General features: G+C 62.2%; 56 protein-coding genes, 2 pseudogenes, 1 riboswitch and 1 other annotated feature (2 of these 60 only partly in view). Of the genes and pseudogenes, 28 read left to right on the forward strand and 30 right to left on the reverse strand.

Going from position 1 to position 55303, the window contains the following annotated elements:
• Positions 1-851 carry the 3' portion of a TRAP transporter substrate-binding protein gene (locus LOKVESSMR4R_RS14715; protein WP_420645890.1) on the forward strand. The gene continues 175 nt to the left of window position 1, outside the view, so the window shows 851 of its 1026 coding nt (coding positions 176-1026); the start codon falls outside the window, past its left edge; its stop codon occupies positions 849-851.
• A gap of 74 nt (positions 852-925) precedes the next feature.
• Here LOKVESSMR4R_RS14715 and LOKVESSMR4R_RS14720 read toward each other — a convergent pair whose 3' ends face one another.
• Positions 926-1924, reverse strand: coding sequence for a polyprenyl synthetase family protein (locus tag LOKVESSMR4R_RS14720; protein ID WP_087209915.1), 999 nt, complete (start codon positions 1922-1924; stop codon positions 926-928).
• A 55-nt stretch (positions 1925-1979) separates the two neighbouring features.
• On the opposite strand from LOKVESSMR4R_RS14720, the gene LOKVESSMR4R_RS14725 reads away from it, so the two are divergent.
• The 3 genes and pseudogenes from LOKVESSMR4R_RS14725 to LOKVESSMR4R_RS14735 all read left to right on the forward strand — a co-directional run bounded on the left by LOKVESSMR4R_RS14725 (position 1980) and on the right by LOKVESSMR4R_RS14735 (position 3230).
• Entirely contained in the window at positions 1980-2198 is a 219-nt protein-coding gene (locus tag LOKVESSMR4R_RS14725; protein WP_019953444.1) for a DUF2007 domain-containing protein, read from the forward strand.
• A pseudogene (locus LOKVESSMR4R_RS14730) lies at positions 2170-2945 on the forward strand (tRNA1(Val) (adenine(37)-N6)-methyltransferase). Before LOKVESSMR4R_RS14725 ends, LOKVESSMR4R_RS14730 begins: the two are co-directional and overlap by 29 nt.
• Positions 2946-3062: 117 nt before the next feature.
• Entirely contained in the window at positions 3063-3230 is a 168-nt protein-coding gene (locus LOKVESSMR4R_RS14735) for a DUF465 domain-containing protein (protein WP_087209918.1), read from the forward strand.
• A gap of 93 nt (positions 3231-3323) precedes the next feature.
• On the opposite strand, the gene phbB is transcribed toward LOKVESSMR4R_RS14735, so the two are convergent.
• The 3 genes from phbB to LOKVESSMR4R_RS14750 form a co-directional block, all read right to left on the reverse strand.
• Entirely contained in the window at positions 3324-4049 is a 726-nt protein-coding gene (phbB, locus tag LOKVESSMR4R_RS14740) for an acetoacetyl-CoA reductase (protein WP_087209922.1), read from the reverse strand.
• A gap of 71 nt (positions 4050-4120) precedes the next feature.
• Entirely contained in the window at positions 4121-5296 is a 1176-nt protein-coding gene (locus LOKVESSMR4R_RS14745; RefSeq protein WP_087209926.1) for an acetyl-CoA C-acetyltransferase, read from the reverse strand.
• Positions 5297-5440: 144 nt separating this feature from the next.
• Positions 5441-6247 (reverse strand): EAL domain-containing protein, encoded by an 807-nt coding sequence (locus tag LOKVESSMR4R_RS14750; protein ID WP_087209929.1) that lies wholly within the window; start codon positions 6245-6247, stop codon positions 5441-5443.
• A gap of 68 nt (positions 6248-6315) precedes the next feature.
• Here LOKVESSMR4R_RS14750 and LOKVESSMR4R_RS14755 point away from each other — a divergent pair, with 68 nt between their 5' ends.
• Positions 6316-6897 carry a DNA-3-methyladenine glycosylase I gene (locus LOKVESSMR4R_RS14755; protein WP_087209932.1) on the forward strand — a complete coding sequence of 194 codons (582 nt, stop codon included), beginning with the start codon at positions 6316-6318 and terminating at the stop codon, positions 6895-6897.
• Here LOKVESSMR4R_RS14755 and LOKVESSMR4R_RS14760 read toward each other — a convergent pair.
• From LOKVESSMR4R_RS14760 to LOKVESSMR4R_RS14800, 9 genes and pseudogenes are all read right to left on the reverse strand, one after another.
• A complete protein-coding gene (locus LOKVESSMR4R_RS14760; protein ID WP_087209935.1) occupies positions 6883-7323 on the reverse strand; it encodes a molybdenum cofactor biosynthesis protein MoaE in 441 nt (146 codons plus the stop codon). The two genes, LOKVESSMR4R_RS14755 and LOKVESSMR4R_RS14760, sit on opposite strands and share 15 nt — an antisense overlap.
• A complete protein-coding gene (gene moaD, locus LOKVESSMR4R_RS14765; protein WP_087209938.1) occupies positions 7323-7568 on the reverse strand; it encodes a molybdopterin converting factor subunit 1 in 246 nt (81 codons plus the stop codon). The genes LOKVESSMR4R_RS14760 and moaD overlap by 1 nt, the downstream gene beginning before the upstream one ends.
• Entirely contained in the window at positions 7565-8152 is a 588-nt protein-coding gene (pgsA, locus tag LOKVESSMR4R_RS14770; protein ID WP_087213341.1) for a CDP-diacylglycerol--glycerol-3-phosphate 3-phosphatidyltransferase, read from the reverse strand. Before pgsA ends, moaD begins: the two co-directional genes overlap by 4 nt.
• 88 nt (positions 8153-8240) lie before the next feature.
• On the reverse strand, positions 8241-10109 hold the full coding sequence (gene uvrC / locus LOKVESSMR4R_RS14775; RefSeq protein WP_087209940.1) for an excinuclease ABC subunit UvrC: 1869 nt from the start codon (positions 10107-10109) through the stop codon (positions 8241-8243).
• A gap of 284 nt (positions 10110-10393) precedes the next feature.
• A complete protein-coding gene (locus tag LOKVESSMR4R_RS14780) occupies positions 10394-11170 on the reverse strand; it encodes an SDR family oxidoreductase (RefSeq protein ID WP_087209943.1) in 777 nt (258 codons plus the stop codon).
• Positions 11171-11330: 160 nt separating this feature from the next.
• Positions 11331-12121 (reverse strand): annotated as a pseudogene (locus tag LOKVESSMR4R_RS14785) (S49 family peptidase).
• 37 nt (positions 12122-12158) lie between these two features.
• Complete coding sequence (locus LOKVESSMR4R_RS14790; RefSeq protein ID WP_087209946.1) at positions 12159-12920, reverse strand: ABC transporter permease; 762 nt, start codon at positions 12918-12920, stop codon at positions 12159-12161.
• Entirely contained in the window at positions 12920-13843 is a 924-nt protein-coding gene (locus LOKVESSMR4R_RS14795; protein ID WP_087209949.1) for an ABC transporter ATP-binding protein, read from the reverse strand. Before LOKVESSMR4R_RS14795 ends, LOKVESSMR4R_RS14790 begins: the two co-directional genes overlap by 1 nt.
• Positions 13844-13951: 108 nt before the next feature.
• Positions 13952-14923: a type I glyceraldehyde-3-phosphate dehydrogenase gene (locus LOKVESSMR4R_RS14800; RefSeq protein WP_087209952.1), complete on the reverse strand. Its 972-nt coding sequence runs from the start codon at positions 14921-14923 to the stop codon at positions 13952-13954.
• A 179-nt stretch (positions 14924-15102) separates the two neighbouring features.
• On the opposite strand from LOKVESSMR4R_RS14800, the gene LOKVESSMR4R_RS20255 reads away from it, so the two are divergent.
• The 9 genes from LOKVESSMR4R_RS20255 to LOKVESSMR4R_RS14840 all read left to right on the forward strand — a co-directional run bounded on the left by LOKVESSMR4R_RS20255 (position 15103) and on the right by LOKVESSMR4R_RS14840 (position 24639).
• Positions 15103-15378: a hypothetical protein gene (locus LOKVESSMR4R_RS20255; protein WP_157898233.1), complete on the forward strand. Its 276-nt coding sequence runs from the start codon at positions 15103-15105 to the stop codon at positions 15376-15378.
• A 2-nt stretch (positions 15379-15380) separates the two neighbouring features.
• A complete protein-coding gene (locus LOKVESSMR4R_RS14805) occupies positions 15381-17282 on the forward strand; it encodes a serine/threonine protein kinase (protein WP_087209955.1) in 1902 nt (633 codons plus the stop codon).
• Between the two features lie 55 nt (positions 17283-17337).
• On the forward strand, positions 17338-18168 hold the full coding sequence (locus LOKVESSMR4R_RS14810) for an FHA domain-containing protein (RefSeq protein ID WP_087209958.1): 831 nt from the start codon (positions 17338-17340) through the stop codon (positions 18166-18168).
• Positions 18152-19129, forward strand: coding sequence for a PP2C family protein-serine/threonine phosphatase (locus LOKVESSMR4R_RS14815; RefSeq protein ID WP_237331804.1), 978 nt, complete (start codon positions 18152-18154; stop codon positions 19127-19129). The genes LOKVESSMR4R_RS14810 and LOKVESSMR4R_RS14815 overlap by 17 nt, the downstream gene beginning before the upstream one ends.
• Complete coding sequence (locus LOKVESSMR4R_RS14820) at positions 19129-20331, forward strand: hypothetical protein (protein WP_087209961.1); 1203 nt, start codon at positions 19129-19131, stop codon at positions 20329-20331. The genes LOKVESSMR4R_RS14815 and LOKVESSMR4R_RS14820 overlap by 1 nt, the downstream gene beginning before the upstream one ends.
• 171 nt (positions 20332-20502) lie before the next feature.
• A complete protein-coding gene (locus LOKVESSMR4R_RS14825; protein ID WP_087209962.1) occupies positions 20503-22590 on the forward strand; it encodes a dynamin family protein in 2088 nt (695 codons plus the stop codon).
• A complete protein-coding gene (locus LOKVESSMR4R_RS14830) occupies positions 22587-23426 on the forward strand; it encodes a dynamin family protein (protein ID WP_087209967.1) in 840 nt (279 codons plus the stop codon). Before LOKVESSMR4R_RS14825 ends, LOKVESSMR4R_RS14830 begins: the two co-directional genes overlap by 4 nt.
• A gap of 75 nt (positions 23427-23501) precedes the next feature.
• Positions 23502-23864: a hypothetical protein gene (locus tag LOKVESSMR4R_RS14835; protein ID WP_087209970.1), complete on the forward strand. Its 363-nt coding sequence runs from the start codon at positions 23502-23504 to the stop codon at positions 23862-23864.
• Positions 23854-24639 carry a hypothetical protein gene (locus LOKVESSMR4R_RS14840; protein WP_087209973.1) on the forward strand — a complete coding sequence of 262 codons (786 nt, stop codon included), beginning with the start codon at positions 23854-23856 and terminating at the stop codon, positions 24637-24639. Before LOKVESSMR4R_RS14835 ends, LOKVESSMR4R_RS14840 begins: the two co-directional genes overlap by 11 nt.
• Before the next feature lies 1 nt (position 24640).
• Here LOKVESSMR4R_RS14840 and LOKVESSMR4R_RS14845 read toward each other — a convergent pair whose 3' ends face one another.
• Together LOKVESSMR4R_RS14845 and LOKVESSMR4R_RS14850 are read right to left on the reverse strand one after the other, a co-directional pair.
• Positions 24641-25537 carry an NAD(P)-dependent oxidoreductase gene (locus LOKVESSMR4R_RS14845; RefSeq protein WP_087209976.1) on the reverse strand — a complete coding sequence of 299 codons (897 nt, stop codon included), beginning with the start codon at positions 25535-25537 and terminating at the stop codon, positions 24641-24643.
• Between the two features lie 9 nt (positions 25538-25546).
• Positions 25547-27085, reverse strand: coding sequence for a trimethylamine methyltransferase family protein (locus LOKVESSMR4R_RS14850; RefSeq protein WP_087209979.1), 1539 nt, complete (start codon positions 27083-27085; stop codon positions 25547-25549).
• Between LOKVESSMR4R_RS14850 and LOKVESSMR4R_RS14855 the strand changes: the two genes are divergently transcribed.
• The 12 genes from LOKVESSMR4R_RS14855 (at position 27084) to LOKVESSMR4R_RS14910 (ending at position 39394) form a co-directional block, all read left to right on the forward strand.
• Complete coding sequence (locus LOKVESSMR4R_RS14855; RefSeq protein ID WP_237331805.1) at positions 27084-28100, forward strand: LysR family transcriptional regulator; 1017 nt, start codon at positions 27084-27086, stop codon at positions 28098-28100. The genes LOKVESSMR4R_RS14850 and LOKVESSMR4R_RS14855 overlap by 2 nt on opposite strands.
• A gap of 61 nt (positions 28101-28161) precedes the next feature.
• Positions 28162-29367 (forward strand): GTP-binding protein, encoded by a 1206-nt coding sequence (locus tag LOKVESSMR4R_RS14860; protein ID WP_087209986.1) that lies wholly within the window; start codon positions 28162-28164, stop codon positions 29365-29367.
• Positions 29364-29630, forward strand: a complete 267-nt coding sequence (locus LOKVESSMR4R_RS14865) for a DUF6525 family protein (RefSeq protein ID WP_087213347.1) — start codon at positions 29364-29366, stop codon at positions 29628-29630. The genes LOKVESSMR4R_RS14860 and LOKVESSMR4R_RS14865 overlap by 4 nt, the downstream gene beginning before the upstream one ends.
• 67 nt (positions 29631-29697) lie before the next feature.
• Complete coding sequence (locus tag LOKVESSMR4R_RS14870; protein WP_087209989.1) at positions 29698-30930, forward strand: putative DNA modification/repair radical SAM protein; 1233 nt, start codon at positions 29698-29700, stop codon at positions 30928-30930.
• Positions 30927-32354: a UdgX family uracil-DNA binding protein gene (locus tag LOKVESSMR4R_RS14875; RefSeq protein WP_087209992.1), complete on the forward strand. Its 1428-nt coding sequence runs from the start codon at positions 30927-30929 to the stop codon at positions 32352-32354. The genes LOKVESSMR4R_RS14870 and LOKVESSMR4R_RS14875 overlap by 4 nt, the downstream gene beginning before the upstream one ends.
• 44 nt (positions 32355-32398) lie before the next feature.
• Positions 32399-33727 (forward strand): ABC1 kinase family protein, encoded by a 1329-nt coding sequence (locus LOKVESSMR4R_RS14880; RefSeq protein WP_162290756.1) that lies wholly within the window; start codon positions 32399-32401, stop codon positions 33725-33727.
• The gene (locus LOKVESSMR4R_RS14885) at positions 33717-34649 is read left to right on the forward strand and encodes an NAD(P)/FAD-dependent oxidoreductase (RefSeq protein WP_087209997.1); all 933 of its coding nucleotides are present in this window, start codon (positions 33717-33719) and stop codon (positions 34647-34649) included. The genes LOKVESSMR4R_RS14880 and LOKVESSMR4R_RS14885 overlap by 11 nt, the downstream gene beginning before the upstream one ends.
• The gene (locus LOKVESSMR4R_RS14890; RefSeq protein WP_420645917.1) at positions 34621-35454 is read left to right on the forward strand and encodes a methyltransferase family protein; all 834 of its coding nucleotides are present in this window, start codon (positions 34621-34623) and stop codon (positions 35452-35454) included. Before LOKVESSMR4R_RS14885 ends, LOKVESSMR4R_RS14890 begins: the two co-directional genes overlap by 29 nt.
• On the forward strand, positions 35444-36148 hold the full coding sequence (gene ubiG, locus LOKVESSMR4R_RS14895; RefSeq protein ID WP_087210000.1) for a bifunctional 2-polyprenyl-6-hydroxyphenol methylase/3-demethylubiquinol 3-O-methyltransferase UbiG: 705 nt from the start codon (positions 35444-35446) through the stop codon (positions 36146-36148). The genes LOKVESSMR4R_RS14890 and ubiG overlap by 11 nt, the downstream gene beginning before the upstream one ends.
• A complete protein-coding gene (locus LOKVESSMR4R_RS14900) occupies positions 36145-36537 on the forward strand; it encodes a DUF4149 domain-containing protein (protein ID WP_087210003.1) in 393 nt (130 codons plus the stop codon). The genes ubiG and LOKVESSMR4R_RS14900 overlap by 4 nt, the downstream gene beginning before the upstream one ends.
• Positions 36534-36752 carry a DUF2805 domain-containing protein gene (locus tag LOKVESSMR4R_RS14905; protein ID WP_087210006.1) on the forward strand — a complete coding sequence of 73 codons (219 nt, stop codon included), beginning with the start codon at positions 36534-36536 and terminating at the stop codon, positions 36750-36752. The genes LOKVESSMR4R_RS14900 and LOKVESSMR4R_RS14905 overlap by 4 nt, the downstream gene beginning before the upstream one ends.
• A gap of 92 nt (positions 36753-36844) precedes the next feature.
• Entirely contained in the window at positions 36845-39394 is a 2550-nt protein-coding gene (locus LOKVESSMR4R_RS14910; RefSeq protein WP_087210009.1) for a cation:proton antiporter, read from the forward strand.
• Here the strand turns inward: LOKVESSMR4R_RS14910 and LOKVESSMR4R_RS14915 are convergent.
• The 14 genes from LOKVESSMR4R_RS14915 to LOKVESSMR4R_RS14980 all read right to left on the reverse strand — a co-directional run bounded on the left by LOKVESSMR4R_RS14915 (position 39357) and on the right by LOKVESSMR4R_RS14980 (position 53012).
• Positions 39357-41168, reverse strand: coding sequence for an SLC13 family permease (locus LOKVESSMR4R_RS14915; protein ID WP_087213356.1), 1812 nt, complete (start codon positions 41166-41168; stop codon positions 39357-39359). The genes LOKVESSMR4R_RS14910 and LOKVESSMR4R_RS14915 overlap by 38 nt on opposite strands.
• Before the next feature lie 153 nt (positions 41169-41321).
• The gene (locus tag LOKVESSMR4R_RS14920) at positions 41322-42182 is read right to left on the reverse strand and encodes a universal stress protein (protein WP_087210011.1); all 861 of its coding nucleotides are present in this window, start codon (positions 42180-42182) and stop codon (positions 41322-41324) included.
• 10 nt (positions 42183-42192) lie between these two features.
• A complete protein-coding gene (locus LOKVESSMR4R_RS14925; RefSeq protein ID WP_087210016.1) occupies positions 42193-43683 on the reverse strand; it encodes a SulP family inorganic anion transporter in 1491 nt (496 codons plus the stop codon).
• Between the two features lie 51 nt (positions 43684-43734).
• Positions 43735-43792, reverse strand: a sequence feature (sul1 is cis-regulatory element that is thought to sense ions involved in sulfur or methionine metabolism; They are found in Alphaproteobacteria).
• 67 nt (positions 43793-43859) lie between these two features.
• Positions 43860-44624 (reverse strand): 3-oxoacyl-ACP reductase, encoded by a 765-nt coding sequence (locus LOKVESSMR4R_RS14930; RefSeq protein ID WP_087210020.1) that lies wholly within the window; start codon positions 44622-44624, stop codon positions 43860-43862.
• A gap of 4 nt (positions 44625-44628) precedes the next feature.
• Positions 44629-45426, reverse strand: a complete 798-nt coding sequence (gene thiD / locus LOKVESSMR4R_RS14935) for a bifunctional hydroxymethylpyrimidine kinase/phosphomethylpyrimidine kinase (protein WP_087210023.1) — start codon at positions 45424-45426, stop codon at positions 44629-44631.
• A complete protein-coding gene (gene thiE, locus LOKVESSMR4R_RS14940; protein ID WP_087210026.1) occupies positions 45423-46034 on the reverse strand; it encodes a thiamine phosphate synthase in 612 nt (203 codons plus the stop codon). The genes thiD and thiE overlap by 4 nt, the downstream gene beginning before the upstream one ends.
• On the reverse strand, positions 46031-46819 hold the full coding sequence (gene thiM / locus LOKVESSMR4R_RS14945) for a hydroxyethylthiazole kinase (RefSeq protein ID WP_087210031.1): 789 nt from the start codon (positions 46817-46819) through the stop codon (positions 46031-46033). The genes thiE and thiM overlap by 4 nt, the downstream gene beginning before the upstream one ends.
• Positions 46820-46872: 53 nt before the next feature.
• A riboswitch (TPP riboswitch) is annotated at positions 46873-46967 on the reverse strand.
• 41 nt (positions 46968-47008) lie between these two features.
• On the reverse strand, positions 47009-47794 hold the full coding sequence (locus tag LOKVESSMR4R_RS14950) for an MBL fold metallo-hydrolase (protein WP_087210034.1): 786 nt from the start codon (positions 47792-47794) through the stop codon (positions 47009-47011).
• Between the two features lies 1 nt (position 47795).
• Positions 47796-48473 (reverse strand): hypothetical protein, encoded by a 678-nt coding sequence (locus LOKVESSMR4R_RS14955; protein WP_087210037.1) that lies wholly within the window; start codon positions 48471-48473, stop codon positions 47796-47798.
• The gene (locus tag LOKVESSMR4R_RS14960; protein WP_237331807.1) at positions 48470-49084 is read right to left on the reverse strand and encodes a cysteine hydrolase family protein; all 615 of its coding nucleotides are present in this window, start codon (positions 49082-49084) and stop codon (positions 48470-48472) included. Before LOKVESSMR4R_RS14960 ends, LOKVESSMR4R_RS14955 begins: the two co-directional genes overlap by 4 nt.
• 13 nt (positions 49085-49097) lie before the next feature.
• Complete coding sequence (locus LOKVESSMR4R_RS14965; protein WP_157898234.1) at positions 49098-49898, reverse strand: ABC transporter permease; 801 nt, start codon at positions 49896-49898, stop codon at positions 49098-49100.
• The gene (locus tag LOKVESSMR4R_RS14970; protein WP_087210046.1) at positions 49898-50866 is read right to left on the reverse strand and encodes an ABC transporter permease; all 969 of its coding nucleotides are present in this window, start codon (positions 50864-50866) and stop codon (positions 49898-49900) included. Before LOKVESSMR4R_RS14970 ends, LOKVESSMR4R_RS14965 begins: the two co-directional genes overlap by 1 nt.
• A complete protein-coding gene (locus tag LOKVESSMR4R_RS14975) occupies positions 50863-51918 on the reverse strand; it encodes an ABC transporter ATP-binding protein (RefSeq protein ID WP_087210049.1) in 1056 nt (351 codons plus the stop codon). Before LOKVESSMR4R_RS14975 ends, LOKVESSMR4R_RS14970 begins: the two co-directional genes overlap by 4 nt.
• Before the next feature lie 5 nt (positions 51919-51923).
• A complete protein-coding gene (locus tag LOKVESSMR4R_RS14980; RefSeq protein WP_087210052.1) occupies positions 51924-53012 on the reverse strand; it encodes an ABC transporter substrate-binding protein in 1089 nt (362 codons plus the stop codon).
• A 279-nt stretch (positions 53013-53291) separates the two neighbouring features.
• On the opposite strand from LOKVESSMR4R_RS14980, the gene LOKVESSMR4R_RS14985 reads away from it, so the two are divergent.
• A complete protein-coding gene (locus LOKVESSMR4R_RS14985; protein WP_162290737.1) occupies positions 53292-54362 on the forward strand; it encodes an isopenicillin N synthase family dioxygenase in 1071 nt (356 codons plus the stop codon).
• Positions 54359-54820, forward strand: coding sequence for a hypothetical protein (locus tag LOKVESSMR4R_RS14990; protein ID WP_087210058.1), 462 nt, complete (start codon positions 54359-54361; stop codon positions 54818-54820). The genes LOKVESSMR4R_RS14985 and LOKVESSMR4R_RS14990 overlap by 4 nt, the downstream gene beginning before the upstream one ends.
• A 42-nt stretch (positions 54821-54862) precedes the next feature.
• On the opposite strand, the gene atzF is transcribed toward LOKVESSMR4R_RS14990, so the two are convergent.
• Positions 54863-55303 carry the final stretch of an allophanate hydrolase gene (gene atzF, locus LOKVESSMR4R_RS14995; RefSeq protein ID WP_087210060.1) on the reverse strand. Its footprint extends 1335 nt past the window's final position, so only the last 441 of its 1776 coding nucleotides appear in the window; the start codon falls outside the window, past its right edge — the gene reads right to left on this strand; it ends in the stop codon at positions 54863-54865.

The raw sequence follows: 55303 nt of genomic DNA on the forward strand, positions 1-55303 counted from the left end.
TGGAAATCTATCCGTTCATGCAATTGGGCGGGTCGGCCACCAACCAATATGACCTGATCCGCGACGGTGCGATTGATGGCGGCTGGGTGATCCCCGGCTATCAGCCCAACCGCTTTCCCGAGGCCGAGGCGCTGGAGCTGCCCTTCATGACAACCAAATCGGCAGAAGAGGCCAGTGCGGCGGCTTGGGCATTCACGCAAGATTACCTGCTGGATGATTTCGCCGATATCCATATCATCGCCGCCCATATGCATGGCCCCGGCATCCTGCACAAACGAGGGCAGGCCCCTGCGACAATGGCGGATTTCGCCGGGTTGAAACTGCGCGGCCCGTCGCGCACCGCGACCTTGTTGCTAGAGGAATTGGGCGCATCGCCTGTCGGCATGCCGGTGCCGCAATTCCCCGAGGCGATTGCGCGCGGCGTCGTGGATGGCGGCGTGATCCCCTGGGAACAGGCCCCGTCACTGAAACTGGATGAATTGACCGACAGCCATACCGATGTGGCAGGGGATCATGCGCTTTATAATCTCTATTTCCTCTGGGCGATGAACAAGGCCCGCTATGACGCGCTGCCCGATGATCTGCGCGCCGTGATCGACGCCAATTCCGGTCTGATGGCCAGCCGCTGGGCCGGGCGCGCACATGACACGGGCGATGCGGTGGGCCGCGATGTGATGGCAGCCAGCGGCAACACGATTGCCGAATTGTCAGACGCAGAGACCGCGCAGATCATCGCCGTTGGTGCCGCGGTCACCAGCCGCTGGATCGCAGAGATGGACGCCAAAGGCTATGACGGCGCGGCGCTGGTTGCCGCGGCAGAGCTGGCGGTCGCGCAAAGCAGCGCAGATTAGGGGCTCCGCCCCTCGCCCCGGAATAAATCCGGGGCTCACCCGGGAGTATTTTTGGAAAAAAGAAGTCGCAGGTCTTAGGTCACACGGGCGACGACATAATCGGCCAGATCAACCAGCATGGTTTTCAGCGCATGGTCAGGGATGACGCCCAGCGCCGCCTTGGCCTTGGCCGCCCAAGCCAGCGCATCCTGACGGGTGCTTTCCAGCGTGCCATGCTTTTGCAGCAGGGTGATCGCATGGTCCAGATCGCCATCCTGCTGGCGCCCTTTCTGGATGGTCCGTTCCCAAAAAGCGCGTTCATCGCCATCAGCGGCGGCCACCGCACGGATCACCGGCAGAGTCAGTTTGCGTTCGCGGAAATCGTCGCCCACGTTCTTGCCAATGGCCTTGGTGCCGCCGTAATCCAAAAGGTCATCGACGATCTGGAACGATATGCCCAAAGCATCGCCGTAATCGAATAGCGCCTGTTTGATGGCGGCATCCTGCCCTGCGATCTCTCCGCCGACTTCCATCGCGGCGGAAAAGAGCGCCGCGGTCTTGCCGCGCACGACCTTGATATAGATGTCCTCCGTCGTGGCCAGATCGGCGGCGGCGGTCAATTGCAGCACCTCGCCTTCGGCGATGGTGGCAGAGGCATTGGCAAGGATATCAAGCACCCGCAAAGAGCCGGTTTCCACCATCAGCTGGAACGAGCGCGCAAACAGGTAATCGCCCACCAGCACGCTGGAGGTGTTGTCCCAAAGCAGGTTCGCCGTGGGCCGCCCGCGCCGCTGACTGCTTTCGTCGACGACATCATCATGCAGCAAGGTTGCGGTATGGATGAATTCCACCGTCGCCGCCAGATGGATATGGTAAGGCCCGTCATAGCCGCACATCCGCGCCGCAGCGAGCGTCAGCATCGGGCGCAGGCGTTTGCCGCCCGCCTCGACCAGATGGGCGGTGACTTGGGGGATGCGCGGCGCATGTTCAGAGGCCATGCGCGCGCGGATCATCGCATTGACCGCGCTCAGGTCATCCGCCAAGGCGGCCGCCAATTGTTCATGTGGTTTGGTGGCGGCGTGATCAAGGCTCATGCAAGGTTCCGTCATGTGAATGGACAAGGGCGCGGCAGCGCCGTAATCCTTGGGTATGAAAGAGCTTTTACGCACCAATGACGTGACCGTCATCGCCTTTGCAACCGCCCTGTTGGACGCGGAAGGTATAGACTGGTTCACCTTCGACGACAATATGAGCATCATGGAAGGCAGTATCGGCATCATGCCCCGCCGCCTGATGGTGCATGACCGCGACCTGTTCATGGCCGAAGCCGTGATGCGCGATGGCGAGATCGATCTGGGGCGTGACTGAGGATGTGACCTGTGACGCCTTTCTGGGCGGGCGTTTGCAGATATGGCAGCCGCGCCATGGCTATCGCGCGGGCGTCGATCCGGTATTGCTGGCGGCCAGTATCGCCGCAGCTGCGGGCCAGTCGGTGCTGGAACTGGGCTGCGGCGTGGGGACGGCGGCCTTGTGTCTTGGGCGGCGGGTGCCGGGGCTGGCGCTGACAGGGGTCGAGGTGCAGCCCGATTACGCAGGTCTTGCGCGGCGCAATGCCGCTGCGAATGATCTGCCCTTGCAGGTGATCACCGCCGATCTGCGCGCCCTGCCTGCGGATCTGCGCCAAAGGCGATTCGATCACGTCATCATGAACCCGCCCTATTTTGATCGCGACAGCGGCACCGCCGCGACAGACCCCGGCCGCGATACGGCGCTGGGGGTGACACGCCGCTGGCGGATTGGCTGGAGATCGGCGCGCGGCGGTTGGCGCCCAAGGGGTATCTGACGCTGATCCAGCGGATCGAACGGCTGCCCGAAGTCCTGGCCGCGTTACAAGGGCGGCTGGGGTCGGTGGTGGTCTTGCCGATTGCGGGGCGGCAGGGCCGTGCGCCGGGTCTGTTTATCCTGCGCGCACGCCAAGAAGGGCGCGCCCCATTTTGCCTGCTGCCCGCGCTGGAGATGCATCTGGGCACCGCGCATGCGGGTGACAAGGACAGCTATACCCCGCTGGTCGCGCAAATTTTACGCAACGGCGTGGATCTGCCCATGGGCCGTTAATCTTTTGGCAAGTTCTGGCTGGCAGCCTTGACCCAGGGCCGAATTGCTGCCGTGCAGCGTGACAGTGCGATGCGAATGTGGTGCAATCGGTCATGTGCAATCAGAAGGAGGAACAAAATGAGCTTGAGTTCGCATGTACAGGAACTGAAGAAGAAACACCAAACCCTCTCAGCCCATGTCGAAGCGCTACAGCGCAGTCCGGGTGTTGACGACCTCGAACTGGCACAATTGAAAAAGAAAAAGCTGCAGATCAAGGAAGAAATCAGCCGCCTTGCAACGCATTAAAGACCCGCTGACGCCGGCCCGCAGGGCTGCCAGCGAAAACCAAAAGGCCGCGCTATCATGGCGCGGCCTTTCATCATTCTGCCCTGCAATGGGTCAGCACATATATTGACCGCCATTGGCCGAAATCGTCGATCCGGTGACGAAACCCGCATCGTCAGAGGCCAGAAACAGCACCGCGCGTGCGATTTCCGATGCCTCGCCCAGACGGCCGACGGGGATTTGCGGCAGGATCACCTCGTTCATCACTTTTTCGGGGATCGTGCTCATCATTTCGGTGTTGATATAGCCGGGCGCGATGACATTGACGGTGATACCCGCGCGCGCGCCTTCTTGTGCCAGCGCCTTGGTGAACCCGATATCACCCGCCTTTGCAGCGGCATAATTGGCCTGTGCAAACTGGCCTTTCTGGCCGTTGATCGACGAAATCGTGATGATCCGGCCGAATTTGCGTTCACGCATGCCGGGCCAAACCGGATGGGTCATGTTGAACACGCCCGACAGGTTGGTGTCGATCACCTCTTGCCATTGCTGGGGTGTCATCTTGTGGAACGGCGCATCGCGGGTGATGCCCGCATTATTCACCAGCACGTCGACAGGCCCCAGATCAGCCTCGACCTGGGCGATACCGGCAGCGCAGGCTTCGTAATTGCCGACGTCCCATTTATAGGTCTTGATGCCAGTTTCGGCGGTAAAGGCGGCCGCCTTTTCGTCATTGCCCGCATAGGTCGCGGCGACCGCATAGCCCGCATCCTTCAAAGCCGTCGAAATCGCCGCGCCAATGCCGCGCGATCCCCCCGTGACAAGTGCCACACGTCCCATAGTCTCTCCTCCCGTTTGTTATTATCGTCTGGGCGGCCGTGATCCGACCGCCCCATCGTCAGAACCTGTCGTCAGAACCGTTCGACGCAAAGCGCGACACCCATGCCGCCCCCGATGCAAAGCGTCGCCAGGCCTTTTTTCGCGCCGCGCCGCTTCATTTCGAACAGCAGCGTGTTCAGGATGCGCGCGCCAGATGCGCCGATCGGATGACCGATGGCGATGGCGCCACCATTGACGTTCACGATGGCTGGGTCCCAGCCCATATCCTTGTTCACAGCACAGGCCTGCGCGGCAAAAGCCTCGTTCGCCTCGACCAGATCAAGGTCTTCAACGCTCCACCCGGCCTTGGCCAAAGCTTTGCGGCTGGCCATGACCGGGCCAACCCCCATGATCGACGGATCAAGACCGGCGGTGGCATAGGATGCAATCCGCGCCAATGGTTCGATGCCGCGCTTTTCGGCATTGGCGGCGGACATCAGCAAGGTCGCCGCCGCCCCGTCATTCAGGCCAGAGGCATTCGCGGCCGTGACCGACCCATCCTTGGTGAAGGCGGGGCGCAATTTCTGCATCGCGTCAATCGTGGCCCCATGGCGGATATATTCGTCCTGATCGACGATGATGTCGCCTTTGCGGGTCTTGACGGTGAAGGCCATGATCTCGTCAGCGAATTTGCCGGCCTTTTGCGCGGCTTCGGCCTTGTTCTGGGATGCGACGGCGAATGCATCCTGCACATCGCGGGTGATCTGCCACTGGTTGGCAACGTTTTCGGCCGTCTGGCCCATATGGTAATTGTTGAACGCATCCCACAAACCGTCACGGATCATCGTGTCGATATAGGATACATCGCCCATCTTGTGACCGGCGCGCAGATGGGCGGCATGCGGGCTAAGGGTCATGTTTTCCTGCCCACCTGCCAGCACGATATCGGCATCGCCCAGCTGGATATGCTGCGCACCCAGCGCGACAGCCCGCAGGCCGGACCCGCACACTTGGTTAAGGCTCCATGCCGCAGCCTCGATCGGCAGACCGGCGTTGATATGCGCCTGGCGGGCCGGGTTCTGGCCCTGTGCGGCGGTCAACACCTGACCAAGGATGGTCTCGCTGATCTCGGATTTGTCGATCCCCGCGCGGGCCACGACCTCGGACAAAACGGCCGCACCCAGATCATGCGCAGGCGTATTCGCAAAGGCGCCGCCGAAACTGCCGACAGCGGTGCGTGCTGCGGATGCGATAACAACATTGGTCATGGATTGATCCCTTCAGGTTTGTTCCACCGAAAGGACGCGGGACCCACGCGCCGGACATGCGCAAGCCCTCCTCCCCCCGTTTGCTCCATGCTATTGGGTTGCACCAGAGAGGGCAAATTAATTTCCAAAGCGCCATCGCCTTGGTCAAAAGGTGAAACGTGGCACGCCGTAAAGATAGCCCTGCAGGCAATCGACACCGATGCTGCGCAAAAATGCGGCTTCTTCCTCTGTTTCGACACCATCGGCAATCGCGAACATCTCGAAATGATGCGCGACGGTGATCAGGGCTTCGGCCAGCACCTGGTTGTCGGGATTCTGGTCGATCCCGCGCACAAAGCTTTTGTCGACCTTCACCAGATCAAACAAAAAATCCTTCAGATGGCGAAACGCGGTCATGCCCGCCCCGAACCCGTCCAGTGCAAAGGCCACGCCCTTGGGCTGCATTTCAGCCATGAACCGGATCATCACATCGGGCAGCATCATGGCAGAAGTTTCGCTGATCTCAAAAATCAGCCTTTCGCCCAATTGGGCCCGATCACGCAAACCATCGTCCAGAATGCGACGCCATGTACCATCCGCGACGGACCGCGCCGACAGGTTGATCGACAGGCGCAGGCCGGGGTTGCGCCGCAGATGCCGCAGCGCCAATGTCAGGCTGACGCAATCAATCTCGCGGCCAATGACGCTGTCTTCGACAAGCCCCATGAAATGCGCGGCGGGAATGACCCGTCCGGCATCGTCATGCAGCCTGATCAATCCTTCATGAAAGGCGACCTGCGGCACCGGATCAGCGGTGACAATCGCATGAAACGCAAGACTGGCCCGATCCGCCGCCAGCGCATCACGCACAAGCGTGACAACATCGCTGTCCCGGCTGGCCAAAGCATAAAGCAGCGGATCGGCCACAGGCAGATCGGAGATTTCGGTACTGGAAAGCGTGGCTTTCGACATCCTGTTCATCCATAATGATGCCTGCACCTTGGACCAATGCTGCTAATAAAGCCTTAAGGGAGCCGTGAATGGCACGCTGCGATTGGGCCGGGCCCGACCAGATCTATATCGATTATCACGACACCGAATGGGGCGTGCCCGAATATGACAGCCGCGCCTTATGGGAAAAGCTGGTGCTTGACGGGTTTCAGGCCGGCCTGTCCTGGATCACGATCCTCAAAAAGCGCGAGAATTTCCGCGCCGCCTTTGCGGATTTCGACCCCGATATCATCGCCGGTTGGGGTGAAACTGACATCCGCCGCCTGCTTGCCGACCCCGGCATCATCCGGCACCGTGGCAAGATCGCAGCCACGATCACCAATGCCCAGGCCTGGCAAAGGATCGAGGCAGATCAAGGCTTTGCCACCTTCCTGTGGTCCTATGTGGATGGCGTGCCCTTGCAGACAGGCTTGGCCGACCGCAGCGCCATGCCAACGCAATCCGCCCTGTCGGTGCAGATCTCCAAAGACCTCAAAAAAGCGGGGTTCAAATTCTGCGGGCCAACAATCGTCTATGCGTTCATGGAAGCAACGGGGCTGATCAACAACCATGTCACGACCTGCCCGCGCCATGCCGCCTGCGCGGCGCTTGCGCGCTTACCAGCGGTTTAACGCGGCCTCGTCAGCATCTTTTGCCTCCACCCATGCGGCACCGGATAAGGTGATTTCCTTTTTCCAGAACGGCGCGCGGGATTTGAGGTAATCCATCAGGAAATCAGCGGCAGCAAAAGCCTCGGCCCGGTGGGCGGCGGCGGTTGCAACCATCATGATCGGGGCGGCCGGTTGCAACGGGCCAAAGCGGTGGATCACCAGCGCATCCGCCAAGGACCAGCGGGCCACGGCCTGATCCAGAATGCCAGTGATCGCGCGCTCGGTCATGCCGGGGTAATGTTCGATCAGCATATGGCGCAAATCGCCCGATGTATCGCGCACGACACCGGTAAAGCTGACAATCGCGCCGATATCACGACGCCCCGTGGCAAAGCCTGCCAATTCCGCCCCCGGATCAAAGGCGGGCTGCTGGACGCGGACCCGCATCAGCCGCCCGTCATCGGCGGAAAGAAAGCAACCTCGCGCACGCCGGCAAGCGGGGCATCGAAATCGGCCAGTTCCTGGTCAACCGCAACGCGCAGCGCGCTGGTATCGGCAAAAGCGGCGGCATAGCGGTCTTCGCGGGCGACCAGTTCCGCAACAAGATCGGCAACCGTCGCAGCCTGGGTTTGCACATCTTCTTGCGGCACGCCGATCCGTTCGCGGACCCAGGCGAAATACATCACGTTCATGGCACAGGCCCCCCCAGATATGGTTGCGCTTTGCGGAAATAATCCCACCCCGTCACCAAGGTCAAACCAGCCGCAATCCACAGCGCGATGATCCCCAGCCACCAGGCCACGAATGTCGAGAGCGCGGCAACACCGTGGTAATGCTCGAACGCTCCCTTGGCAAAGAGGATGGCAATCGCGACCATCTGCGCAGTGGTTTTCCACTTGGCCAGCTGCGTGACCTTCAACGTCCCCGCGGTATCGCCCAGAAACTCGCGCAGGCCCGACACGAATACTTCGCGGAACATGATCACGGTGGCAGGCAACAGGATATAGGGGTCCATCCCCGAAAATCCGGTGATCACCAAAAGCGCGATCACCACCATCGCCTTATCGGCAATCGGGTCCAGCATCGCGCCCAGCTTGCTTTCCTGTTTCCACTTGCGGGCCAGATAGCCATCCAGAAAATCGGTCAGCGCCGCCGTCACGAACAGGATCAGCGCAAACCAATCGGCGGCAGGCCGGTGAAAATACAGAAACATGATCACAACACCAGGTGCCGCGGCCAGTCGCAGGATCGTCAAGATATTGGGCAATGACAGCATAATGGGCGCATAATAAACCGGCTTTGCACAAGACACCAGCACCCCCATCTTCCGAGCCCAAATATCCCCGCCGGAGGCATGAAAGTTCTTAGCCCTGTTCGTGGAAATAATCGTAGATCACCTGCGCCATATTGGCCGAGACGCCATCCACCGCCTTGAGATCCGCCAGATTGGCGCGGGCAACCGCCTTGGCCGATCCGAAATGCGCCAAAAGCGCGCGTTTGCGCATGGCCCCGACGCCCGGCACATCGTCAAGCGGGGTTGCGCCGATGGCCTTGGACCGTTTGGCGCGATGGGTGCCGATGGCGAAACGGTGCACCTCGTCGCGCATGCGCTGCACGAAATACAAAACCGGGTCATTGTGGCGCAGCGCCATGACAGGTTTGCCGGTGCGGTGGAATTCCTCCTTGCCCGCGTCACGATCCAGCCCCTTGGCCACACCGATCATGGGAATGTCGCTGACACCCATATCATCCATGATCTGGCGCACGGCGGATACCTGCCCTTGGCCGCCATCGATCAGCAACAGGTCAGGCCATGTGCCCAGATTGCGATCTGGGTCTTCCTTGATCAGGCGGTGAAAGCGGCGTTTCAGCACTTCTTTCATCATGCCGAAATCGTCGCCGGGGGTCAGATCGTCGCCACGGATGTTGAATTTGCGATATTGGTTCTTGTCGAACCCGTCCGGGCCAGCGACGACCATGGCACCGACAGCATGGGCGCCTTGGATATGGCTGTTGTCATAAACCTCGATCCGCTGCGGGACCTTGGGCAGATCGAAAGCCTCGGCCAGACCTTTCAACAACCGGCTTTGCGTGGCGGTTTCCGACATTTTGCGCGCCAGGCTCTCGCGGGCGTTGCGCAGCGCGTTCTGCACCAATTCCGCCTTTTCGCCGCGCTGGGGAACGAGGATCTCGACCTTGCGTCCGGCCTTTTCGGCCAAGGCGGCGGCCATCAGATCATCATTATCCAAACCATGCGACAGGATCAGCATGCGCGGCGGCTCGCGGCCTGCGTAGAACTGGCCGACAAAAGCCTCCATCACCTCGGCCATATCCTCTTCGCCGCTGATACGGGGGTAGTAATCGTGGTTACCCCAGTTCTGATTGGCGCGGATGAAGAACACCTGCACGCAGGCCTGGCCACCATCGGTATGCAGCGCGATCACATCCGCCTCTGCTGTATTCTGCGGGTTGATGCCTTGCGCCGATTGCACCTGCGTCAGCGCCTTGATCCGGTCGCGCAGGGCGGCGGCGCGTTCGAACAGCATATCGTCGCTGGCAGCCTGCATCTGGGCGGCCAGTGCTTCCTGTATGCCCTTGGTGCGGCCTTGCAGGAAATTCTCGGCCTCTTTCACCGATTGGGCGTAATCGGGCTTGCTAATCATGCCACAACAGGGACCAGAACAGCGTTTGATCTGATATTGCAGGCAGGGGCGGGTGCGGGTTTCAAAATCACTGTCGGAACAATTGCGCAGCAAGAACACCCGCTGCAATTGCGACAGCGTGCGGTTGACAGCACCGGCACCGGCGAAAGGGCCGTAATATTCCCCTTTCTGAGACTTCGCGCCGCGATGTTTGCGGATCATCGGGAAATCATGATCCTTGGTCACAAGGATATTGGGAAAGCTTTTGTCGTCACGCAGCAGCACGTTGTAGCGCGGTTTAAGCTGCTTGATCAGGTTCTGTTCCAGCAGCAGCGCCTCGGTTTCCGTCCGCGTGGTCAGGAACATCATCGACGCGGTTTCCGAAATCATCCGCGCGATCCGGGGCGAATGCGGGCCGGGGCGGGCATAATTGCTAACCCGCGCCTTGAGGTTGCGGGCCTTGCCCACATAGAGAACGCGGCTATCCGCATCCAGCATCCGGTAGACCCCGGGCGAGGAATCAAGGCTGCGCAGATAGCCGTGGATCACGTCATATCCGGTGCTGGCAGTCTGGGGTGCGGGATCAATCATAGGCGGGGTTCTTTGATTCGAGCAGCGCTGCAATGGTAACGCCGCCGGGACAAGAGGAAAGGCATCCACTGTTTCTGTGGATAAGTCGGTGGACCAACTCCTGGTTTACCGAAATTATCCTTGTTTACGGCCCACTTCGTCGCTTTGCTTAAAAATTGGGCGATTTATCAAGGCATTGATTTTGCTAAAAACTTTTATGAACACTCTCTTAACACGTTGAAAAAAGGCAGTTTATGACTTTTTTGTGAACGCTGGCCGTGCCGGTGCGTAACTTTTTGCGACACTCACTCGACACCCAGCACATCGGGGGTCTGCCAAGCCAGATGCTGGCCCCCATCGACAGCCAGTATTTGCCCTGTCACGCCCGGCGCATCAAGGAAATATCCCAGCGCTGCGCAAATCTCTGCGGGCGCGGCGCCGCGCTGCAAAACGGTGGCCGCACGCTGGCGCGCGAAATGCTCTGGCGATTGCCGCGCGCCCTGCAAGGTCGGCCCAGGCCCGATGGCATTGACGCGGATATCAGGGGCCAGCGCCTGCGCCGTGGTGCGCGTCATCGCCCAAAGCCCCATCTTGGCAATCGTATAGGTCATGAATTCCGGTGTCAGTTTCTGCACCCGCTGGTCGATCATATTCACGATCAGCGCCTGTGCCACGGGTTCGCCCATGCTGTCGGCCTGCGCTTTGGGCGCTTGGGCGGCAAAGCCTTGAGTCAGCACGAAAGGCGCGCGCAGGTTCGACCCGATATGCCTGTCCCAGCTGGTCTTGGTGGCGCTGTGGATCGTGTCATATTCAAAGATCGAGGCATTGTTGACCAGACAGGTCAGCGGCCCGCCCAGCGCCGTCCGCGCGCGGTCGATCAAGGCAGCGGTCGCGTCTTCATCCAGCAGATCGGCCTGCAAGGCGACAGCCTGCCGCCCCATCGCGCGCAGCTGCGCGACCGCATCCTGCGCACCGGCGAGCGAGCCTGCGTAATGCACCGCCACATCATAGCCGCGCTGCCCCAGGTAAAGCGCCATCGCCTGCCCCAGCCGCGCGCCCGCCCCTGTCACCAATGCCTTCATGGCTTTCCCTTTTCACAAACGCAGGGGCCTTTGCCGATGCGGAACCGCTGGCATTTGGGACATTTGGCCGCCGCAAGCGTCTTTTGCCCTGGAAACCGCCATTTGCCGAAAATGCCCAGCACGACCATGAAGGCCAGAAACAGGAAAACCGATTTGACGATCATAGGCCGAACCGGGCGTAATGTGCCCGTTCCTCCATGCCCGCGATGGCATCATCCACGATCTGCGCGCCGAACCGCGCCAGCAGCGGTTTGCGCTGGCCATAGCGGCGGAATTTCACCTTGTCGCCAAAACGCGCCTTCATCACCGGCGCCAGATGGCCGATACCGTCCACCAGCCCGGCATCGATGCCTTTCTGGCCGATATAGACCTCGCCCGTAAACAGGTTCGGATCCTCGGACAGTTTTGGCCCGCGCCGTGATTTCACATAGGCGATAAAGGTGGCGTGCAGGTCTTCCAGCCAACCTTTGAGCTTTTTGACATCGGCGGGGTTCTGCGGCTTGAATGGGTCCAGCAGGCTTTTGGATTTACCCGCCGTATGCACCCGCCGTTCGATGCCCAGACGGTCGATCGCGTCAGATGCGCCGAAACCCGCGCTGATCACGCCGATGGACCCGGTGATCGAACATTCATCGATGAATATTTCATCCGCTGCACAGGCCAGCCAATAGCCACCCGAGGCCGCCACATCCTCGACAAAGGCGAAAACGGGGATTTTCTTTTCATCCGCCAGCCGCCGGATACGCGATGCGATCAAGGATGATTGCACGGGCGATCCGCCCGGACAGTTGATTTCCAGCGCCACAGCGGCGGGTTTGCCCTTGCTGAAGGCTTTTCAATGACCGGCGCAAGACCGGGATTGTCCAGACCGCGGCCGCCATTGCTGATGGCACCTTGCAGGCGGATCACGGCGACGAAGGGGGCGGATTTGGCGAAGGGAATGTATTTCATGCGCTCATACTTAAACCGATCCACGCGCCCCGCAAGGTCACTGCCGGATGCGCCAGCCGGTGCGGAAAATCCACCAGATAAAGCCAAGACAGGCCGCCGTGAATATTGTGATCGCCAGCAAGGACACGCCGATACTGACATCCGCGACCCCAAAGAACGACCAGCGGAAGCCACTGATCAGATAGACCACCGGATTGAACAGCGTGATCGCCTGCCAGACAGGCGGCAGCATCGTGATCGAATAGAACGATCCGCCAAGAAACACCAAAGGCGTGATGACCAGCAGCGGGATCAGCTGCAATTGTTCAAAATTGCCCGCCCAGATGCCGATGATGAACCCCAGCAGCGAAAAGCTGATACAGGTCAGCACCAGCAGCGCCAGCATCGCAAAAGGATGCGCGATCTGGATATCGATAAAGAAAAACGCCGTCAGCAGGATGATAATGCCGATGAATAGCGCCTTGGTCGCTGCCGCCCCCACATAGCCCGTCACGATTTCAAGAAAACTGACGGGGGCCGAAAGCAATTCATAGATCGTGCCGGTGAATTTGGGGAAATAGATACCGAAACTGGCGTTGGATGTGGCCTGCGTCATGACCGACAGCATGATCAGCCCCGGCACGATGAAAGCGCCATAGCTGACACCTTCGACCTGATCGATCCGGCTGCCGATGGCCGCGCCGAAGACAACGAAATAAAGCGAGGTGGACAGCACCGGCGATACCAGCGACTGCATGATCGTGCGCTGAAAGCGGCGCATCTCGTGGATATAGATCGTCTTGACGGCGTTGAGGTTCATCATTCTTCCTTCACCAGCCCGACGAAGATGTCTTCGAGACTGCTTTGCTGGGTCTGCAAATCCTTCATCTGCAAACCGGCGGCCTGCAGATCGTTCAACAGGGTCGTGATGCCGGTGCGCGGCCCCTTGGTGTCATAGGTATAGGTCAGGCTATGCCCGTCCGGCGCGCGGTACAGGTCATATTTGCCCAGCGCTGCGGGGATCGCCGCCGCCGGTTCGGCCAGATCGATGCGCAGCTGTTTCTTGCCCATCTGCGCCATCAATTCGGCCTTGCCTTGGATCAGCAGGATTTCACCCTTGGCGATGATGCCGACACGGTCGGCAATCGCCTCGGCTTCTTCGATGTAATGCGTGGTCAGGATGATGGTGACACCAGATGCTTTCAGCCCGGCGACAACATCCCACATATCCTTGCGCAATTCGACATCGACGCCCGCGCTGGGTTCATCCAGAAACAGCACGCGCGGTTCATGCGCCAGCGCCTTGGCGATCAGCACACGGCGTTTCATGCCGCCCGACAGGGTCATGATCTTCTTGTCTTTCTTATCGGCCAGCGACAATTGCGCAAGAATCTCATCCACCTTGCCATCATCGCGCGGCTTGCCGAATAATCCGCGCGAAAACCTGACGGTACTGGCGACCGTCTCGAAGGGTTCAAGGCTGATTTCCTGCGGCACCAGCCCGATCATGGCGCGCGCGGCGCGGTAATCTGTCTGGGTGTCATGCCCGCCGACGGTGACTGACCCCGATGTCGGTGTCGTGATCCCGCAAATCGTGGAAATCAGCGTGGTCTTGCCCGCGCCATTGGGGCCAAGCAGGGCAAGGATCTCGCCCTCTTCGATTTCCAGATTGACGGATTTAAGCGCCTCGAACCCGCCGGCATAGGCTTTGCGCAGATTCTTGACGGAAACAATTGCGGACATCGGACAGCCTTTGTGTTGGTCACTGGCTACCTAGACCCGCATCGACAGAAGTAAAAGAGCCAGCTCCGTGCGCTGATCCATGACACCATTGGGCAAGATCGCACGCCATCACCCCATCCGCGCGGCCATATCCAGCATCCGGCAGGAAAAGCCCCATTCATTGTCATACCAGCCGAAAACGCGGACCATGCCGCCTTGGGTGACGCGGGTTTCGGGCAGGGCGACGATCAGGCTTTCGGACCGCGCCCGCAGGTCCGAGGACACCAGCAGCTTGTCGGTATGCCCGATCACGCCTGTCTGCGCGCGCAACAGATCATGCAAGGCCGCGCGGTCAGGCGTGTCGCGCACCACGATGGCAAGGTCGATGGCAGAGACCGACGCGACAGGCACACGCACGGCCGCCGCCTCGATCCGGCCCGCGATTTGGGGCAAGACATCGGCCAAAAGACGCTGCGCCGAGGTCGTTGTCGGCACCATCGACAGGCCCGCCGCACGGCTGCGCAGGAAATCGTCGCGCGGCGCGTCGATTGTCGGCTGGCTGCCGGTATAGCAGTGGATCGTCGTCATCCAGCCGGTTTTCACCCCCCAATGATCGTCGATCAACCGGACCAGCGGCGCCAGCGCGTTGGTGGTGCAAGATGCGTTGGACACGATGCGCTGATCCGCCAACAGATGATCATTTGCCCCCAGCACGATGGTGATATCCGCCGCCGCCGACGGGCCAGAGATCAGCACACGCGACGCACCGGCCCGCAAACCCGCCTCGGCCACAATGCGGGTATCGGCCTTGCCCGTGCATTCCAGCAGCACATCGACATCCGCCAGATTCAGCGATCCGACATCATCGGTCCGGTGGATCGGGATCGCCTTGCCGTTGATGACAAGATCGGTCCCCTGCAAGGCGGCCTGCCCCGGAAAGGGACCAAAGACGCTGTCATAGGCAAACAGATGCGCGCAAAGATCGCTTTGCGCCATGTCATTGATGCCAACGACCTCTAGCGCCGACCCATATCCCAACGCATGCGCACGCAGCAGCGTCCGCCCGATCCGGCCAAAACCGTTGATGAATACCTTGGTCATGCAAGCCTCCGGATTTTCACCGGATGCTGCATCTTTGTGCAGCGCTCTACAAGCCGCCATGACCGCCGCAATCAAAAGGAGAATCAGGCGACACCTGCCGCGCATGGGCCGGACTCGCCCCCGTTACCCTGCTGATCCTGCCGCGTGATAGGGGCGCAATACGCAAAACATGCGTAAATTTGCGGCAAAGCCCGCAAAGGCAATCACTTTTCACCGATTCCATGCGCGACATGGGCAAAGCGGGTCTTTCTCCCGATAATGCCGTTTTTCACCGAAAACCGCCCCGAAACCGCCCCGGCACTGTTTCATTTTCCCTGAACAATCCGGCTGAAACGGCAGGATTACGGGCCACCAAACAACAAGTTAACGTCACGTTTTGGCCCAAATTGAATGAGACCACTCAAGAAAGGCAGGCGCGCGGCGTCCTGCTGTTCTGTGTCGAAAGCTGGAAATAATCATGGCGAAACCGCTGATGCAAGACAATGCAGATGACAAGGACAGCTTTCTTGACGAGCTGAAGCCGGGCACCAAGCTTTTGCACGGGCAGTATACGATCGACAGCTTTCTGAATGCCGGCGGTTTCGGGATCACCTATCTGGCGCGGGACAGTCTGGACCGCAAGATCGTGATCAAGGAATGTTTTCCCGGCGCATTCTGCCGGCGCAGCCGTTACATCGTGCAGGCCCGGTCCCGCGCGCATCAGAACGAATTGAAATCCATCGTCCGCCTTTTCGTGCAAGAAGCGCGCAGCCTGGCCAAGCTGAGCCACCCCAATATCGTCGGGGTGCATCAGGTGTTCGAGGATAACGACACCGCCTATATGGCGCTTGATTTCGTGGAAGGGCGCGATCTGCTTGACACGATCGAAGACAGCAAACACAGCCTGACCCCTGTCCAGATCAAGGCGATGCTGAAAGATATGCTGGATGCCGTGGGGTTCATCCATGACCAGGGCATCCTGCACCGCGATATTTCGCCCGACAACATCCTGATCCGCAAAGACATGCGCCCGGTGCTGATTGATTTCGGGGCCGCCCGCGAAGAGGCCACCAAGCAAAGCCGCGTGCTGTCTGCCCTGCGGGTGGTCAAGGACGGCTATTCACCGCAGGAATTCTATATTGCGGGGTCTGATCAGGGGCCAAGCAGCGATCTTTATGCGCTGGCGGCGACATTCCACCATCTGATCGCCAAGGATGTGCCGCCCAATTCGCAGGCCCGGCTTGCGGCAATCGCCTCGGGCGATCCGGACCCCTATGTCAAACTGGCGGGCCGTATCCCGGGCTATGATACCGCATTCCTTGCCGCCATCGACAAGGCGCTGGAAATATTGCCAAAGGACCGTCTGCTCTCGGCCAAGGCCTGGTGCGATATGATGGATAGCGCGCCGGATAATGTCACGCCGCTTGCACCCGCAACGCCGCAACCGCCGACCGCGGCAAGGGGCGCGGGCCAAGCAAAGGCCAAAGCCGCGCTGCTGTTGGGCGGCATCGCTGTTGTCGCCGTGCTGATCGGGGCTGGTTTCTTGATCAATGGCCAAGGGGCCGGTCCGCTTGCAGCACCGACAGCCGATGCCGCGACAGAACCGCTGATCTTGCCCGCAGATCAGCCACAGGCCGCAGCAGAACCTCAGATGACAGCGGCCTTGCCGGTGCTGGCCGACCAGCGCCCCGCAGCCGAAAGTGATTTGGCCGCCGTTACATTGCCCGACACACCCGACATGATTGACGCCGTCGGCACCGGCCCTGTCGTCGAAATCGCCGCCATCGTTCCCGGCAACGAGGTTGCGCCATCCGCCGTCACGGTCCGCTGGGCCGTCGATATCCCCTTTGGGGGCGCAGATGACAGGTCCAACAGCATCGCAACCGTCGAGCCGGACGCACCTTCCTGGGCGCAGGCCGGACTTGTCATCACCGATGTGAACGGCGTGGATATCGCGGCGATCAGCGCCATTCCCGCCCTGTTGCAGGCAGGCGGTGACATGCCGACAGCGCCCGGCAATCTGGACGTCAGCTTTGGTACGATGAACCCTGCGACCAAGGAACGGATCACGCATGCGTTGCGCATCCCTGTCGTGCAGCATGTGGCGCTGCCCAACGGCATTGTCTTTGAGACCCGCTTTGCCGATCAGGCCTGGCGGACGGTGGCGACGCAGGTGCCTTTGGCATCGCAAAGCAGCTTGCAGGTGGGGGATGTCGTGACATCCTACATCCCAACGGCCGAAACACTCGACGGGCGCGACACGCTGGTGGGCATCTTCAACCGCGAGATCGAGAAGGGCACAGACCGTTTCATGTTCGCCGTCCAACGTGATGGCAGCATGTGGGTCGCAGCGGTCGATTATGCGGGGGCCGCAGAATAACCATCACGCAGTGATCCGGGCAGGGCGTCCATTGGCAATTTGAAAGGTCTGAACCATGAAGTTTATTCGTGATCTCATTGGCAAAAAGCGGTCCGAAGCACAAAGCGCGGCACCTGCGGATGACATGGTCGCAGCGCCTCTGCCCGATCCCATCGATCCACGCCTGCGCGGCGGCACCTTACCGCCAGAGGTGGATGCCATGCTGAGCAAGGTTAACGCCAAGTCGCGGCCAGCCGAAACCCCGCCCCCGGCGACACCTGCCAGCGCCGCGCCGGGCGCAGGTCCTGTCAATATCTGGGACATCGACACCGATGACGGATCGACCGCGCTGCCAGAGATGGCACCGATTGCGCCCAAACCCGCGCGCGCGCGGGTTTCTGGGGCTGCAGCCTTGTCCCCTGCGCGGTCACGCCGGACCAAGACCCGGTTGATCGGGTTCGACAAATCCGATGGGTCCGTCGTCGATCTGTTCAACGACGCCCCCAAGGTCGTGGCCACGCAGCGGGCCAGGTTTCCTGTCGGCTGGATCGTCGTCATTGACGGCCCCGGACGCGGCGAAAGCTTTGCCCTGATGGCTGGCATGAATGCCATCGGGCGCGGCGAGGATCAGGCCGTGCAGCTTGATTTCGGCGACAATGCCATTTCGCGCAGCAACCATGCCGCCATCGTCTATGACACCGAGAGCAAGGATTTCCTGCTGGGCCATGGCGGCAAATCGAACATCGTGCGGCTGAACGACAGGCCGGTGATCAGCAATGAAACCCTGACATCGGGCGATGTGATCCGCATCGGTGAAACCGTGCTGCGTTTCGTCGCGCTTTGTGACGGATCCTTCAGCTGGGCCAAGGGCGCAACCGGGGAGGACGAAGATGTGGCGATCGCCTGAACCGCGCTTTGACGTTGCCTCGGCGATCTGCCAGGGCGGCCGCGCGTATCAGGAAGACGCGATTGTCACGGATTTTCCCTTCGGCGCGGATAGCGGTGTCGTGGTGCTGGCCGATGGTATGGGCGGCCATGCGGCGGGTGACGTGGCCAGCAAGATCGTTGTCACCGAAGTCTTCAGCGAATTGAAATTCCAAAGCGCCAATTTTTCCGATTTTGAAACCGAGATCCCGCAATATCTGACCGCGGCGGCGGTGAATGCCAATGACGTCGTCCGGCGCCATGTCACCCAGAACCCCGCGACGCGCGGCATGGGTGCAACGCTTGTGTCGATTGTGATCGTCGAAAACCGCATGTTCTGGATGTCGATCGGGGATTCGCCGCTGTACCATTTCCGTAACGGGCAATTGCAGCAATTGAACGAGGATCATTCGCTGGCGCCGCAGATTGATTTCATGGTGCAATCAGGCCTTCTCGATCCGGCGACGGGCAAGAACCACCCTGATCGCAACTGCCTGACCTCGGTGATCTTTGGCGACCGTGTTGCCAAATCGGATTGCCCAAAGACACCTTTCACGCTGGCGGTCGGGGATATCGTCGTGGTGTCCAGCGACGGGCTGCAATATCTTGACGATGCCGAAATCCAGCGCCTGCTGCATAAATACCGCCGCAAGAAAGCCGCCGAGATCGCGGGGCATCTTTTGGAAGCCATCGACGCCCTGGCCGATCCAGATCAGGACAATTGCGCCTTTTCGGTGATCAAGCTGAACCACGACAACCCGGTGATCCGGGCAGTGCATCCCAAACCTGCGGGCCATGTGGATGCGCCCTCGATCGCGACGACCCGTGTCGTGGACATGGCCGATCTGCAAGAGGTCGCCCCCTTGGCCACCAGCGCTGATCACGCGGCAGATGCCGGTGATGGCCGCGCCGCATCCGCAAAATACGCAGCCGGGGGCAAGTGATGCCGACGCCGCCCCCATCCCCCCGCGTGCAACAGGATCTGGCCCGCGCGATTGCATCGGGGCATCTGCCCGCCCCGGCCCAGGCCCGCGCCATCGCCTTGATGGACCGGATCGAGAAACCGGTCCGCCTTGGCCTGCTGGGACAGCCAAAAACGGGCAAGTCGCTTTTGCTGAACCTGCTGGCGGGAACCGATGTGTTGCCCCGCGATCTGCGTCTGCCGACCCTGGAACTGACCTATGGCACGGCCCCCTGTCTGATCTGCACCTTGGCCGATGGCCGCAAAACCACAATCGACAGCGCCGATCTGCGCGATGTCACAGCGCTTGCGCCGGTCTTTGTGGAAATGCGGCTACCGCTGCCCGCCTTGCAGAAAATTTCACTGCTCGAAGTCGTCGCTCCCGGTGATCCGGCGGCGCTGCACCGGGCCAGCCAATGGGCGGCCAAGCGGACCGATGTCGTGCTCTGGTGCAGTCTTTCATTCGACGCGCAAGACCAGCGCATCTGGGCGCAGATGCCCGCGCTGATCCAGGATCACGGCTTTCTGATGATCACCAAGGCTGATATTTTGCGCGCCAAGGGGCAGCTTGACAGCACTCTGGCGCGGGCGCGCGCGGCGGCGGGTGGTGATTTCAACAAGATCCTTGCCATCGCGACACAGGATGCCATCGCCGCGCGCCGGGCGGATGGGTCGGTCGACAAGGACAGGATGCGCGACAGCGGCGGCATGGCCCTGATCGCCGCGGTGCTGAAACAGGTCGCCCTTGGCAAGCAATCCGCCCAAGACGCGGCCGATATGCTGCTGGCCCAGCATCCAGAGGCGCGGGCAGAACCGGTCGCGGCCATGCCGCCACCCGCTGCCGCCACCGCCCTGAGCCCGGCAAGTGCAGCGGCTTATCAGACAGCGCTTGACCATCTGACCGCACAGGCTGCGGCGATGGTGCAGCTTGCAGGGACGGGCGGCAGCGATATGCCTGCCCGGATCATGGCGCAGACCGTTCAGCAATTGCTCTGGTTGTGCGACCATCTGTCCGACAATGGCAGCGATCACGACCCTGTCCTGCAGCAAGCACGCAAGACCGTTTTCGATGCGGCGGATCTTGCGCAGCTGATGCAGATGGAACGCCGCGACAGCGCCGCGATCGAGGCTGTCAGCCTGCTGTTGCAGATCAAGCGCGAATTGCAGGCCGATCTTGCAGCCTAAACGAGACGATTTATTGAATGACCAGCCCCGATGCCGTCCCCGATGCAATCACAGTCGCTTGGTGTGATTTTGTTTCCATGACAGCAGCAAAGCGTGTCTTGCAGGATGATTTGTCGTTGGCGCGAACTCGCGTTATAGGTGTAAATACCGCGTGACCAAGGACGGAACCGAATGAAGATGGAAAAGCTGGCAAAAGTGGGCGTCGCCAAGGTCCCGGCAGCCTATCACCCCTTCATGGGCCGGGGTCTGGAAAAGCTTGACCTGTTTCATGAAGAAATCGCCGATCTTGCGGCGACATTGCAGGATGTCGTCAAGCTGGGCGGCACGGATAGCGAAAAGAAATCGGCAAAGCTGATCAAACAATTGCGGGCATTCGAACCCAGCATCACGATGATCGGCCAGATCAAATCCGGCAAGACATCGCTGGTGAATGCCATGATCGGCCGCCCTGACCTGCTGCCAGCGGATGTGAACCCCTGGACATCGGTCGTCACCTCGCTGCACCTGAACGCGGCTTTGCCCGGCGATGCGCCGACCGCGACCTTCCAGTTTTTCAACAAGGATGAATGGGATCACCTGATCGAGAATGGCGGACGCATCGGTGAATTATCCGCGCGGGCCGGTGCCGATGAAGAGATGGAGAAAATCCGCCTGCAAATCGCCGAAATGCGCGACAAGACCAAGCGCCGCCTTGGCCGCAAATTCGAGCTTTTGCTAGGGCAGAAACATAATTACGCCGAGATCAGCGACGCCTTGGTGCAGCGCTATGTCTGCATGGGCGATGATTTCGACGATCTTGACGCCGCAGATCAGCAGGGTCGTTTTGCCGATATCACCAAGTCGGCCGATCTCTATCTGGCGGCCCCGGCGATCCCGATACCGCTGTGCCTGCGCGACACGCCGGGCGTGAACGATACTTTCATGATGCGCGAACAGATCACCATCAACGCGCTGCGAGACAGCCGGATCTGCGTGGTCGTCCTGTCGGCGCATCAGGCGCTCAGCTCCATGGATATGGGCCTGATCCGCCTGATCTCGAACGTGAAATCCCGCGACGTCGTGATTTTCGTCAACCGGATCGACGAATTGGCCAATCCCGCCGAACAGGTCCCCGAAATCCGCGACAGTATTCTACAGACGTTGATCGCCAATAACGGCCCCGAAACCCCGCAGCTGATTTTCGGCAGTGCCTATTGGGCCAATATCGCGCTGGGCGACAATCTGGAGACCATCGTCGCCGATAGTGCCGAGGCGATGTTCAACTGGGCCGAGGCCTCGCTCAGCGCGCAAACGGCGGGCATGGGAACCAAAGAGCTGGTCTGGCATCTGTCCGGCCTGCCCGACTTGTTCCGCGCGATCGCCGCGCGCATCACCGAAGGGCCCGGCGCCGAGGTCCTGACCGCCGCGCGCAAGCGGGCGCTGAACCTGGCAGGCGGGGTGCGCGCCTCTGCATCCATCGTGTCGATGCGTCTGGATGGTGACACAGTCGCGGTCATGCCGCATGATCAGCTGGTCCAGCGTCTGGACAGCATCGCGCAGAGGCGGATCGCCCAGATCAATGATCGCCTTGATATCGTGTTCCAGCAATTCGGATCACGCATCGACCAATCGCATAAAAGGTTCCTGGACCGGGCGCTTGAATCCTTGTTGCAGCATCTTGAAAACCGCGGCGAAGACGAGGTCTGGCAATATAGCCCCGACGGGCTGCGGATATTGCTGCGCACCAGCTATCAGGTGATGCGGCGCAACGCGACGGCGGCCTGTGACGTGGTTTTCGCGGCGGCCTCCGAGGATCTGTCGGAAACCTATCGCGCGGCCTTTGGGGTTGCGGTTGAAAACTTCAAGATCACGCCACCCGCCGCCCCCGATATCCCGGCCCCTGTCACGCTGGGCCAGACCATCGCGCTGGATTTGCAGACATCCTGGTGGAAAGGATGGTGGAAACGCCGCAAGGGATATCGCGCCTTTGCAAGCGGGTTCTATGACCTGATCGAGGCGGAAACCGCCCCGATTATCGCAGAATTGAAGGATCGCCAAACCATGGATATCCGCGCCATGGCCGAACGCGAATTGCGCGAATTTCTGGACGAACAGCGCGGTCTGCTGACCGATATCAGCGAAAAATCCAGCCTGCATCTGGATGATCTGAAAGACATCTTTGGGATCACCGCCCAGCAGGAACGCGCCGAGATTTTCGACTACATCATCGACGAGCTGACCGCGCAGACCCGTATTGCGCCGCAAGGACCCGAAAAATGACCGACGCCCAGCAATCGCGCAAACCCCGCATCGCTCTGATGGGCGAATTCAGCGCGGGCAAAAGCACCCTGTCCAACCTGTTGCTGGGCGGGCGTGCCTTGCCCGAAAAGGTGACAGCGACACGGCTGGCCCCTGTGTGGATGTCATATGGCACCACGCCACCTTACCGCGTCACGCTGGACGGCGGGACAGAACCTGTTTCGCTGGACCGGCTCGAATCGGTTCCGGTCGCAGAGACCCGTGTCATCCGGCTGTTCATGGAATGCGATATCCTCGAATTATGTGACCTGATCGACTTTCCAGGCATTTCCGACCCCAATATGTCGTCCGATGTCTGGGAACGGATGCTGCCCGAAGTGGATGCCGTGCTTTGGTGCACCCATGCGACACAGGCCTGGCGGCAATCAGAGGCTGCGGTCTGGGCGATGATGCCCGATGCTTTGCGTGACTTCTCCATCCTGCTGATCACCCGCTATGACAAGCTGATCAGCGACAAGGACCGCCGCCGCGTGTTCCAGCGGGTGCGCCTTGAAACAGAGGGACAATTCGCCGCGACCTTCCCGATCTCTTTGCTGCAGGCATTGCAGGCTGGCGATGATTACGACAAATGGGACGCCAGCGGCGCAGGCCCCTTTGTCACCCATCTGATCGATATGATCGACAAGCTGACCAAGGTTGCCGCACGCACCGACCAGCCGCTTTACAATATCGCCAATGGCACCGCGATCCCCGAGCCTGTGCGCGCAACGATCATGCCGCGCCGGGTCCAGCGGCTGCGCGACGCGGCGCAAACCGATGCAGATGACACCGATGACCCGGTCCGCGCATCCTTGTAGACGCATCATGGCGGGTCGCCCCGCCCAAGGACATTGCCCGCATCAGGGCCTTGGCAATAGCAATGGGCAGACCCAATGATCGCCGCGACGCTGGACGAATTGCACGACAGATATCCGGGCTGCGAAACGCTGGCCTTTGCCGATCTGTCCACGCAGATGGTCCTGATCACCAATGCCAAGGCGATCTTTCGGCGCGAAGCGCTGGATGCGCTGGGTGCAGAGGCTGCATTGGTCCTTGGCACCAACGGCGGGCTGGCCATCGGCGGGGCCATGGCGATGACCGCTTTTGTCGCGACCCGTGACCACCTGCGGATCTATCTGCGCTCTGCGCGCGACCCCAATGATGCTTTGTGCTGTGTCTGCGCCGCGGATACCGATATCGACAGCTTTCTGACAGAGGCCCGCGCCTGTCTGGACAGGATCAGCGATGACGCATGATGACCGCCAGCAGCTTGTCACCAGATTGACCACCTTGGCTGCGGATCGCTGCATCTTTGTCGGGGGCGCGCGTCTTTTGTCGCGCGCTGGCGCACCCGCGCCGCTGCCGGCACTGATCGCGGAAATCGACGCCACCGTGCTGGCGCGGACGCTGGTCTTTGACATCGACGGAATCGTGCTGCGCATGGCCGTGGCGGGACGGCGTCTGCAAGGGCTGATCGACGTCACAGGCGGCGCGCCACCCAGCCCCGATCTGACGGGGCAGGTCTTGGTCCAGGATGATCTTGCGACGACACAGATGCTTGGCAGCTTCTTGGCAGCGCTTTGCAAAGACGCGAGGCAGGTCACGGTGCGGGCGCAACCTGCCGTACCGCTGGGCAGCCCGTCAGACGCCGGTATCCCCGCGACCACGCTGGCGCGTCTGTGGCAAATGGCCAAGCATGGTCGCGCGCAATCGGTGATGGCGCATTTTCTGGCCGCCAACAGCCCTGCGATCCGTGATTTCATCCAGATAACCGGCGGCATGATCACGGCCACCCAAGGCGATACCGCCCAGCTGGACCTGATCTGGCGCAACCAGCTCAGCGCGTTTCAGTACCGGCAAAAGGCGATCTTTCCTGATCAAAGCGGCCCGCTTCTGGTCTGTCTTGACACCGCTTTGGCCCAAGACCGCGCAGCCGCCATTGCCGTCACGGGCGAGGAGGTCAGCATTTTCGCCTATCACCCCGCAGCGATCAGCGCCATTCTTGCGTCATGGCGCAGCATCACCGCATAGGTCACAGCCGCGCGGGAAAGCCCGGCGCGCGCAGATCGGTCTGCAACAGATCCTCAAGCAGTTTCACGATCATCGGGGATTGCGCATCGCCGCCATAGGCCGCGCGGGCCGCGACATAGGTCTGTTCGGTCGCGCCCGCCAGATCCAGCGGCACCCCGAATTCGCGCCCGAAATCCAGCGCAAAGCCCAGATCCTTCAACGCCAGATCAATGTTGAAGGCGATGTCATAGGACCCGTTCAAGACCAGCGCGCCTTCGGTTTCATGGACAAAGGAATTGCCCGACGACGCCTTGATCGCATGCCACGCCTGCCCAAGGTCAAGCCCGCCGCGTTTGGCCAGCATCAGCGCCTCGCCGCAGGCTTTGAGATGGATAAAGGCCAGCATATTGGTGATCACCTTGATGATCGAGGCCGACCCGAGCGGGCCGATATGGAACACCTGATTACCAATCGCCTGCAAGGCGGGCAGATGCAGGTCGAACATATCCTTGTCACCGCCCGCCAGCATGGTGATCTGGCCTTGCGCCGCAAGATGCACACCACCCGTGACGGGCAATTCCATCATCCGCACGCCCGCTGCCGCCGCCTGATCCGCAAAGGCCAGCACGTCGTCGCGGCCCAGCGTCGACATCTCGATCCAATGCGCGCCGGGCTTCATCACAGGCAGAATGCGCGCCAGCACCTGCGCTGTGACGGCGGGTGATGGCAGACAGGTGATGACGTGATCGACCGATGCCGCGACAGCCTCTGGCGTATCGGCCCATTGCGCACCGGCGGCGCAGACCGCATCACCCGCCGCGCGGTTCAGATCGGTGACGGTCAGATCCATTCCCGCGCGCCGCAGGCTGGCCGCGCAATGCCCGCCCAGATTGCCCAGCCCGATATAGCCGTAATGCATCGCCTGCCCCTATTCGAAATAAATGCGGTAATCGGCGCGGATCGCGGCGTCGATGGCAGGGTCGATCTGGCGGCCTGCCTTGGCCATGATGGCGTTCTTGCGCGCGATGGCCTTGTCCAGCAACATGGGCCGGTCGGCCTCGGCCCATTCCTTGGGGCTCATCCGGTTGCCCAGCATGGGATAGATATATTCCGTCTGCATCAGTTGCAGCGTCTGATCGGACCCCAGATAATGGCCCGCGCCATCCAGACAGACGGCCTTCATCGCCTCGATCGAGGTGCTGTGCTCTGTCACGTCGATCCCGCGCACGCAGCGCATGACCTGCCCCAGAATATCATCACCCAGCACCAAAGATTCCAGACAGAACCCCAGCAGGGACGCATGCATGCCCACGGATTCGTAAACCATATTCAGCCCCGACAGGCCCGCAAGGACATTGGTGATCCCCTGTTCCCAGCCCGCCTGCATATCGGGCAGCTTGCTGTCGGAAATCCCCGCCGCCGCCCCGCCGGGCAGGCCATAAAAATGATGCATCTGCGCGCAGCCCGCCGTCAGCAGCGCCTGTTCGGCCGATCCGCCAGACATCGCCCCCGTGCGCAAATCCGACACGAAAGGCCAAGTGCCGAAAATCGCGGGATGCCCCGGTGCCATGGCATTGACATAGACGACGCCCGCCAGACATTCCGCCACCGCCTGCACGATGGCCAGCGCGATGGGCGCGGGTGCCGTCGCCCCTGCCTGCCCCGCCGATAACAGCAACACCGGCATGCCACCACGGATGCAGCTTTCCATCGCCATGCAGCTTTCCTCGGCGAATTTCATCGGCGGAACGACAAAGCAGTTGGAATTGGAGATAAACGGGCGGGCGCGCCATGCCGCCTCGCCCCCTGCGATCCGGTGGATCATGTCGAAACCGGGGGCGACATGGGACGGATCGCTAAAGGATGTGCCGACATGTTTGGTCGTGCCCGAACAGCAGGCATAGATCGTGTTCAGGTCCATTTCGAGATTGTCGAGAACATCGCGGCAGACCATCGCACGCTGAAAGAAATGCACGTTATCAAGGTGATGCGTGATCCGTGCCGCATCAAACAGGTCCTGCGCCGTGCTGTCGCGATAGGTATTTGTCGCAAGGTCCACGATATGCACCGCCGCCCCCGCCGTGCCGAAATGCACATTGGTGCCGGTCAGATGCAGGTCGTATTTCGGATCGCGCCCGAACAGGGTGATATCGCGCGCAGCCTTGGCCAGCATATCCTCGACCAGCGCACGCGGGAACCGCAGCCGCCCGTCATCGCCAAGGATCGCCCCGGCGCGGGTCATGATCTCGATCCCTGATTGCGGGGCTTGGGACAGGCCGATCTGTTCCAGCGCATCAAGGGCCGCATGATGGATGCGCAGCACCTCGGCATCGGTCAGAACCTTCAGCCGCCCACCCGGCATGCCCGCGCGCACGGGGCGTTTATCCTCGGCCAAAGGGGCGCTGCGCAAGGCAACCCGCGCGGCACGGCCACCGCTGCGGGATTTCAACTGGATCGTGTCGGACATGGGGCTCTCCACAAGCGGAATTACCGCGATCCTGCGCCCAATCCGGATATCTGGCAATCAGGCATTCCGGTTGTTATTGATCGGGATCACCGATCAGGGCAGAGTGTTCCGCATGCAGATAGAATTGATCGAAACCTTCCTTGATCTGTGCGAAACCCGCAGCTTCAACCAGACAGCGGAACGGCTGGGGGTGACGCAATCGACGGTCTCGGGCCGGGTCAAGGCGCTGGAAAAGGCGATTGGCCGCCCCTTGTTCACGCGGTCCCGCGCTGGCACGGCATTAACGACCGAGGGGCTGCGGTTTGAACCCCATGCCCGCAGCCTGCGGCACAGCTGGATCACCGCGCTGAATGCGACGCGCGATAGCGGAATCGCCGGGGTCACGATGCGGATCGGGGTGCAGCATGATCTGGTCGGGCTGGCAATCGGCACGCTGATCAGCCAGTTCCGCGCCGCACTGCCCGATACGGTGTTTTTCTTCGAGGCCGATTATTCCGCGCAGATGTGCGCCGATCTGGTGACAGGCGCGCTGGATGTTGCGGTGCTTTATACGCCGAAAATCCACCCCGACCTTTATTTCCAGACTTTGGGCGAAGTGCCTTATCTGATGGTATCCACCCATGCGACCCGGCTGACCGAGCTGCGCACAGACAGCTATATCCTGGCCAATTACGCCCCCGCCTTTGCGCAAAGCCATGCGGCCTTACTGCCCGAGCTGACCAACGCCTCGCTGTCCATCGGGCAGAATGCGGCGATGGTCGATCTGGTCACCTCGCTGGCGGGCAGCGCCTATGTGCTGGCCCCGTCGGCACAGGCGCTGATCGCCGCAGGCCAGTGCCAATTGGTCAGCGATGCGCCAGTCATCACCCAGCCGGTCTTTGCCGGTGTGACCCTGCGCAACCGGCACCGCGCGGCCTATCGCCGGATGGTGCGGATCCTCGACGGCCATTTCGGATCGCCGCAGCCGATGACCGCGGGCCGGTCCTTGCGGATGACGCGCAACGCATCGCCCTAGCACTTGCCGACCGCGCGCAGAGGCTCTAGTTATGTTATAACATTACATAGGGGAGAATCGCATGGCTGACACACGCTTGCCCGTCACCGTCTTGTCGGGGTTTCTGGGTGCGGGGAAAACCACGCTGTTGAACCATGTGCTGAACAACCGCGACGGCCGCCGCGTCGCGGTGATCGTCAATGACATGTCCGAGGTCAACATCGACGCCGATCTGATCCGCGAAGGTGCGGAATTGTCCCGGTCCGAGGAAAAGCTGGTCGAAATGACCAATGGCTGCATCTGCTGCACCCTGCGTGACGACCTGCTGCAAGAGGTGCGCCGCCTGTCCGCCGAAGGCCGGTTCGATTACCTGCTGATCGAATCCACCGGCATCGCCGAACCCCTGCCCGTCGCCGCGACCTTTGATTTCAGGGACGAGGATGGCGACAGCCTGTCAGATGTCGCGCGGCTGGATACGATGGTGACGGTGGTCGATGCGATCAACCTGCTGCGCGATTTTGCCAGCCATGATTTTCTGGCCGACCGTGGCGAAAGTCTGGGGGAGGATGATAACCGCACGCTGGTCAATCTGCTGACCGAACAGATGGAATTCGCCGATGTGGTGATCCTGAACAAGACGACCGATGCAGGCCCCGAAAAGGTCGATGCCGCGCGCAAGATCATCCGCGCGCTGAACCCTGACGCCCGCCTGATCGAGACCGACCAGTCCCGTGTCGATCCGGATGCGATTTTCGATACTGGCCTGTTCGATTTTGACCGCGCGCATGAACACCCGTTCTGGGCCAAGGAGCTTTACGGTTTTGCCCATCACACGCCCGAAACCGAAGAATATGGCATCACATCCTTCGTCTACCGCGCCCGCGCGCCGTTTGATCCGACAAAGGTCCATGCCGTACTGACCGGCGATCTGCCCGGCGTGATCCGCGCCAAAGGGCATTTCTGGCTGGCGACGCGGCCAAATTGGGTGGCGGAATATAGCCTTGCGGGGGCGGTATCATCCATCACGCCTTTGGGTGGCTGGTGGGTGTCGGTGCCGCGCGACCGCTGGCCCACCCATCCCGATATGCTGGCCGAGGTGGCGGGCAAATGGGCCGAACCCTGGGGCGACCGGCGGCAAGAACTGGTTTTTATCGGCGCGGGCATGGATGAAACCGCGATCCGCGCAAGGCTGGATGCCGCCCTGATCCCGGCGCAGGATTTCACGCCGGATGCCTGGACAGGGCTGCCCGATCCGTTCCCGCAATGGGGCAAACGACAGGCAGCATGATGCGGCGGAACCTGGCAACCACCCTGCGCGGCAAACCGCGCCCTGACCCGATGCGCGATTACGATGCTTTGCCGCCCCCCTTGCGGCAATGGCTGGCGACCGCGCGCCTGCCCTGGAGCCCGCGATCCGCAAGGCGTATCTGGTCCAAGCATGGCGGCGATGCGACGGCGGCGCTGGCCTCTCTCGACCGCGCGGAACGGGCGACACTGGCCCGCGACATCCCCAAAACCTGGGGCAAGTCGCATCCGGCGGCGCATATCTGACTGCGGCAGATTGCCTGACGGCACCATCGGCTATTGACGAACAAAAGAAGAACATTAATCTGGGTTCATGGTAAAAATGACCCTGCAAGACAAGCTCGCCATTCTGTCGGATGCGGCGAAATACGACGCTTCCTGCGCCTCTTCGGGGGGTGAAAGGCGGGATTCGCGCAAGGGCGGCCTTGGGTCATCCGGCGGGGCAGGCATTTGCCATGCCTATACGCCGGACGGGCGCTGCATATCCTTGCTGAAAATCCTGATGACGAATTTTTGCATTTTCGACTGCGCCTATTGCATCAACCGCGTGTCGTCGAACGTGGAACGCGCAAGGTTCTCGGTCGAAGAGGTCGTGACCCTGACGCTGGAATTCTACCGGCGCAATTACATCGAAGGGTTGTTTTTATCCTCGGGCATCATCAAATCGCCCGACCAGACCATGGGCGATATGGCGCGGATCGCGAAAAGCCTGCGCATCGATCACGGGTTTCGCGGCTATATCCATCTGAAAACCATCCCCGATGCAGCACCGGAATTGATCAAAGAGGCGGGGCTTTACGCCGACCGTCTGTCGATCAACGTGGAACTGCCGCAGGATGCATCCTTGCGCAAATTCGCCCCCGAAAAGCGGCCCGAAACCATCCGCGCCAGCATGGCGCAGGTCCGGCTGGAAGGCGAAGCCGCAAAGGACAAATCGCACAGCGGCAAACGCCCACCGCGTTTTGCACCCGCAGGCCAAAGCACGCAGATGATCGTCGGGGCTGACGGCACCGATGATGTCACGATCCTGAACAGCGCGACGCGGCTTTATTCCGGCTATAAACTGCGGCGGGTTTATTATTCGGCCTTTTCGCCGATCCCCGATGCCTCTGCCGCCTTGCCGCTGATCCAACCGCCGCTAGTGCGCGAACACCGGCTTTATCAGGCGGATTGGTTGCTGCGGTTCTACGGCTTTTCGGCCGAGGAGATCGCGACAGGCACCAAGGCGGGGCATCTGGACCTGGACCTAGATCCGAAACTCGCTTGGGCGCTGCAACACCGCGACCAGTTTCCGGTGAATGTGAACATGGCCAGCCGCGACATGCTGCTGCGCGTGCCCGGTTTCGGCACGAGGATCGTGGACCGGATCATCGCCGCAAGGCGCAACGGGGCCTTGCGATACGAGGATCTGACCCGCATGGGCGCCTTGATGAAAAAGGCCAAGGCTTTCGTCACCATGCCCGGCTGGACCCCCGCCGCGATGACCGACAGCGCCAATCTGCGCGCGCGTTTCGCGCCGCCGCCGCAGCAATTGCAACTGATTTGACCTATGCCGTCACGCTGCCCGACCGCGGCACGCTGGACGCATGGCGTGATGCTGCGCGGATCGCGATTTCGCACCGGATCGCGCCCGATCTGATCGACTGGACAGGGGGTGGCGGGTTGTTCGCGGCCAGCCCCCTGCCTGATGAATTGGGGCCGCATCAGGCCAAGGTGCCCGCGGCCTTTTTCGACATCGCCAGATCCGCGATCTGGCACAAATCCCCCGATCGCGCGGCGCTGCTCTATCAGGCGCTGTGGCGGATCGACCAGCGGACAGGTGATCCATTGTCCGCTGCCGATCCTTTGGGGCGGCGGCTGCAATTGCTGGCCAAGAACGTCCGCCGCGATATCCACAAGATGCATGCTTTCGTGCGGTTCCGCGAATTGCCCAGCGACAGCACCCGCCGCCGTTTCGCGGCATGGTTCGAGCCGGAACATCACACGCTGGAACCCGGTGTGCCGTTCTTTGCCAAGCGCTTTGCCGATATGGATTGGATGATCGCGACACCCGCCCTGACTGCGCATTTCGAGGGCGGCAAGCTGCGCTTTGGCCCGGCCGCCGCGCGCCCTGACCTGCCGGATGATGCGTCAGAAACCCTTTGGGCGACTTATTTTGCCAATATCTTTAATCCTGCGCGGATCAAGCTTGATGCGATGCGATCCGAGATGCCCAAGAAATATTGGAAGAACCTGCCCGAAACCCAGCTGATCCCCGCCATGCTGAAAGACGCCGAAGCCCGTGTGCAGCGGATGCGCGCGGCTGGCAGCACGCCTGCCCGCCCCGGTGCGGCGGCGATTTCCACCCGCTACCGCGCCGCCATGCCACAGGCACCGGACCTGCCCGATACGATGGATCAGGCGCGGCAGGCCGCCTTGCAATGTCGCCGCTGCGATCTGTGCGAAAAGGCGACGCAGACGGTCTGGGGCAAGGGCGCAGCGAATGCCGCCTTGATGATCGTGGGCGAACAGCCCGGCGACCGCGAGGATCTGGAAGGGCAGCCCTTTGTCGGCGCTGCGGGACAGGTCTTGCATCAGGCGATGGCCGATGCCGGGATTGCCCCCGCCGACGCATGGCTGACCAATGCGGTCAAGCATTTCAAATTCACCCCGCGCGGCAAAAGGCGCATCCATCAATCACCTGACCGCGCGGAAATAGAGCATTGCCGCTGGTGGCTGGGGCTGGAACTGGGCTTTGTGCAGCCGAAACTGACCGTGGCGCTGGGAGCCAGTGCCGCCTACGCGCTGACCGGCAATGCCGCCCCATTGGCCGACCGACAGGGCCAGATCGAACCGGGCCTGCATGACGGGCCGGTGCTGGTGACATGGCATCCGTCCTATATCCTGCGCCTGCCTGATCCGGCGGCACAGGCCCAAGCGCGCGCCGATCTGGTCGCAGCCCTTTACGAAGCCGCCCGCCGCGCCACTTAGCAGGTGATGCAATGCGAAAGAGCCTCGTGACCCGACCCGATGACATGATACGCGGCACGCCCGTGCCGACTGGCCGTGCGCAGCGCCTGTTGCGCATGGGCGGGATCGCCGCAGGCATCGCGGGCGGCGTGGCGACCGGTGGCTTGCGCCGCTTGGCCAGCGGGCAGCGCCCCGGCATGGCGGATCTGTTGCTGACGCCGGCCAATGCGCTGCGGCTGACCGACGGTCTGGCGCAGATGCGCGGTGCTGCGCTGAAGATGGGGCAGATGCTGTCGATGGATACAGGCATCGTGCTGTCGCCCGAACTGACCGCGATCCTGGCCCGGCTACGCGATGACGCCCGCCATATGCCGCCCAAGCAGCTGCAGGCCGCACTGAACGCGCAATGGGGCGAAGGCTGGCGCAAGCGTTTTGCCGCGTTCGACGTGCGCCCCTTTGCTGCCGCCTCTATCGGGCAGGTGCATCGCGCCACAACATGCGATGGCCGTGATCTGGCGATCAAGGTGCAATATCCGGGCGTGCGCGCCAGTATCGACAGCGATGTGGACAATATCGCCGGGCTGATGCGCCTGCCCGGCCTTCTGCCGCGCGGTATGGATATCGCGCCCCTGCTGGCCGCCGCGAAAGCGCAATTGCACGAAGAGGCCGATTACCGCGCCGAGGCCGCCCATCTGCGCCGTTTCGGTGACCTGCTGGCCGGGTCAGAGGCGTTCATCGTCCCACAGCTGCAAGATGATTTCAGCACCGATGCGGTGCTGGCCATGGAATTTATCACGGCTGATCCCATTGATGCGCTGGTCGATGCGCCGCAGGATATCCGTGACCGGGCGGCGCGCGATCTGATCGATCTGGTGCTGCGCGAGCTTTTTACCTTCGGCGCGATGCAGACTGATCCGAACCTGGCCAATTACCGGATCGACCGCGCGACGGGCCGGATCGTCTTGCTGGATTTCGGGGCAGTGCGCGGGATCAATCCCGCGCAACGGGCCGCGTTCCGCAAGCTGATGAATGCGGGGCTGGATCAGGATCATGCAGCCATCCGGCAGGCGATGCTGGAGATCGGCTATTTTGGCCCGGCCACACCGCCGCAGCATCAAGCGCTGATCCAAGCGATGTTCGACACCGCGATGGTCCCGCTGCGGCAGGATGCGCCGTTTGATTTCGGCACGACGGACCTGCTGGAACGCTTGCGCGATATGGGGATGGTGATCGGCAATGACCGCGACCTGATGCATGTCCCCCCCGCCGAGACGCTGTTTTTGCACCGCAAGATCGGCGGCATGTATCTTTTGGCCACGAAATTGCGCGCGCGGGTCAATCTGCGCGGCTTGCTGGAAAACTACCGCAAAGGACCTCGGACCGATGACAGCTGAACCAGACACCACGATCGTCATTGGCGCGGGCATCACCGGGCTGACCGCCGCGCGCAGGCTGATGCAGGCGGGGCGCGCTGTGCTGGTGCTGGACAAGGGGCGCGGCATCGGCGGGCGCGTCGCGACACGGCGGGCGGCGGGGCTGCATTTCGACCATGGCGCACAATATGTCAGCGCGCAGGGTGCAGGTTTCGCGGCCGTGCTGGGCGCATTGTCGGCCAGCGGCCATGTCGCCCCATGGCAGGACCGCCATGTCGGCACCCCCGGCATGTCCGCGCTGGCCAAAGGGATCGGCGCGGGGCTGACGATCCGCCAAGAGGCGCTGGTCACCGGCCTGTCGCGCCATGGCACCGGCTGGCGCGTGCATCTGGGGGATGAGGCGCTATCCGCATCCCATGTGATCTGTACGACCCCCACGCCGCAGGTGGCAGGCATCATCGGCGCGGATCATCCGCTGATCGCGCGGCTGGCGGATGTCACCTATGCACCCAACCTGACGCTGATGGCCGGTATCGACGGGCCTGCCCCGTTTGTGACCGCCCGCGATGCAAAGGCCGATCTCGCCTGGATCGCGCAGGACAGCACCAAACCCCACCGCCCACAGGGACCGGTGGCATGGGTGGCGCAGGCCAGCACCGCGTTCAGCGAAACGCATCTGGAGCTGGACAAAGAGGCCATCGCCGATCTGATGCTGCCCCTGCTGCTGGACCGGCTGGGGGCCGCGCCTGCGCAGGTCCGCTATGCCGCCGCGCATCGCTGGCGTTATGCGCAGGTGACGCAGGCCTTGGGCGCGCCGTTTCTGCGCGACGACACAGGCACGCTCTATCTGGGCGGCGACTGGTGCCTTGGGCCGAAAGTCGAAGACGCATGGACCAGTGGCACCGCGATTGCCGATGATCTGTTGGCGCGCGATGCTGGCTGATCCGCGCATCGCCCGGCTGCTGGCCTTGATCCGCGCAGCCTTGCGCCCGCCTGCGGGAATGGGGCGGATCATGCTTGCGCTGACGCTGGGCGTGATCTGCCATGCGACTTTTGCCGCCGCCGTGCTGGCGATGATCACGGCGATGTTCTTTGGGCTCAGCGCAAGTTTCGGCACCGTGGCCTGGCCTTGGGCAGCCCTTGCCAATGCGGCGCTGATCGCGCAATTTCCGCTGGCGCATTCGTTCTTTCTGTCGGCACGCGGGGCCAAGGTACTGACCCGCCTGATCCCCGGCCCGCATGGCGCGACTTTGGCCACAACCACCTATGCAATCATCGCCTCGGCGCAATTGCTGGCGCTGTTCACGCTCTGGACGCCGTCCGGCATCATCTGGTGGCGCGCCGAAGGGGCCGCGTTCTGGACCATCACCGCCGCCTATACCGCAAGCTGGCTGCTGCTGATCAAAGCCAGCTTTGACGCCGGTGCCGAGGTGCAATCGGGCGCGCTGGGCTGGATGTCGCTGCTGGCGCGGATCAGGCCGGTGTTTCCCGACATGCCGACGCGGGGGCTGTTCGCGCTGATCCGCCAGCCGATCTATGTGGCTTTTGCGCTGACGCTGTGGACCGTGCCGGTCTGGACGCCAGATCAACTGGCGCTGGCGGTCAGCTATACCGCCTATTGCCTGCTGGCCCCGCGGATGAAGGAAAAGCGGTTCGCCCACCGGTATGGCGCGGATTTCGCGCGCTACAAGGCGGATGTGCCCTATGCGCTGCCGCGATTGAAAAAGGACAGACCCCATGCGCAATGACCTGACGATCTATGACACCTATGCCGACAAATGGTGGTCCGATGATATCCGCTGGGTCAGGACGCTGAAAAACCTTGTGCCGGGCCGGTTGAAGCATTTCGACAGGCTGATCGACTGGCAGGGCAAGCAAGTGCTGGATCTGGGCTGTGCGGGCGGGTTCATGGCCGAGGCTTTGGCGCGGCGCGGTGCGCAGGTCACCGGCATCGACCCCGCCGCCGAGGCCATCGCCGCCGCGCGCCAGCATGCGACAGCTGAGGGCTTGGACATTGCCTATGATGTCGGCCTGGGCGAGGCGCTGCCCTATGATCCTGCCGGTTTCGATGCGGTGGTCTGCGTCGATGTGCTGGAACATGTGACCGATCTGCAAAAGGTGATGCATGAGGTCGCGCGCGTGCTGCGCCCCGGCGGGCTGTTCCTGTTCGACACGATCAACCGCAACCCGCTGGCGCGGCTGGCCACGATCACCATGGCCGAGGATATCCTGCGCCTGCTGCCGCGCGGCACGCATGACCCCGCCCTGTTCATCAAACCCGCCGAACTGCGCAAGGCGATGGAGACGGCAGGGCTGGTGCCTGCGCGGTTTACCGGGCTTGGGCCGCGCGGGGTGAACCGGCGGCTTGACCTGACCTTTGGGCCCTTGCCGCTGACGGCGATCCTTTACATGGGCCATGCCAGCAAACCGGAGACAACATGACCCTGACCCTTGCGATCCTTGCCACCGCGCTGCTGTTTGGCGGCATGGTGCTGTATTCCTTCGGCTTTGCGGCTTTTGTGTTTTCCGCCCTGCCCGGCCCTGTGGCAAGCGCCGCATTGCGGCAGGCATTTCCGCATTTTTATCTGTTTGTCATCGGATCAGCGACGCTGGCTGCGGCATTTCTGGTCTGGCACGATCCCGTGGGGGCCGCACTGCTGGCACTGATCGCCGTGACAACATTGCCTGCGCGACAAATCCTGATGCCTGCGATCAATACAGCCACCGACACCGGCGCAAAAGGCCGGTTCAAGGCGCTGCACGGGTTCAGCGTGGCAGTAACGCTGGCGCATATCGTGCTGGCGGGCATTGTTCTGGCGCGGTTCGCATGACCGGCGCACCCGCCGACCTTTCCGCCGCCACGATCAGCGAGATCATCGAAATGGCGCTGAGCGATCACACCAGTTTCGCCCAGATCCGCGCGCTGCACGGGCTGAGCCCAGATCAGGTCAAGGCGCTGATGCGGCGCGAACTGACCCCCGGCAGTTACCGTGCCTGGCGCAAACGGGTGCGTCAATTCGGCGACCGGCGGGCGATCTATAAATAAACCAACCAGGCAAGCCGCGCAAAACCGCATTGATCACACCAAACGGGCAAGTTTCTCCATGCGTTTCCCGTTCTGTGTGATATTTCAAGATCATGGACATCATTCTCATCACGACGGTGATCGCATCGCTGTTCCTGCTGATCGGCGTGGCAGAGCCGCTGGCCGACCGGATGCGCGTGCCGTTCACGGTGATCCTGGCGCTGCTGGGCGTGGCCATCGCGACCGCGGCGCTGTTCTTGCTGCGCACCGATCTGACCAATGCGCTAAACCCGATGGCCGAGGCGATCCTTGACCTGCCCATCCGGTCCAATGTGTTCCTCTATGTCTTTTTGCCGACGCTGCTGTTTCAGGCGACCTTGGGCATGAACCTGCGGCGGATGCTGGACGATTGGGTGCCGATCCTTGTGCTGGCCGTTGTCGCGGTGGTCGTGGCAACCTTTACTGTCGGCTATGCGCTCTCCATGGTCAGCGCCTTGCCGCTGGCCGCCTGCCTTTTGGTCGGGGCCATCGTGTCGACAACCGATCCATCGGCGGTGGTATCGAATTTCCGGTCGATTTCCGCGCCACAACGCCTGAGCCGGATCATCGAAGGCGAAAGCCTGCTGAACGATGCCGCGGCCATCGCCTTGTTCGGGCTGTTCATGGGCTTTGTGATGCTGGGCGTGCCCGACCCCGATCTGGGTCAGGCCTTGGCGCAATTTCCGGTCCTGATTTTCGGCGGTGCCTTGGCGGGCTGGTTCGCCGCACGGATCGCGGTCTGGCTGATGGCGCTGTTCGCGCGGTTTGAACTGGCGCAGATTTCGGTGTCGGTGGCGCTGCCTTATCTTGCCTATATCGGGGCCGAACAGATGATCGGCGCCTCGGGGGTGATCGCTGTCGTGGCGGCGGGGCTGACGCTGAACCTGACGGGGCCCAGCCGTCTGGCACCGCAATCCTGGGCCAATCTGCGCGAGGTCTGGGGGTTGCTTGCGCATTGGGCCGGGGCGCTGATCTTCGTGCTGGCCGCGCTGTTCATTCCGCGTCTGCTGGAAGAGGCCCGGCCCAGCGATTTCGCCCTGATCGTTGTCGTGATCGTGGCGGCCATCGCTGCGCGTGTGGTGATCCTGTTCGGCTTGCTGCCGCTTTTGACCCTGCTGCGGGCCTCACCACCAGTGGACCGGCCTTACCGCGCGGCGATCCTTTGGGGCGGGTTGCGCGGGGCGGTCACGCTGGCGCTGGCGCTGGCGGTCACCGAAAGCGCGCGAGTCCCGCTAGAGGTCAAGCGCGTCGTCGGTATCCTTGCGACCGGTTTCACGCTGTTCACGCTGATCGTGCAAGGGTCCAGCCTGCGCTGGGTGATTGCAAAGCTGGGCCTTGACCGGCTGTCGCCCATTGATGACGCGCTGTCGCGACAGGTGGTGGCCGTTGCCTTGCAGACCGTCCGCGAAGATGTGGCGCGCACCACCGAAAACTACGAACTCTCGCGTGAGACTGTCCGCTCCGAGGCAAAGCGTTTCGGCGAAAGGCTGGACGAGGCTGTCAAACAGGCCGAGGAAAGCGCCGATCTGCTGGACCGCGACCGGATCACGCTGGGGCTGATCGCGCTGGCCGGGCATGAACGCGACACGATCCTTGACCGCGTACGCGACCGCACGATTTCGGCGCGGATGGCCGAACAGGTGCTGGCCGATGCCGAACGGCTGATCGAAAGCGCGCGCCAGGGCGGGCGCAGCGGCTATCAGCGGGCGGCGAAACGCTCGGTCACCTATGGGCGCGCATTTCGCGCGGCGGTGTTCTTGCACAACCGGCTGAAACTCTCGGTGCCGCTGTCCCGGATGACGGCGGACAGGTTCGAATACCTGCTGTCGCAACGCTTGATCCTGCGCGATCTCGATACATTCATCGACGGGCGCATCCGTCGCATCCATGGCCGCCGCGTGGCGGATTTGTTGCAAGAATTGCTGGCCCGCCGGATCGAATTGGTGGAAACCGCGCTGGAAGGGCTACGCCTGCAATATCCGGGCTATGCCGAGGAACTGGAACGCCGCTTTATCCGGCGCACGGCGCTGCGTCTGGAAGAACGCGAATATGCCGCGATGCGCGACGACGGGCTGATCGGCGCCGAGGTCTATACCACGCTGGCGCAGGAATTGGTCCAGCGCCGGGCGGCGGCCGAAACGCGACCGCCGCTTGATATTGCGCCGCAACGGTCCGATCTGGTGCGGCAATTGCCGCTGTTCGCCGATCTTGACGATGCCACGCTGCGGCAGTTGGGGCGGGCCTTCCAGACGGTCTATGCCAATGCCGACGACATCCTGATCCGCAAGGATAATGCTGCCAAACGCGTGTTCTTTATCGCAACCGGTGCGGTCGAATTGCAGGTCGCGGGCCAGACATGGCGGCTTGGGCCGGGGGAAATGTTCGGCCAGATGGCGATCCTGATGCAAAAGCCGCGCCGCGCCCTGGTGCGCGCCATCGCGCCATCAACCTTGCTGGTGCTGGACGAAGACCGGTTCCGCCGCCTTCTCAAGCGCAGTGACAGCTTGCAACAGGCCGTGCGCGCCAGTGCCGAAAAGCGCGGGATCGCCCCGGAACGGCTGATGCCCGACCTTAAGATGCCCGACCTTAAAGCGGCCAAACCACCATCAACAACGGCAGACTGACCATGACCACCACCACTTCGAGCGGCAGGCCCAGACGCCAGTAATCGCCAAAACCGAACCCTCCCGGCCCAAGGATCAGCGTGTTGTTCTGGTGCCCGATGGGCGTCAGGAACGCGCAGGATGCGCCAATGGCCACCGCCATCAGGAAACTGTCGGGGTTGACCCCCAAGCTCGTCGCGATCCCGATAGCGATAGGGCAGAGCACCGCCGCTGTGGCGGCGTTATTCATCACATCCGACAGGAACATCGTGGTGATCAGCACGACCGCCAGCGCCACGACGGCATTGCCCTGTGCCACCGTGCCGACCAGAAACTGCGCCAGAAGATCGGCCGCACCACTTGATTGCAGCGCGCCCGCCACCGGGATCAGCGCCCCCAAAAGCACGATCACCGGCCAATCGATCGCGGTATAGATGTTGCGCGGCGGCACCGTGCGAAACACCATCGTCGCCACGACGCCCATCGTAAAGGCCGCCGCCGCTGGCAACAGCCCGAAACTGACCACCGCCACCGAGGCCAGCATGATCGCAGCCGCAATCAGCGCCATGCGTTTGTCGGGGATACGCAATTCGCGCGCGCCCAATGGCACGCATCCGGTCTCATTGGCAAAATCCGACAACGCCTCGGCGGGGCCTTGCATCATCAGCAGATCGCCGGATTTCAGCTTGAGCGTGCGCAGCCGGGCGCGCGGCGGATGGCCTGCACGCGCCACCGCCAGCAGGTTCAACCCATAGCGCGTGCGCAGCCGCAAATCGCGCGCGGACCGGCCAACGATATTGGAGGCCGGCAGCACCGCCAATTCGCGCAGCACAAGATCGGCGTCGCGCTTGGCCTTGCTGCTATCATCGGGCGTCTTGGCCGATGTCTCGGCGTCAGAGGATGACGGCTTTTGTTCTTCCAGCGTGATGCCGAAAACCGACAGGGTTTCCGCCAGCGCCTCGACATCGGCTTCCATGACCAGAACGTCATCGGCGCGGATCCGCCTTGCGCCATGCGGCGCGGTGATCCGCACCTCGTTGCGCGCCATGCCGATGACCTGTGCATCGCTATCGGCAATCTCGCGCTCGAAGGCGCGCAGGGTCAGGCCGACCGCCTTGCTGTCCTCGGGGATGCGGACCTCGGTCATATAGGCGCCGGTAGCGAAATCACCGTCAGCGACCGATTTGCGCCGCGGCACCAGCCGCCAACCGATCACGATGATGAAGGCGACACCGCAAAGCGCGACAGCCACACCGACGGGGGCAAAGTCGAACATGGCGAATTGGCCAAGGCCCGCCTCGGCGCGAAAGCCCGATACGATCAGGTTGGGCGGCGTGCCGATCAGCGTGGTCATCCCGCCCAGGATCGTGGCGAAAGCCAGCGGCATCAGCACCTGCCCCGGTGTCATCTCCAGCCTGCCCGACAGCTGCACCGCCACCGGCATCAGCAGCGCCATGGCCCCGACGTTGTTCATAAACCCCGACAGCAAGGCTCCCAGCCCCATCAGCGCCGCAAGGCTGCCCAAGCGCCCCGCCGCGCGCGGCAGGATCGCGCGCGCCAGCCAATCGACAGCACCGGTGGTTTGCAGCCCCTGGCTGAGGATCAAGACGCAGGCCACGGTGATCACCGCCGGATGCCCGAAACCGGCAAAGGCCGCTTCGGCCGGGACCAACCCGGCCATGACGCAGGCCATCAGCGATGCCAGCGCCACCACATCATGCCGGAACCGTCCCCAGAGAAACAGCGCCATCGTCGCCACCAATATCGCGGTGATCAATAATTGAGGTGTATCCATCATGGCCACCTTTCAGCATGCGCAAGCGTCACACAACCCCGCGCGGGGGCGATTGCGATGCGCGATCATCTGGCATCGCGCGGGCGGTGGCATCTGTCCCGAAAAGTTTTGATGCCTCCGGCGGGGATATTTAGGCTCGGAAGAAAGCAAGGCCTAGCGCATCAGCACGACCGGCACCTTGCAGGCGCGGATCATCGCCGTGGTGGTAGAGCCGATCACAAGGCTGCGGATGCGGCTGTGCCCATATGCGCCCATCACCAACATGTCGAAACCCTGGGTTTCCACCAGATCGGCCAATGCTGTTTCGGGCTGGCCGGGCAGCACCGATGTTGTCGCCGCCAGCCCTGCGGCTTTCAACATGGCCTGGGCATTGCCAAGCCCTTTTTCCAACGCGGGCGATGCGGTGCCCACGGTGACGACATGGATCGACAGCCCCTGAAACAGCGGGCTGCGCGCGATGTGATCGACCGCCTTCATCGCCGAAGCGCCGCCGTCATAGGCGACCAGCACGCGCGTGATCGGTTTGAAGGCGCGCGCGGCCACGAACACCGGCCGCGTGCTGGTGCGGATGATCCGTTCGAGGTTGGACCCCAGATGGCCCTTGGCGAGATCGGCATCCTCGCCACGTTTGCCCAGGATGATAAGCCGGGCCTCGGGGTCAAGCTCGGCCACAGCCTCGACCACGCCGCCATGGCGCAGGCGGGTGGTGATATCGGCCACGCCGTCCTGATCCAGAATGGCGCGGGCATCATCGAGAATGGCGCGGCCCTTATGGCTCATGAGTTTGGAGCGTTGCGCGTCCAGTTCGGCCAGTTCCTGCAACAGGGCCGTGCGCGCGCCCAGCGCAATCGCACCGGAATGATCACGTTTGCCCGATGTGTCGCGCGGGCCCAGCACATGGACCAGTTCCACCGCCGCCGCCGTGCGCGCCGCGATCCAAGCCGCATGGTGACAGACGCTTTCGGCATAGATTGACCCGTCGATGAAGGCCACGATCTTTTGTGTCGCTGTCATATCAGTCTCCTTAATGCGCGATCAGCTTGTCCAAGGCATCCGGCTTGTCATGGATGGCCAGCTTGTCAACGATGGTCTCGGACGCGGCATTCATGCCAATGATCTCGACCTCGGCCCCGTCGCGGCGGAATTTGAGCACCGCCATATCCAGCGCCTGCACCGAACTGATGTCCCAGATATGCGCGCGGCTGACATCGATCACGACCTTGTCCAAGGCTTCCTTGAAATCGAAGGCATTCATGAAATCCTCGACCGATCCATAGAAGAGCTGGCCCTCGACGATATAGGTCCGTGCGCGCCCATCCTTGGACATTGTCGTTGTCACCTTGAACAATTGCGCGATCTTGCCGGCAAAGAAGATCCCAGACAGCAACACGCCGACCAAGACCCCGATGGCAAGGTTGTGGGTATAGACCACCGTCACCACCGTCGCGATCATCACGATGGAGGAGGATTGCGGATGCCTGCGCAGCGATTTGATCGAGGACCAGGAAAAGGTGCCTATGCTGACCATGATCATGATCGCCACCAGCGCGGGCATCGGGATCTGGCTGACCAGATCGCCCAAGCCTACCACCATGATCAGCAAGATCACACCGGCGGCGAAACAGGACAGCCGCCCCCGCCCGCCGGATTTGACGTTGATCACCGATTGGCCGATCATCGCGCAGCCCGCCATGCCGCCGATAAACCCCGTTGCGGTATTGGCGATACCTTGCCCGATACATTCCTGATTGCGGTCGGATTTCGTATCGGTCAGGTCATCGACGATATTCTGCGTCATCAAGCTTTCCAGCAGGCCGACGATGGCCACGGCGATGGAATAGGGCAGGATGATCATCAGCGTATCCAGCGTCAGCGGGATCTGCGGGATCAGGAACACCGGCAGCGTATCGGGCAACGCGCCCATATCGCCCACGGTGCGCACGTCCCAGCCGAAGATCATCACCAATGCCGTCAATACCACGATCGTGACCAACGGCGAGGGGATCGCCTTTGTGATCAGCGGGAAGAGGTAAATGATCGCCAGCCCCGCGGCCACCAGCACATAGGTCAGCCATGTCACGACGCTTGGGTCAAGCTCGGGCAATTGCGCCATGAAGATCAGAATCGCCAGCGCGTTGACGAACCCTGTCATCACCGATTTCGACACATAGCGCATCACAAAGCCCAGCCGCAGGATGCCCGCGCCGATCTGGATCAGCCCGGCCAGCACGGTCGCGGCCAACAGATATTCCAGCCCGTAATCGCGCACCAGCGTGACCATCAGCACCGCCGTCGCCGCTGTCGCCGCCGAGATCATACCGGGCCGCCCGCCCGTGATCGCGGTCAGCACTGCGATCGAGAAACTGGCGTAAAGCCCGACCTTGGGGTCGACGCCCGCGATGATCGAAAAGGCGATGGCTTCGGGGATCAGCGCAAGTGCGACGACCAGCCCCGCCAAGAGATCAGCGCGGATATTGCCCGTCCATTGGGCGCGGTACGCATCAAGAGATATCATGTAAATCTTTCCTGTCCGGCCGCAGCGCGCCGGCAAAGTCTGGTTTTGACAGGTTGTCCGGCGGATAGGCGGCCGGAAGAGCCACCCGAGGTTGACCCCCGGGTCCATGTTTACATGTCGTGCTATACACGAAACGGCGCGCGCGCCAAGCCTTGGTGCCAAATAAGGCGGTGTGTTCAGTTAAAAACCAACCCGCCATCCACGATCAGGTTCTGCCCCGTCACCGCCCGCGCCCAAGGGCTGGCAAAGAACAGCACCGCATCGGCCATGGCGGCAGGCGTTGTGACCTGCCCCAGCGGGGTCTGGGCTGCGATGATGTCAAACACCGCCTCGGGCGTGGCGGCGCTGGCATCGGTGCTGCGCAAAAGGCCACCCGAGACCATGTTGACCGTCACGCCCAGCGGGCCAAGCTCCTTGGCCGCCGTGCGGGTCAATGCGAGCAAAGCGCCTTTGGCGGCCGTATAGTCGTGATAGGGCACGACAGGGTTCTGCATCAGATTGGTGCCGATCAGGATGACCCGCCCGAACCCTTGCGCTGCGAAATGCGGCTGCAAGGCGTGCAGGCAATGCAGCGCCCCGCCCACTGCCGTTTGCGCCTGCTGGGCGATATCGGCCCAATGCATCTGGTCCAGCCTCTTGCGCGCATCGCCGTTGAAACTGAAATCGGCCAGCGCATTATGCACCAGCACATCAGGCGCGCCAAAGCGGTCGGTGATGGCCGCGACCATCGCGCTGACCTGCGCGGGATCGGTGACATCGGCGTGAAACGCCGCTGTGCGCGGGCCAAGTTCTGCCACCAACGCCGCGGCGCTGTCGCGGCTGTGGCGATAGTTGATCGCGACCTGCGCGCCTTGCTGCGCGAAACTGCGCGCGATGGCAGCGCCAAGGCCGCGCCCGGCGCCGGTGATCAGGACAGTCAGGTCGGAAATATTACGGGTCATCGTCTTATCCTTTGAAATAGGCGTGAAAATGGTGGGTCGGGCCATGTCCCAGCCCCACGGACAGCGCATCGGCACCGGCGATGGCACGGGCGACGAAAGCTTTGGCCTGCTCCGCCGCCTGTGCCAGCGGCAGGCCCCGCCCCAGAAAGGTGGCCAGCGCCGAGGACAGGGTGCAGCCCGTGCCATGCGTGTTGCGCGTGCCGTGGCGCATGCCTGCCAGCCATGTCATGCCGCCTGCATCGGCCAGCAGGTCAGGGCAATCATCCCCCGCCAGATGCCCGCCTTTGAGCAGCACCGCACGCGGCCCCAGCGCCAGCAGCGCCAAGGCCTGCGCCGGCATCTGGTCGCGGGTGCTCGCCTCTGGCTGGTCCAGCAGATCGGCGGCTTCGGGCAGGTTGGGGGTGATGACAGCGGCCAGCGGCAGCATGGCGCGCAGGGCCGTGACAGCCTCGGCCTGTAGCAATCGGTCCCCGCTTTTGGCGACCATCACCGGGTCCAGCACGATGGGCGCATCCACCCCCTGCAAGGCATCTGACACCGCGCGGATGATCGCGGCATCGCCCAGCATCCCGATCTTGACGGCATCAATACGGATATCGGCACGGATCGCGGCAATCTGCGCTGCCACCATGTCAGGCGCAATCATCTGCACGGCTGTCACGGCTTGGGTATTCTGCGCCGTCAGCGCGGTGATCGCGGCCATGGCATAACCGCCATTGGCCGAAATCGCCTTGATATCGGCCTGAATACCAGCACCGCCCGAAGGGTCGGACCCCGCGATGGACAGGATATTGGGGATCATGCTTGCCTCCATGCCTTGACCAGCGCGCGGGTCGCGGCCTGCGGATCGGCGGTGCGGGTCACGGCGCTGACGACGGCCATACCGATGGCCCCCGCCGCCTTGACCGCCACGGCGTCATCCTCTTTCAGCCCGCCGATGGCGTAGCAGGGCAGCGATGTGCCGCCGATGATCCGCGCCAGCCCGTCAAAGCCGATAGGCGGGGCGTGGTCGGGTTTGCTGGGCGTGGCGCGAACCGGCCCGACGCCGAGGTAATCGACACCGGCGGAGATATGCGGCAGATGCGCCTCTGCCTCGACCGAGAGACCCAGCAGCATAGCCGCGCCGATGCGCGCGCGGATCAGCGCCGGATCGCCGTCGCCCTGCCCGATATGCAGGCCATGCACGCCGGTGCGGATCGCCAGATCGACACGGTCGTTGATGATCAGCCGCGCACCCTGTGCGGTGACCATCGGCAGGACATTGGCGATCAGCGCCGCCAGATCAGCGTCGCTGGCGGTCTTGTCGCGCAGCTGGATCAGGGACGCCCCGCCCAGCGCCGCCGCGCGGATCTGGGCGATCACCGGCAAGGGTGCCTGCGCGTCAGTGACCACATAGACCGGCCCCATCATGCGGGGGTGACCATTGCGCCTGCGGTCAGATCCTCGGGCGTGATCGCATATAGCCGGTCCAGAAATGCCGCTCCAAAAGCCCCCGGCCCTATGGCGGTTGCTGCCGCCTGTTCACCGGCCAGCCCGTAATAGGCCAGTGCTGCGACGGTCGCTTCCAGCACAGGCTGGCCCACGGCAAAGGCCCCGATCACGCCGTTCAGCGAACAGCCAAGGGCGGTCACCCGCGTCATCATCGGATGACCATTGGCGACACGATAGGCGGTCTTGCCATCGGTGATGTAATCGACCGGACCGGACACCGCGACCACCCCGCCCATACGCTGCGCCAGATCGGCTGCTGCGGCTTCGGCGGCGTCAACCGTGTCGGTCGTCTCTGGCCCGCGCCCGCCAGCGGACAGACCCGCCAGCGCCAGCACCTCAGAGGCATTGCCACGGATGACGCTTGGCCGCAGCGCCAATAGCTGCGCGCAGACATCCTGCCGGAACCGCGTGGCACCGACACCCACAGGGTCCAGCACCCAAGGGCGGCCCGCCTGCTGCATGACCTGTGCCGCCGTTGCCATCGCCTCGGCCCAGGCGGGGTCGAGCGTGCCGATATTGACGGTCAGCGCCTGCGACAGCGCGGCGAAGTCGCCCACTTCCTCGCGGGCATGGACCATCGCGGGGGCGGCACCTGCGGCCAGCAGCACATTGGCCATGATGTTCATGGCGACATAGTTGGTGATGTTATGGATAAGCGGCGCAGTGCTGCGCATCCGGTCAAGGTAACGGCCCGTGTCGTTCATCTTGGTCCCCCTTGGCATCGGGGGTCAGGGAACGGAACAGCCCACAAGCGGGGCTTGGCCATTCACGGACTCCCTACGCCAGCATGATCTGGTTCAGGTTCAAAGGGTGCTTCTCAGCCCGCGATTGCGGACGCCCCTGTCGTGATGCGGAACGTATCGGGTGGGGATGGCGTGTCAAGGGTGGGGTGGTCACCCCCGCCAGATCGCCTCGTACTTTGCCATGATCTGGTCCAGCCGGTCCGGACCAAAGCTTGGGTCATGGCCGCCATGCACCAGCGCGATATCCAGCGCGCGCAATTTGGCGAATGTATCCAGATAATCCGGCACCGACATGCCCGGCCCGTCATAGATCAGCGGGCCATCATAGATCGCATCGCCTGCGAACAGGACACCTGTGGCGCGTTCATATAATCCGATGCCGCCGGGCGAATGACCGGGCAGGTGGATCACCTCATAGAGATGATCACCCAGATCGACGCTGTCGCCTTCGTCAAGCAAGCCCGTCGCAGGCGCGCCGCGCAGCACATAGGATCGCGGGTCATAGCCCGCATAGGGCAGCGCGTCGATCAACACCTCATCCAAGGGCGGATAGCCTGCGTCCAGAAACGTCTGGATCAGCCGCGCGGGCATGTCGTCGCGGTAAAGCGATTTCAGACCAGAGGGTGCCGCCATCTCTGCGGCCTCGGTCGGATGCACCAGACGGGTGGCAAATTCATGCACCCCGCCGATATGGTCGATATGGGTGTGGGACGACACGCAGATGATGTCCTTGTCCGGATCGGCGCGCAACGTATCGAGGAACGGGCGCAAGGGCACGATCCCCATACCGGTATCAAGGATCATGTCACGGTCGCGGCCTTGGACCAGAAACATGTTCGCCTGTTCCAGCACATGGACATGCGGTTCCAGGATCAGCGTCACATCGGGGCCGACCTGTTTTGCGGTGAACCAGTTTTCGGCAACGGGAAGCGGCATGTCAGCAGACTTTCATCAAAGGGCGGGTTTCAATACCGCCGGTAAACAAGGGCGCGTGCCAGATGAAACGGCCCTGCGCGCGGTCCAGAACGGCTGTGCCCATGGCAAAAGGATCGGTGGCCAGTTCGGCGATGCCCTGCGCGCCGTCCCAAGTGCCCAGCGCATAAAAGCTGGTAAAGGTGTCGCGCAGCGACCGGTCCATGGGTGCGGGTCCGATGGCAAGCAGGAACCGATCATCGTTTTCGACTAGCACGCCTGTCATATCCCCCCAAGCGATGCGATGGCCGCGCAGCGGGGCGGTGGGCTGGGGGAGCCAAGCCTCGCGGTAATCGGCATGGACGCCATCCTCGATCAACACATCGCCATCGCGCCACATCGCCCCCACATCGGGGCGGGCTAAAGCACCTTGCCAATTGATCGCGCGGTGCCATGTGCATTGGCTGTCGGTCACGGTGATCTCGCCCGCGAAACCCTCGATCCGCAGCAAGGATTGCAGCACCGCCGCGTCCAGATCGGCAAGGCAGCCGCCCTGCAACGCAGGCAGATCGGCAGGCACCCGCAGATCAGCGAACAAGGCCCCCGCCTGCAACCAATGCACGCGGGTTGTCGTATCCTCGAAATCCGGCGCCCTGATCCAGTCGCGCCGCCAATGGCCTTGCAGATCGGCGGCGGTGATCACGCAGCGGCCACCTGCAAGCGGCCCAGTTCAGCAGTGATCTGGTCGGCGGTCACGACAGCACCGGTTTGCAGATATTCCATCGCTTTGAGCGACGCCTCATGCGCATCCGTGGATGACCCGCCGACGCAATCACCCACAACGCGGCAATAATAATCGCCCTGATGCCCGTCCGCGAAAGTGTAATGCACGCAGACATCGGTCAGCCCGCCGATCAGGATCAGCGTCTGCGCCTTCAGCCCTTTCAGCAGGATTTCCAGCTCTGTCCCGTAAAACGCCGAATAGCGGCGTTTGTGGATGAAGTAATCGCCGGGCTGGCGGCCCATTTCCTCAAACGCGACGGGGGTGCCGGGTTCGCCGTCCATGCAATGCACATCCTCGGTCCCGTCCAGTTCGCGGCCATAATCGACCATGTCGCGGCGGTGGATTTCCTGAATGAACACGACCGGAATACCCGCGTCATGGGCAGCATCCACAACGCGGCGCGCGCGTTCGACATTGGCGCGATAGCCGGGCATGACGGGAATGCCCGCCTTGTGATCCATGAAGGCGGATTTCTGGATATCGACGACGATCAGCACGGGCTGACCGACAAGCATGGGTTGGCGTGGCATGGTGAAACCTCCTTTAATTGCGGGATTGATCCGCGCCCATCAGACGCGGCAGATCGCCCCAACGGGCGACGGCGGAAAAGACGGCGATAGACACGGTGATGAACAGCACAGCCGCCACCGCCATCGTGGGGGTGTAGCCGTTGCGCAAGGAATTGAAGATCTGCAGCGTGACCGTCGCATAGGCCGAGGCCGAGACGAAGAACATCACGATGAATTCGTTAAAGCTGAGCACCAGCGCAAAAAAGAACCCCGAGATCGAATAGGGCAAGGTTTGCGGTAAAATCACGGTGCGGAAGGTCACCGCCTCTGTCGCGCCCATGGTGGCGGCGGCGTCCAGATGCGCGCGGTCGATGGATTGCAACCCGATAGAGATGGTGACCAAAGGCAGCGCCAGAAACAGCGTCGCATGGCTGACGATGCCGACCCAGATCGCCCCCAGACTACCCATGAAGGCCCACATGAACCCCAACCCCACGCCAAAGACGATGGGCGGCAAGGCAAATGGCAGCGACCCCAGCCCTGCCAGCATCTTGGACGCCTTGCTGCCCTTGGCCCAAAGCAGATAGGCCAGCGGCCATGCCAGCAACACGGCCAGCGTGGCCGACCCGAAAGCCACGATCAGCGAATTGCGCAAGGCGCGGACCCAGATCGTTTCGGTGATGAAGAATTCCACGAAACGCGCGAAATTGGGGTCTTCGGGCGGGAACAGCATGGTGCGCCCGCCGTTCAGCGATGCCCCCGCCACCACGATGATCGGCAAGGCCAGCACCAGCCCTGACAGCGCCATGAAGATGTGGCCCATGGTGCGGCGCATCAGCGGGCCTCCGATCTTTTGGTCAGCCATTGCGCCAGCACCAGAAACAGCGCCGCCGTGACCAGCAGGACCACCGCCTGCGCCGCCCCGAAGGGTGCGTCCAGCGTCGCCCCCCGCACGCTTTCATAGACAGCGACGGCGGTTGTCTGCTTGGCGGGTTCGGCGAAGACGACGATTGTGACATAGCTGCCCAGCAGGAACACGAACAACAACAGCATGGACCCGATTAGCGGCAGTTTCACCGAGGGCAGGATCACCGATGTCATCACCTTTGCAGGGCCTGCACCCATGGTGCGCGCGGCCTCGGTCAGGCTGGGGTCAAGGCGTGACAGGGCGGGATAAAGCAGGATCACCGCATAGGGCCAGACCAGATAGGACATGGTCAGGATCGTTGCGAATTCGGATGTCTTGAATTTCACATTGCGCGGATTGGCCAGCCCCCATTCGCGCAACACCTCGAACCAGCCGGTGCGTTTCAGCCAATCGGTCGCGCCCGAAACCTCGAACAGCATCGGCAGGCCCGACCGGTTGGACAACAGCACGTCCCAGCCCATGACGATGAACACTTCGGACAAGGACAGGCTGGCAAGTATGAACACCAGCCAGCAGCTTTGCGCGCGCCGTGACTGGCGGGTCAGAAGATAGGTGAACGGAAATGCCGTGGCCACCGCCAGCACCGAGGCGATGACGGCATAATAAAGCGCGTAATACAGCCGTTGCAGATGCAGGAACGTCACCTCGTCCGGCCAAAGCGCGCCGACGAAAAACCGCTGGTAATTGGCAAAGGTGAAATCCCATTCCCAGCCCGCACCTTCGATCTTTTGTCCAAAGGAAATGACGATCACCAGAATGAACGGCGTCACCGCCAGAAACAGGATCAGCGCGCCCAGCGCCCATGTGCCCCAAGGCCGGCGCAGATTTGGCGCGGCGGCATCCAGACCGGTCCGGGTGCTGTCAACGGCCGTCATGCGGCGGCCTGACCCGCGACGCGCGGAAAGACGTGGATCGCCTCTGCCGGCACAGAGACCGTGACGGTATCGCCCACCCGCAAAGGCTGGCCGCTGTCACTATCGGTGACGATCATCGGCCCGATGGGCGTATCCAGATGGATGTCGCGCACCGGCCCCACATCGCGCAGAAAGGTCACTTTGGCAGGCAGACGGTTCACCTCGCCCGCCAGACCTGCCTTTTCGGGGCGGATCGCAATGCGCACGTGAGATCCGTCGATGAAATTGGCATGCGGCGTGATCTGTAGCAGATACCCGCCCAGCCGGACATTGCCGCCCTCGGTCACGCCGTCAAAGAAATTCGCCTTGCCGATGAAATCCGCGACAAAGGCGTTTTCGGGCTGGTGATAGATCGCCTGTGGCGTGCCGACCTGTTCGACGCGGCCCTGCGACATGACGACGATCTGGTCGGCCATGGTCATCGCTTCGTGCTGGTCATGGGTGACGACGATGGTGGTGATGCCCAGACGCTGCTGCAACTGGCGCAATTCGACCTGCATATCCTCGCGCAGTTTGGCATCCAGCGCGGACATCGGTTCATCCAGCAAGAACACATCGGGTTCCTGCGCCAAGGCGCGTGCGATGGCGACGCGCTGGCGTTGCCCGCCCGACAATTCCCCGATCCGCCGCTCGGCAAAGGCGGATAATTGCACAAGGTCCAGCAAGACGCGCGCGCGTGCCGCCGCCTGCCCGCGCGGCGTGCCCGCGATGGTCAGCGCATAGCTGACATTATCGCTGACGTTGAGATGCGGGAACAATGCGAAAGACTGAAACACCATGCCGAATTTGCGCTTATGCGCGGGCAGGCCGGTGATATCCCGCCCGCCCAACGAAATCGTGCCCGCGCTGGGGTCTTCCAGCCCGGCGATCATGCGCAAGAGCGTGGTCTTGCCGCAACCCGACGGCCCCAGAAGGGCCGTCAGCGCGCCTTCGGCAAAATCAAGGCTGACATTATCGACAGCCCTGACATCGCCATAGGATTTGCGGATATATTTCAGGCTCAGGCCGGACATGCGCTTTATGCACCGGCAAGCATGCGGTCCCAGGATTCCTTGATAAAGGTTTCCTTGTCCAGATAGGCCTCATAGGCCGGACGGATCACCGGGCTGCCGGACACCGAGGCGAATTCTTCCGGCGTCAGGTCCGTGACGGATGCATCCACCAGCGGGGCCGTGCCGATCATCCGCGACATCAGCGCCTGCGTGGATGGCTGCGAGGTGAAATTGATGAATTCCGCCGCTTCCGCGCCCTTGTCGGACAGCGACGACAGGCACCATGATCCATAATCCTGCGGATTGCCCTCTTTGGGGAAAATCGACTGGATCGGGAAACCATCGGCGGCCATCAGCTGGGCCACATCGTGATAATACTGCCCACCGATCACATCGCCGTTTTTCATTGATTGTTCCATCTGGCTTTCGGCAGTCCACCACAGGGCGACATTGGGCTTCAGCTCGGCGGCTTTTTCGATCAGCGCGACGATGCCATCCTCGGTCGCAAAGGTGGCCTCGCCTTCAAAGAAGGTCGCGGCGATGATGTCGAGCAGCTGGGAATTGTAATTCTTGGACAGGCCGAGGCTGGCTTCATAGACAGAGGAATCCCAGAAATCGGCCCAGCTTGCAGGCGCGCTGACCTCATTGGGGTTGATGACCATGGCGCTGAACCATGACAGCGCGCCGACGCCGATCGGGCCGGTGCCATCCTCGAAGATGAAATAGCCGTCCAGATTGGACGCATCGGGGATCGCCGCCATATCCAGCGGCGAAATCAACCCGCCCAGACGGCTGGCCTTGATCATCGTGTCGCGCGCGTAAAGCGACAGATCGGTCGGCACCGTGCCTGCGGCGGTCGCCTGCTGCATGGTGACCAGCCAATCGGTGGAATTGGGCTGGGTGACGCTTTCGATCTCGATGCCAGTGGCGGCGGTGAAGGCAGGGAAAACATGTTCCTTGAAGCTGTTTTCAAAATAGCCGCCATAGGACGCGACCTTGAGGCTGCGGGTCTGCGCGATCAACGGCGTGCCGATCACGCTGCCGGCCAGCGCAAGGCCGCCCGCACTGGCACCGGATTTCAGCAGACTGCGGCGGTTCATAAGATGACGAGACATTGGTTTTCCCCTGGTAATATGACGGATGTAATGACGCGGGGCGCAACTGGCCGCCCGTGAACCCCAGCAGGCCAAGCGCGCGGCGATCCTGTCAATGCTGCAAGGCAGCGCGGTGATGCTGCACCTGCATTCGCTCAAAATGCAGGCAGTCTTGACCAAAGGTTAACAAAAAACAGGCAAGCCGCCCAAGGCTGGGCCATGGCGCCAAGGCAGACTTGCCCGGCGCAAGCGGGATGCAGAACGCTATTGAAAACGCCATTTTCAAAAGGAATCGTTTCAATGTCCGATACCGACCAGCATGCCCTGACCATCGCCGAAGCCAACCTGCCCGTCATCGATCTGGGCGGGCTGACCTCGGGCGATCCTGCACAAAAAGCCGCCGTGGCGCGCGCGCTGGGGGATGCCGCGCGCACATCGGGGTTCTTTTACATTCGCAACCACGGCATTGATCAGGCGCTGATCGACGCGGCCTTTGCCGCATCCAAGCAGTTCCATAACCTGCCGCGCCGCGAAAAGATGAAATATTGGTCCGGCTTTACGACCCACCATCGCGGCTATGTCCCGCTGGAGGAAAACGGGTCCAGTTTTCCCAAGCAGATCAATTTCAACGAAGCCTGGGACATGTCCTTCGAGGCCCCTGCCGATCATCCCGATTATCTGGCGGGCTGGCGGATGACAGGACCGAATGTCTGGCCCGACCTGCCCGGCTGGAAAACGACGGTCGCCGCATATTACGACGCGGTTTTCGCACTGGGTCTGCGGATGCTCGATGCGCTGGCGCTAGAGCTGGGCGTGGACCCGCAGGTCTTGCTGAAGGATATCACCTGCCCGACCTCGCAGCTGCGTCTGCTGCGCTATGTCCCCAATGACATGCCCGCCAACAAGGATGTCGTCGGGATCGCGTCGCATTCGGATTTCGAATGTTTCACCATCCTGATGCAGGGCGGCCCCGGTTTGCAGGTGATGAACGCCGATGACGACTGGATCGAGGCCCCGCCCTTGCCCGGGTGTTTCGTCGTCAATATCGGCGATATCTTCGAGACATGGTCCGGCAGCCAGTTCAAATCGACCCAGCACCGCGTCAATAATATCGGGCGCGAACGCTATTCGATGCCCTTGTTCTTCGGGTTGGATTATCATGCTGTCGTCGAACCTCTGGCCCAGTTCCGCACGCCAGAGACGGTTGCGAAATATCCACCCATCAAAGCGGGCGAGCATCTGATGCGCATGACGGTCAACGCCTTTCGCTACATGGCCGATGCGCGTGCCAAGGGTGAATTCAGCACAGATTACGAAGTCCCCGAGGAAAACCCCTTTAAACGCGAGGCGCGGGTGCTGGTCGCGGAATGACCCCACATTCCGATTTCGCGGCGCTGGATGTGCCCGAGACCCTGCCGCTTGGCCCCTATCTGCTGACGATGCTGACAGGGGCCGATCTGGACGAAGATTTTGCGGCCGTGATGGCATCGGCCGCCGTTTTGCGCGGCTTGTTCGCGCCCGGCTGGCCGGATGATCTGACCCGCGCCTATGACCTGACCGATCTGCATTGGCACCACCGCGAATTCACCACGCGGCGGTCCTTTGCCTGGATCATCCGCGATGGCGCGGGCACCTATCTGGGCTGCGCCTATCTGTTTCCCGACATCGCGACCACAGGGCGGGGCGAGGCCGTGTTCTGGTTCACCGACACGCCTGACCGCCTGTCCCATATCGCGGCCTTCGGCCCGCTTTACCGCGACTGGTGGGCCGCGCGATTGCCGCAGGGCTATGATCTGCGGCTGTCGCATAATGCGCATCTGGGGCGCTGAAACTTTTAGGCCTCCGGCGGGGATATTTAGGCTCGGAAGATGTTAGAGGCTGGCGATATAAGCGCGCCAGCCGCCAAAATGGGTGATGTCCTTGGCTGTGGTCAGAGCATGCGCTTCGCACAGGAATCCCGACACGGCACTGCCATCCGCCAGCGTCAGTTTCCCGATCCCCAAAGGTGCCGGGATCGCCGCGACGAAACGCCCAAAGGCGGCATCCGGCAGCGCCCAGATTTCCACCTTGATCGCGGCGCCATCCGCCGCGCGCACCAGCCCCGGTTTCGGTGGCACAGTGCCGTCGAGCGCGTAAAGCCGATAGGCGGGGTCTGTCGTCGTCTCGCGCAGCAAGCGCCCGCCCGCATCGGTCAGCTGGTGATTGAGCGGCATCCCCGTCAGATGCGCACCGACCACAGCGATAGGGATCATGCCCTTGGGGATGGCGCTGGTGTCCAGTGCGGGGATTGCTGCCGCCGTGTCGCGCCCCAT

Origin of the sequence: Yoonia vestfoldensis (assembly GCF_002158905.1) — a bacterium.
Taxonomy (GTDB): domain Bacteria; phylum Pseudomonadota; class Alphaproteobacteria; order Rhodobacterales; family Rhodobacteraceae; genus Yoonia; species Yoonia vestfoldensis_B.

Bases quoted from the DNA above. Each gene is read 5' to 3' on its own strand.
- LOKVESSMR4R_RS14720 (WP_087209915.1), bottom strand. From the start codon at position 1,924: ATGAGCCTTGATCACGCCGCCACCAAACCACATGAACAATTGGCGGCC.
- LOKVESSMR4R_RS14725 (WP_019953444.1), top strand. From the start codon at position 1,980: ATGAAAGAGCTTTTACGCACCAATGACGTGACCGTCATCGCCTTTGCA.
- LOKVESSMR4R_RS14735 (WP_087209918.1), top strand. From the start codon at position 3,063: ATGAGCTTGAGTTCGCATGTACAGGAACTGAAGAAGAAACACCAAACC.
- phbB (WP_087209922.1), bottom strand. From the start codon at position 4,049: ATGGGACGTGTGGCACTTGTCACGGGGGGATCGCGCGGCATTGGCGCG.
- LOKVESSMR4R_RS14745 (WP_087209926.1), bottom strand. From the start codon at position 5,296: ATGACCAATGTTGTTATCGCATCCGCAGCACGCACCGCTGTCGGCAGT.
- LOKVESSMR4R_RS14750 (WP_087209929.1), bottom strand. From the start codon at position 6,247: ATGTCGAAAGCCACGCTTTCCAGTACCGAAATCTCCGATCTGCCTGTG.
- LOKVESSMR4R_RS14755 (WP_087209932.1), top strand. From the start codon at position 6,316: ATGGCACGCTGCGATTGGGCCGGGCCCGACCAGATCTATATCGATTAT.
- LOKVESSMR4R_RS14760 (WP_087209935.1), bottom strand. From the start codon at position 7,323: ATGCGGGTCCGCGTCCAGCAGCCCGCCTTTGATCCGGGGGCGGAATTG.
- moaD (WP_087209938.1), bottom strand. From the start codon at position 7,568: ATGAACGTGATGTATTTCGCCTGGGTCCGCGAACGGATCGGCGTGCCG.
- pgsA (WP_087213341.1), bottom strand. From the start codon at position 8,152: ATGCTGTCATTGCCCAATATCTTGACGATCCTGCGACTGGCCGCGGCA.
- uvrC (WP_087209940.1), bottom strand. From the start codon at position 10,109: ATGATTGATCCCGCACCCCAGACTGCCAGCACCGGATATGACGTGATC.
- LOKVESSMR4R_RS14780 (WP_087209943.1), bottom strand. From the start codon at position 11,170: ATGAAGGCATTGGTGACAGGGGCGGGCGCGCGGCTGGGGCAGGCGATG.
- LOKVESSMR4R_RS14790 (WP_087209946.1), bottom strand. From the start codon at position 12,920: ATGAACCTCAACGCCGTCAAGACGATCTATATCCACGAGATGCGCCGC.
- LOKVESSMR4R_RS14795 (WP_087209949.1), bottom strand. From the start codon at position 13,843: ATGTCCGCAATTGTTTCCGTCAAGAATCTGCGCAAAGCCTATGCCGGC.
- LOKVESSMR4R_RS14800 (WP_087209952.1), bottom strand. From the start codon at position 14,923: ATGACCAAGGTATTCATCAACGGTTTTGGCCGGATCGGGCGGACGCTG.
- LOKVESSMR4R_RS14805 (WP_087209955.1), top strand. From the start codon at position 15,381: ATGGCGAAACCGCTGATGCAAGACAATGCAGATGACAAGGACAGCTTT.
- LOKVESSMR4R_RS14810 (WP_087209958.1), top strand. From the start codon at position 17,338: ATGAAGTTTATTCGTGATCTCATTGGCAAAAAGCGGTCCGAAGCACAA.
- LOKVESSMR4R_RS14815 (WP_237331804.1), top strand. From the start codon at position 18,152: ATGTGGCGATCGCCTGAACCGCGCTTTGACGTTGCCTCGGCGATCTGC.
- LOKVESSMR4R_RS14820 (WP_087209961.1), top strand. From the start codon at position 19,129: ATGCCGACGCCGCCCCCATCCCCCCGCGTGCAACAGGATCTGGCCCGC.
- LOKVESSMR4R_RS14825 (WP_087209962.1), top strand. From the start codon at position 20,503: ATGAAGATGGAAAAGCTGGCAAAAGTGGGCGTCGCCAAGGTCCCGGCA.
- LOKVESSMR4R_RS14830 (WP_087209967.1), top strand. From the start codon at position 22,587: ATGACCGACGCCCAGCAATCGCGCAAACCCCGCATCGCTCTGATGGGC.
- LOKVESSMR4R_RS14835 (WP_087209970.1), top strand. From the start codon at position 23,502: ATGATCGCCGCGACGCTGGACGAATTGCACGACAGATATCCGGGCTGC.
- LOKVESSMR4R_RS14840 (WP_087209973.1), top strand. From the start codon at position 23,854: ATGACGCATGATGACCGCCAGCAGCTTGTCACCAGATTGACCACCTTG.
- LOKVESSMR4R_RS14845 (WP_087209976.1), bottom strand. From the start codon at position 25,537: ATGCATTACGGCTATATCGGGCTGGGCAATCTGGGCGGGCATTGCGCG.
- LOKVESSMR4R_RS14855 (WP_237331805.1), top strand. From the start codon at position 27,084: ATGGGGCTCTCCACAAGCGGAATTACCGCGATCCTGCGCCCAATCCGG.
- LOKVESSMR4R_RS14850 (WP_087209979.1), bottom strand. From the start codon at position 27,085: ATGTCCGACACGATCCAGTTGAAATCCCGCAGCGGTGGCCGTGCCGCG.
- LOKVESSMR4R_RS14860 (WP_087209986.1), top strand. From the start codon at position 28,162: ATGGCTGACACACGCTTGCCCGTCACCGTCTTGTCGGGGTTTCTGGGT.
- LOKVESSMR4R_RS14865 (WP_087213347.1), top strand. From the start codon at position 29,364: ATGATGCGGCGGAACCTGGCAACCACCCTGCGCGGCAAACCGCGCCCT.
- LOKVESSMR4R_RS14870 (WP_087209989.1), top strand. From the start codon at position 29,698: ATGGTAAAAATGACCCTGCAAGACAAGCTCGCCATTCTGTCGGATGCG.
- LOKVESSMR4R_RS14880 (WP_162290756.1), top strand. From the start codon at position 32,399: ATGATACGCGGCACGCCCGTGCCGACTGGCCGTGCGCAGCGCCTGTTG.
- LOKVESSMR4R_RS14885 (WP_087209997.1), top strand. From the start codon at position 33,717: ATGACAGCTGAACCAGACACCACGATCGTCATTGGCGCGGGCATCACC.
- LOKVESSMR4R_RS14890 (WP_420645917.1), top strand. From the start codon at position 34,621: ATGATCTGTTGGCGCGCGATGCTGGCTGATCCGCGCATCGCCCGGCTG.
- ubiG (WP_087210000.1), top strand. From the start codon at position 35,444: ATGCGCAATGACCTGACGATCTATGACACCTATGCCGACAAATGGTGG.
- LOKVESSMR4R_RS14900 (WP_087210003.1), top strand. From the start codon at position 36,145: ATGACCCTGACCCTTGCGATCCTTGCCACCGCGCTGCTGTTTGGCGGC.
- LOKVESSMR4R_RS14905 (WP_087210006.1), top strand. From the start codon at position 36,534: ATGACCGGCGCACCCGCCGACCTTTCCGCCGCCACGATCAGCGAGATC.
- LOKVESSMR4R_RS14910 (WP_087210009.1), top strand. From the start codon at position 36,845: ATGGACATCATTCTCATCACGACGGTGATCGCATCGCTGTTCCTGCTG.
- LOKVESSMR4R_RS14915 (WP_087213356.1), bottom strand. From the start codon at position 41,168: ATGGATACACCTCAATTATTGATCACCGCGATATTGGTGGCGACGATG.
- LOKVESSMR4R_RS14920 (WP_087210011.1), bottom strand. From the start codon at position 42,182: ATGACAGCGACACAAAAGATCGTGGCCTTCATCGACGGGTCAATCTAT.
- LOKVESSMR4R_RS14925 (WP_087210016.1), bottom strand. From the start codon at position 43,683: ATGATATCTCTTGATGCGTACCGCGCCCAATGGACGGGCAATATCCGC.
- LOKVESSMR4R_RS14930 (WP_087210020.1), bottom strand. From the start codon at position 44,624: ATGACCCGTAATATTTCCGACCTGACTGTCCTGATCACCGGCGCCGGG.
- thiD (WP_087210023.1), bottom strand. From the start codon at position 45,426: ATGATCCCCAATATCCTGTCCATCGCGGGGTCCGACCCTTCGGGCGGT.
- thiE (WP_087210026.1), bottom strand. From the start codon at position 46,034: ATGATGGGGCCGGTCTATGTGGTCACTGACGCGCAGGCACCCTTGCCG.
- thiM (WP_087210031.1), bottom strand. From the start codon at position 46,819: ATGAACGACACGGGCCGTTACCTTGACCGGATGCGCAGCACTGCGCCG.
- LOKVESSMR4R_RS14950 (WP_087210034.1), bottom strand. From the start codon at position 47,794: ATGCCGCTTCCCGTTGCCGAAAACTGGTTCACCGCAAAACAGGTCGGC.
- LOKVESSMR4R_RS14960 (WP_237331807.1), bottom strand. From the start codon at position 49,084: ATGCCACGCCAACCCATGCTTGTCGGTCAGCCCGTGCTGATCGTCGTC.
- LOKVESSMR4R_RS14965 (WP_157898234.1), bottom strand. From the start codon at position 49,898: ATGCGCCGCACCATGGGCCACATCTTCATGGCGCTGTCAGGGCTGGTG.
- LOKVESSMR4R_RS14970 (WP_087210046.1), bottom strand. From the start codon at position 50,866: ATGACGGCCGTTGACAGCACCCGGACCGGTCTGGATGCCGCCGCGCCA.
- LOKVESSMR4R_RS14975 (WP_087210049.1), bottom strand. From the start codon at position 51,918: ATGTCCGGCCTGAGCCTGAAATATATCCGCAAATCCTATGGCGATGTC.
- LOKVESSMR4R_RS14980 (WP_087210052.1), bottom strand. From the start codon at position 53,012: ATGTCTCGTCATCTTATGAACCGCCGCAGTCTGCTGAAATCCGGTGCC.
- LOKVESSMR4R_RS14985 (WP_162290737.1), top strand. From the start codon at position 53,292: ATGTCCGATACCGACCAGCATGCCCTGACCATCGCCGAAGCCAACCTG.
- LOKVESSMR4R_RS14990 (WP_087210058.1), top strand. From the start codon at position 54,359: ATGACCCCACATTCCGATTTCGCGGCGCTGGATGTGCCCGAGACCCTG.